The organism is Sphingobium quisquiliarum P25, assembly GCF_000445065.1.
Classification (GTDB): Bacteria; Pseudomonadota; Alphaproteobacteria; order Sphingomonadales; family Sphingomonadaceae; genus Sphingobium; species Sphingobium quisquiliarum.
On sequence record NZ_ATHO01000005.1, the window covers coordinates 1 to 42,469 of the forward strand.

At 63.1% G+C, this 42,469-nt stretch carries 45 protein-coding genes, 2 tRNA genes and 1 pseudogene; 21 read left to right on the forward strand and 27 right to left on the reverse strand.

From position 1 onward, the window contains the following. From L288_RS0121040 to thiE, 3 genes and pseudogenes are all read right to left on the reverse strand, one after another. A pseudogene (locus tag L288_RS0121040) lies at nt 1-181 on the reverse strand (hypothetical protein); the annotation flags it as partial. Then, entirely contained in the window at nt 178-1,266 is a 1,089-nt protein-coding gene (locus tag L288_RS22740) for a L,D-transpeptidase family protein (protein WP_031303699.1), read from the reverse strand. The gene L288_RS22740 and the pseudogene L288_RS0121040, both read right to left, overlap by 4 nt. Before the next feature lie 74 nt (nt 1,267-1,340). Next, entirely contained in the window at nt 1,341-2,033 is a 693-nt protein-coding gene (gene thiE, locus L288_RS22745) for a thiamine phosphate synthase (protein ID WP_021236407.1), read from the reverse strand. Between thiE and L288_RS22750 the strand changes: the two genes are divergently transcribed. Both L288_RS22750 and L288_RS22755 read left to right on the forward strand, forming a co-directional pair. After that, on the forward strand, nt 2,032-2,826 hold the full coding sequence (locus L288_RS22750; protein ID WP_236612977.1) for a DUF72 domain-containing protein: 795 nt from the start codon (nt 2,032-2,034) through the stop codon (nt 2,824-2,826). The two genes, thiE and L288_RS22750, sit on opposite strands and share 2 nt — an antisense overlap. 195 nt (nt 2,827-3,021) lie before the next feature. After that, on the forward strand, nt 3,022-3,453 hold the full coding sequence (locus L288_RS22755; RefSeq protein ID WP_021236409.1) for a DUF1772 domain-containing protein: 432 nt from the start codon (nt 3,022-3,024) through the stop codon (nt 3,451-3,453). A gap of 144 nt (nt 3,454-3,597) precedes the next feature. On the opposite strand, the gene L288_RS22760 is transcribed toward L288_RS22755, so the two are convergent. From L288_RS22760 to tkt, 5 genes are all read right to left on the reverse strand, one after another. Beyond that, the gene (locus L288_RS22760) at nt 3,598-4,074 is read right to left on the reverse strand and encodes an AAC(3)-I family aminoglycoside N-acetyltransferase (protein WP_021236410.1); all 477 of its coding nucleotides are present in this window, start codon (nt 4,072-4,074) and stop codon (nt 3,598-3,600) included. Nucleotides 4,075-4,081: 7 nt separating this feature from the next. Further along, complete coding sequence (locus L288_RS22765) at nt 4,082-4,978, reverse strand: fructose bisphosphate aldolase (RefSeq protein ID WP_021236411.1); 897 nt, start codon at nt 4,976-4,978, stop codon at nt 4,082-4,084. A gap of 89 nt (nt 4,979-5,067) precedes the next feature. Continuing rightward, entirely contained in the window at nt 5,068-6,240 is a 1,173-nt protein-coding gene (locus L288_RS22770; protein ID WP_190288220.1) for a phosphoglycerate kinase, read from the reverse strand. A gap of 199 nt (nt 6,241-6,439) precedes the next feature. Continuing rightward, a complete protein-coding gene (gap, locus tag L288_RS22775; RefSeq protein ID WP_021236413.1) occupies nt 6,440-7,447 on the reverse strand; it encodes a type I glyceraldehyde-3-phosphate dehydrogenase in 1,008 nt (335 codons plus the stop codon). 32 nt (nt 7,448-7,479) lie between these two features. Then, a complete protein-coding gene (gene tkt / locus L288_RS22780; protein WP_021236414.1) occupies nt 7,480-9,450 on the reverse strand; it encodes a transketolase in 1,971 nt (656 codons plus the stop codon). Between the two features lie 174 nt (nt 9,451-9,624). Between tkt and L288_RS43565 the strand changes: the two genes are divergently transcribed. From L288_RS43565 to L288_RS22800, 4 genes are all read left to right on the forward strand, one after another. After that, the gene (locus L288_RS43565) at nt 9,625-9,813 is read left to right on the forward strand and encodes a hypothetical protein (RefSeq protein ID WP_152522013.1); all 189 of its coding nucleotides are present in this window, start codon (nt 9,625-9,627) and stop codon (nt 9,811-9,813) included. After that, nucleotides 9,806-10,141, forward strand: a complete 336-nt coding sequence (locus L288_RS22790; protein WP_021236416.1) for a cell division protein ZapA — start codon at nt 9,806-9,808, stop codon at nt 10,139-10,141. Before L288_RS43565 ends, L288_RS22790 begins: the two co-directional genes overlap by 8 nt. A gap of 284 nt (nt 10,142-10,425) precedes the next feature. Beyond that, entirely contained in the window at nt 10,426-11,004 is a 579-nt protein-coding gene (locus tag L288_RS22795; RefSeq protein ID WP_021236417.1) for a 5-formyltetrahydrofolate cyclo-ligase, read from the forward strand. After that, nucleotides 11,001-11,240, forward strand: a complete 240-nt coding sequence (locus tag L288_RS22800; RefSeq protein WP_021236418.1) for a DUF2842 domain-containing protein — start codon at nt 11,001-11,003, stop codon at nt 11,238-11,240. Before L288_RS22795 ends, L288_RS22800 begins: the two co-directional genes overlap by 4 nt. Nucleotides 11,241-11,385: 145 nt before the next feature. Here the strand turns inward: L288_RS22800 and L288_RS22805 are convergent. Together L288_RS22805 and L288_RS22810 are read right to left on the reverse strand one after the other, a co-directional pair. After that, nucleotides 11,386-11,462, reverse strand: a tRNA-Asp gene (locus tag L288_RS22805). Nucleotides 11,463-11,503: 41 nt separating this feature from the next. After that, on the reverse strand, nt 11,504-12,658 hold the full coding sequence (locus tag L288_RS22810) for an AI-2E family transporter (RefSeq protein ID WP_021236419.1): 1,155 nt from the start codon (nt 12,656-12,658) through the stop codon (nt 11,504-11,506). 173 nt (nt 12,659-12,831) lie between these two features. On the opposite strand from L288_RS22810, the gene L288_RS22815 reads away from it, so the two are divergent. Further along, nucleotides 12,832-13,284 (forward strand): DUF11 domain-containing protein, encoded by a 453-nt coding sequence (locus L288_RS22815; RefSeq protein ID WP_021236420.1) that lies wholly within the window; start codon nt 12,832-12,834, stop codon nt 13,282-13,284. A gap of 12 nt (nt 13,285-13,296) precedes the next feature. Here L288_RS22815 and L288_RS22820 read toward each other — a convergent pair whose 3' ends face one another. The 4 genes from L288_RS22820 to thyA form a co-directional block, all read right to left on the reverse strand. Further along, entirely contained in the window at nt 13,297-14,610 is a 1,314-nt protein-coding gene (locus L288_RS22820; protein WP_021236421.1) for a dihydrolipoamide acetyltransferase family protein, read from the reverse strand. An 8-nt stretch (nt 14,611-14,618) separates the two neighbouring features. Continuing rightward, complete coding sequence (locus L288_RS22825; protein ID WP_031303701.1) at nt 14,619-15,623, reverse strand: alpha-ketoacid dehydrogenase subunit beta; 1,005 nt, start codon at nt 15,621-15,623, stop codon at nt 14,619-14,621. 41 nt (nt 15,624-15,664) lie between these two features. Beyond that, nucleotides 15,665-16,963, reverse strand: a complete 1,299-nt coding sequence (locus tag L288_RS22830; protein ID WP_021236423.1) for a 3-methyl-2-oxobutanoate dehydrogenase (2-methylpropanoyl-transferring) subunit alpha — start codon at nt 16,961-16,963, stop codon at nt 15,665-15,667. A 93-nt stretch (nt 16,964-17,056) separates the two neighbouring features. Beyond that, the gene (gene thyA / locus L288_RS22835) at nt 17,057-17,995 is read right to left on the reverse strand and encodes a thymidylate synthase (protein ID WP_021236424.1); all 939 of its coding nucleotides are present in this window, start codon (nt 17,993-17,995) and stop codon (nt 17,057-17,059) included. Nucleotides 17,996-18,188: 193 nt separating this feature from the next. Here thyA and L288_RS22840 point away from each other — a divergent pair, with 193 nt between their 5' ends. The 3 genes from L288_RS22840 (at nt 18,189) to L288_RS22850 (ending at nt 20,817) form a co-directional block, all read left to right on the forward strand. Further along, nucleotides 18,189-18,470, forward strand: a complete 282-nt coding sequence (locus L288_RS22840) for a JAB domain-containing protein (protein WP_236612978.1) — start codon at nt 18,189-18,191, stop codon at nt 18,468-18,470. Nucleotides 18,471-18,571: 101 nt separating this feature from the next. Beyond that, nucleotides 18,572-18,648: transfer RNA gene (locus L288_RS22845), tRNA-Pro, on the forward strand. A 300-nt stretch (nt 18,649-18,948) separates the two neighbouring features. Further along, nucleotides 18,949-20,817 (forward strand): site-specific integrase, encoded by a 1,869-nt coding sequence (locus L288_RS22850; RefSeq protein WP_021236426.1) that lies wholly within the window; start codon nt 18,949-18,951, stop codon nt 20,815-20,817. Nucleotides 20,818-20,832: 15 nt separating this feature from the next. Here the strand turns inward: L288_RS22850 and L288_RS42210 are convergent, their stop codons facing one another. From L288_RS42210 to L288_RS22875, 3 genes are all read right to left on the reverse strand, one after another. After that, nucleotides 20,833-23,247: a MobA/MobL family protein gene (locus tag L288_RS42210; RefSeq protein ID WP_161625633.1), complete on the reverse strand. Its 2,415-nt coding sequence runs from the start codon at nt 23,245-23,247 to the stop codon at nt 20,833-20,835. Nucleotides 23,248-23,611: 364 nt separating this feature from the next. Next, entirely contained in the window at nt 23,612-24,481 is an 870-nt protein-coding gene (locus L288_RS22870) for a hypothetical protein (protein ID WP_021236430.1), read from the reverse strand. A 10-nt stretch (nt 24,482-24,491) separates the two neighbouring features. Further along, nucleotides 24,492-24,833, reverse strand: coding sequence for a hypothetical protein (locus tag L288_RS22875; protein WP_021236431.1), 342 nt, complete (start codon nt 24,831-24,833; stop codon nt 24,492-24,494). A 142-nt stretch (nt 24,834-24,975) separates the two neighbouring features. On the opposite strand from L288_RS22875, the gene L288_RS22880 reads away from it, so the two are divergent. Continuing rightward, nucleotides 24,976-25,959, forward strand: a complete 984-nt coding sequence (locus tag L288_RS22880) for a hypothetical protein (protein ID WP_021236432.1) — start codon at nt 24,976-24,978, stop codon at nt 25,957-25,959. Between the two features lie 148 nt (nt 25,960-26,107). Next, a complete protein-coding gene (locus L288_RS43360; RefSeq protein ID WP_161625634.1) occupies nt 26,108-26,404 on the forward strand; it encodes a hypothetical protein in 297 nt (98 codons plus the stop codon). A gap of 415 nt (nt 26,405-26,819) precedes the next feature. Here the strand turns inward: L288_RS43360 and L288_RS22890 are convergent, their stop codons facing one another. Further along, the gene (locus tag L288_RS22890; RefSeq protein ID WP_021236435.1) at nt 26,820-27,203 is read right to left on the reverse strand and encodes an ArsR/SmtB family transcription factor; all 384 of its coding nucleotides are present in this window, start codon (nt 27,201-27,203) and stop codon (nt 26,820-26,822) included. Further along, nucleotides 27,200-27,823 carry a peroxiredoxin gene (locus L288_RS22895; protein WP_021236436.1) on the reverse strand — a complete coding sequence of 208 codons (624 nt, stop codon included), beginning with the start codon at nt 27,821-27,823 and terminating at the stop codon, nt 27,200-27,202. Before L288_RS22895 ends, L288_RS22890 begins: the two co-directional genes overlap by 4 nt. A 100-nt stretch (nt 27,824-27,923) precedes the next feature. Between L288_RS22895 and L288_RS22900 the strand changes: the two genes are divergently transcribed. The 8 genes from L288_RS22900 (at nt 27,924) to L288_RS42215 (ending at nt 34,646) form a co-directional block, all read left to right on the forward strand. Continuing rightward, nucleotides 27,924-28,841: an MBL fold metallo-hydrolase gene (locus tag L288_RS22900; RefSeq protein WP_021236437.1), complete on the forward strand. Its 918-nt coding sequence runs from the start codon at nt 27,924-27,926 to the stop codon at nt 28,839-28,841. Further along, on the forward strand, nt 28,838-29,278 hold the full coding sequence (locus L288_RS22905; RefSeq protein WP_021236438.1) for a YeeE/YedE family protein: 441 nt from the start codon (nt 28,838-28,840) through the stop codon (nt 29,276-29,278). Before L288_RS22900 ends, L288_RS22905 begins: the two co-directional genes overlap by 4 nt. Continuing rightward, complete coding sequence (locus L288_RS22910; protein WP_021236439.1) at nt 29,278-29,685, forward strand: DUF6691 family protein; 408 nt, start codon at nt 29,278-29,280, stop codon at nt 29,683-29,685. Before L288_RS22905 ends, L288_RS22910 begins: the two co-directional genes overlap by 1 nt. A gap of 28 nt (nt 29,686-29,713) precedes the next feature. Continuing rightward, nucleotides 29,714-31,294: a TIGR01244 family sulfur transferase gene (locus tag L288_RS22915; protein ID WP_021236440.1), complete on the forward strand. Its 1,581-nt coding sequence runs from the start codon at nt 29,714-29,716 to the stop codon at nt 31,292-31,294. Then, the gene (locus L288_RS22920) at nt 31,294-32,079 is read left to right on the forward strand and encodes a sulfite exporter TauE/SafE family protein (protein ID WP_021236441.1); all 786 of its coding nucleotides are present in this window, start codon (nt 31,294-31,296) and stop codon (nt 32,077-32,079) included. The genes L288_RS22915 and L288_RS22920 overlap by 1 nt, the downstream gene beginning before the upstream one ends. A gap of 61 nt (nt 32,080-32,140) precedes the next feature. Continuing rightward, nucleotides 32,141-33,541 carry a cytochrome ubiquinol oxidase subunit I gene (locus tag L288_RS22925; protein WP_031303704.1) on the forward strand — a complete coding sequence of 467 codons (1,401 nt, stop codon included), beginning with the start codon at nt 32,141-32,143 and terminating at the stop codon, nt 33,539-33,541. A 2-nt stretch (nt 33,542-33,543) separates the two neighbouring features. Continuing rightward, nucleotides 33,544-34,542, forward strand: coding sequence for a cytochrome d ubiquinol oxidase subunit II (gene cydB, locus L288_RS22930; protein WP_031303705.1), 999 nt, complete (start codon nt 33,544-33,546; stop codon nt 34,540-34,542). Between the two features lie 11 nt (nt 34,543-34,553). Next, entirely contained in the window at nt 34,554-34,646 is a 93-nt protein-coding gene (locus tag L288_RS42215) for a DUF2474 family protein (protein WP_236612979.1), read from the forward strand. Nucleotides 34,647-34,687: 41 nt separating this feature from the next. Here the strand turns inward: L288_RS42215 and arsH are convergent, their stop codons facing one another. From arsH to L288_RS22970, 8 genes are all read right to left on the reverse strand, one after another. Next, nucleotides 34,688-35,428, reverse strand: a complete 741-nt coding sequence (gene arsH, locus L288_RS22935; protein ID WP_021236444.1) for an arsenical resistance protein ArsH — start codon at nt 35,426-35,428, stop codon at nt 34,688-34,690. Nucleotides 35,429-35,516: 88 nt separating this feature from the next. Further along, a complete protein-coding gene (arsB, locus tag L288_RS22940) occupies nt 35,517-36,578 on the reverse strand; it encodes an ACR3 family arsenite efflux transporter (protein ID WP_021236445.1) in 1,062 nt (353 codons plus the stop codon). After that, nucleotides 36,575-37,006: an arsenate reductase (glutaredoxin) gene (gene arsC, locus L288_RS22945; RefSeq protein ID WP_021236446.1), complete on the reverse strand. Its 432-nt coding sequence runs from the start codon at nt 37,004-37,006 to the stop codon at nt 36,575-36,577. Before arsC ends, arsB begins: the two co-directional genes overlap by 4 nt. A gap of 8 nt (nt 37,007-37,014) precedes the next feature. Continuing rightward, nucleotides 37,015-37,347 (reverse strand): ArsR/SmtB family transcription factor, encoded by a 333-nt coding sequence (locus tag L288_RS22950; protein ID WP_021236447.1) that lies wholly within the window; start codon nt 37,345-37,347, stop codon nt 37,015-37,017. Nucleotides 37,348-37,629: 282 nt separating this feature from the next. Then, nucleotides 37,630-38,646: a copper resistance protein B gene (locus tag L288_RS22955; protein ID WP_021236448.1), complete on the reverse strand. Its 1,017-nt coding sequence runs from the start codon at nt 38,644-38,646 to the stop codon at nt 37,630-37,632. Next, nucleotides 38,643-40,427: a copper resistance system multicopper oxidase gene (locus tag L288_RS22960; RefSeq protein ID WP_021236449.1), complete on the reverse strand. Its 1,785-nt coding sequence runs from the start codon at nt 40,425-40,427 to the stop codon at nt 38,643-38,645. Before L288_RS22960 ends, L288_RS22955 begins: the two co-directional genes overlap by 4 nt. Nucleotides 40,428-40,513: 86 nt before the next feature. Beyond that, nucleotides 40,514-40,780 (reverse strand): hypothetical protein, encoded by a 267-nt coding sequence (locus L288_RS22965; RefSeq protein ID WP_021236450.1) that lies wholly within the window; start codon nt 40,778-40,780, stop codon nt 40,514-40,516. 30 nt (nt 40,781-40,810) lie between these two features. Continuing rightward, nucleotides 40,811-41,149, reverse strand: a complete 339-nt coding sequence (locus L288_RS22970) for a hypothetical protein (RefSeq protein WP_021236451.1) — start codon at nt 41,147-41,149, stop codon at nt 40,811-40,813. Nucleotides 41,150-41,418: 269 nt separating this feature from the next. On the opposite strand from L288_RS22970, the gene L288_RS22975 reads away from it, so the two are divergent. After that, the coding region (locus L288_RS22975) for a P-type ATPase (RefSeq protein ID WP_031303708.1) at nt 41,419-42,469 on the forward strand (1,051 nt) is incomplete at its 3' end.

Sequence of the window (42,469 nt, forward strand, 5' to 3'; positions counted from 1 at the left end):
GCACGCCCTCCACCGGGATCAGCAGCGCGCCCGCCTCCGCCGCGGCGCGTTGGGGAGGCGCGGCAGGCGGCCTTTCCGGACTGCCCCCAGGCACGATCCGCACGCACATTTTCAGGAACAGGACCAGCAGCAGGATGGCGAGCGCTATGCCCGCCCACCCGCGCCGTCCCGGTCTCTTCATGCCTGGAACACGGCCTTCACCCCGCTTTTCACCATCTGCGCCAGCCGCGCGGCATCCCAATTGGTCAGGCGGATGCAGCCGTGGCTTTCGGTGCGGCCGATGGTCTGCGGCTCAGGCGTGCCGTGAATGCCGTAATGGGGTTTCGAAAGGTCGATCCAGACCACGCCGACCGGACCGTTCGGCCCCGGTTTGAGCACGGCTTTCTCATCCTTGGCGTCAGCGTCCCAGAAGAGGTCGGGATTATAGTGGAAATCCGGGTTGCGGCTGATCCCCTTGATCTCCCATGTGCCCAGCGGCAGCGGATCATGCTGCGATCCCATGGTTGCGGGGAACTGGGCGATCAGCTTGTCCTGCGCGTCGAAGACCCGCAGCACCCCGTCCGACTTGTCCACCACGATATGGTCCGCCTGCGGCTGGTCCTTGGCCACCGCCAGGCTGGCGAGCGTGCTGCCCCAGCCCCGCTCATCTCCCTCGATCCGGGCCACCGGCTGATTGCCGATGGCGGGCACGCGCACCGTCGCCCCCGGCCCCAGCTTCGTGCCGGGGGCGTTCAGCGCCACCAGCACTTCGGGCTTAGTATGGAAGCGTTCGGCCAGCTTCTCGATCAGGTTGCGGTAGCCAAGCGCAGGCAGCTTCGCCTGATCGGCATATTCCGTGGGGATATTGCTGTAAGGCCCGCGCGCGAAGCCTTCGGGGATCGTCACCAGCCATGTCGCCGGAGGCGGGCTGTCCCCCAGCAGCGCCCTGGCGGTCGCTTCGTCATATTTGCCTGTCTCCGGCAAGCCCCTGGCTTCCTGGAATCCCTTGAGCGCCGCCGTGAAGGACATGCCCTCCTTCCCGTCGAGAACGCCGGGGGAGAAGCCTGCCCGGTCGAGCGCCACCTGCGCCTGGAGGATTGAGTCCGCCCGCGCGGGCGCGCCACCCGGTTCCGGCACGATGGTGAAGGCATAGGGGTCGCCCCCCTGATTTGCCGCCGCGCTCTGCTGCTCGCTGTCCGAGGGCGCGCGCCCGCTTTCATTGGCATCAGTGACGGAAACGTTGCAGGCGGTGCACAGCAGCGTGAGCGCAAGCAGATGTGTCTTCAAGGCGAAACTCTCCCGATGGTTGGGAGAGGAAACGCGCAAATGCCAGGAAAGCTGCCTGCCTCCCTTCCGAGGCGTCAGGCCTTGCCCAGAACCCCCGCAAAAGCCGTCACCCCGGCGCGCGCTCCGTCCGGGTGGCTCCACACAGCGCCGCTCACCGCCAGGAAATCCGCGCCCGCCTCCACCAGCGGCGCGGCATTGGCGGCGGTGATCCCGCCGATCGCCACGCAGGGAAGTTCGAACAGGGCCGTCCACCAGCTCAGGATCGACGGGTCCGGCCGGTACAGCGTCTCCTTGGTCGTGGTCGGATAGAAAGCGCCGAACGCCACATAGTCCGCGCCCGCCTCCCCCGCTTCCATCGCAAGGTGGCGGCTGTCATGGCAGGTGACGCCGATCTGCACGGACGGGCCCAATATCTTGCGCGCCTCACGCGGGTCGCCATCGCCCTGCCCCAGATGCACGCCGTCCGCGCCCAGCCGCTTGGCCAGAGCGATGCTGTCGTTGATGACGAACGCAACCTCCCGCTCGGCGCACAGTTTCTGCAATGGCTCCGCCGCGCGCGCGACCGCCTCTTCGTCCGCGCCCTTCAGCCGCAACTGGAACGCCGCCACATTCCCGCCGTCGAACGCTTCGGCCAATTGCCGCACGAAATCATCCCCGATTACCGGCGGGGAGATGAGGTAAAGCTGGCAGGGCGGGCGGAAGCCCTTTTCGAACTGGTCGGCGAAATGGGGGTCAAGCGCCAGTTCTTCGTCAGTGAAGTCGGTCATGCGCCGCCCCTTAGCGCGTTTCGGCACCCAAGGAAAACTATGGAACCGCTTCACGGCCCGGCAGCTTGTCTCGCCTATGATCAGGATCGGCTGTTCAGGTTGGAACTATCGTCACTGGCGCGGCCGCTTCTATCCCGAAAAGCTTGGCCAGAAGCGCTGGTTCGCCTTCTATGCCGAACATTTCGACACGGTGGAGATCAACAACAGCTTCTACCGCCTGCCCAGGCCGGAGACGGTGGATGGCTGGCGCGATCAGGCTCCGCCCGGCTTCTGCTATGCCGCCAAGGCGAACCGCTACCTCACCCAGGCGCTGAAACTGAAAAATTGCGAGGAACCGATGGAGCGGATGATGGAATCCTTCCGCCATTTCGGTCCCGCGCTGGGGCCTGTGCTCTATCAGCTACCGCCCAGCCTCCGGCTTGATCTCGAACGGCTGGACAGCTTCCTCAAGCTCCAGCCCGCGGACATCACGCCCGTCTTCGAATTCCGCCACCCAAGCTGGTATCAGGACGGCACCTATGAACTGCTCGAACGCCGTGGCGCGAGCTTCTGCGTCCATGACATGGCCGGATCGGCCAGCCCGCGCATCGCAACGGGCAGCGCCGCCTATGTCCGCTTCCACGGCGCGGGCGGCAAATATTGGGGCCGCTATCCCGAAGCGCAGCTCCGCGATTGGGCGGAGTGGATGCGCGATCAGGCGCGCCATGGCCGCGCCGTCTGGGCCTATTTCAACAATGACATGGAAGCGCATGCGATAGCGGACGCGATCGCGCTCAAAGCCATGGCCGCTTAGCCCATTGTCTCATATATCGATCGTGGCTCTTGATTGATCGCGCACGAGTGGCGATAGTTGATCCGCCGGAAATAGAGCAGCAGGTCGGTAGTTCCTGCACCCCATCGGGGTTCTTCCCAGCCGCGGCGTCACCCCAAATTCGGGGAGGCGCTGTCCCGTGGGTTGGCGCTTCCTCGAACCAGGCGAGGAACGGTTATGATAATCTCACTTGTTGCTCTGCTCAGCGCGACGCTTTTCACTGGCGCAGCTTTCTACATCACGCTGGTCGAGCATCCCGCGCGGCTTGGCCTGGGCGACGGGCCGATGCTTCAACAATGGCAGCCAAGCTATAAGCGCGCGCTACCCATTCAGTCTGGCTTGGCCGTGATTGGCGGCCTGGCAGGCCTGATCGCAGGCTATCTCACGAAAGACTGGCTTTGGGTGGCAGGGAGTGTCGCCCTTCTTGCGAACTGGCCCTTCACGCTCTTGGCCATCTTCCCCGTCAATAAGCGGCTCATGGCCCTGAACCCACGTCTCGCCGGCTTCGAAAGTCGCGCGATGCTCGTCCAGTGGGGCCGGCTTCATGGTGTCAGAAGTTTTCTGGGAGCCGCAGCCATGCTTTTTTTTGCCTTGCCATTCATGCGATGACACGCAGATTCGCCACGCTTTTTATGTGTCACAGTCTCGCTGACCGTGATCGTCTTGTACGGAAGCCTCCGCATCAAGGCTCGCTATCCATCATCCGGGCTTGTCGAAGGTCCGGGATGAAGATCACTCAAACATGATCATGCTCTAAGCACGCGGCGCTATGTCGAAATGCAGCACATCCTCGCGCGCGCCCAGCCTGGTGTAGAGCGCGACCGCAGGCTCATCCTCCAGATCCGCCTGCACATAGATCACCCACGCGCCCGCAGCGATGGCGACCGGCCGCAACGCGTCGATCAGCGCGGTGGCGATGCCTTGCCGCCGCCGGTCTGCCGCCACGGCGAGATCGTAAATGTAGATTTCGCTGCGCTGCTGCTCGAACTTGCGCAATTCATACGCGGCCAGCGCGCCGACAACCCTGTCCCCCTCCAAAGCGGCCAGCGCGATGAAGCGGGGATCGGCCAGCAGATCGGTCAGATAGTCGTCGGATGGCGGCAGGCCGGCATAGGATTGCAGGTCATCGAAGACCTCCGCGAACAGCGCATTCACTGCCCGCATCGTCGCGACGCCGTCCGGTCCGATGCGGATGACGGCGGCCCCGGAATGGTTCCCTGCCGCCGTCATCGGCGGATCAGGCCGCCTTCTTGGTGGAGGCGGTGTAGATTTCGTCGATCGCCTGACCCAGCGAGGCGTTGAACTCGTCATCGCTCATCTGATGGCGCAGGTCGTTCAACAGCGCGCGGCTGAAACTGGCGATGATGCCCCGGTTCTTGGCGAGTTCGACGCAGGCTTCCGCGCGCGAAAAACCGCCGGACAGCGCCACGACGCGCAGCACGCGGGGATGATCGACCAGCGGATCGAACAGGCCGGGCTTCGTCGGCAACGACAATTTCAGCATCACCTGATCGTCGCCCGGCAAGGCGTCGAGCGCCTTCACCAGTTCCTCCAGCAGGATCTGGTCGGCATCGGCCCGCTCAGGGCTCTTGATGTTCACTTCGGGCTCGATCATCGGCACCAGCCCGGCGGCCAGAACCTGCTGCCCCACTTCGAACTGCTGCTTCACGACAGCGGCGATGCCCTCGCGATTGGCGAGATTGATAACCGAACGCTCCTTGGTTCCGAACACGCCCAGCGACTTGGCGCGCTTGAGCAGCGCGTCCAGTTCCGGCATCGGCTTCATCAGCTGCACACCGTTCGTTTCATCCTCCAGACCCTTGTCGATCTTGATGAAGGGCACGACGCCGCGCTCGATCAGCGCCTGCGGGACCGGCTTGCCGCCTGCCTCGCCGTCCATGGTCCGCTCGAACAGGATCGCGCCGATCACCTTCTCACCCGAAAAGGCGGGCGAGGTGATGATGCGGCTGCGCATGTCGTGGATCAGGCCGAACATTTCCTCATCGTTCGACCATGCTCCTTCTTCGATGCCATAGCCTTTCAGCGCCTTGGGCGTCGAACCCCCGCTCTGGTCCAGCGCGGCGATAAAGCCGTTGCCGCCCGCAATCTTGTTCTTCATGTCCTGATCCAGCATCTGCACATACCTTCTCTGTAGGGTTGCGCCGCCACGATGGCAGCGACGGAAAATGAAAGGGGCCGCCAATCACGGGCGGCCCCTGATATTCAAGCCATCAGCGCCTTGACGCCTGGCAGTTCCTTGCCTTCCATCCATTCGAGGAAAGCGCCGCCAGCGGTGGATACGAAGGTAAAGTCGCCCGCCACGCCCGCATGGTTGAGCGCCGCGACGGTATCGCCGCCCCCCGCCACGGACGTAAGCTGCCCTTCCTTGGTCAAGGCCGCCGCCGTCTTCGCCAAGGCCACGGTCGCCTTGTCGAACGGAGCGATCTCGAACGCGCCCAGCGGTCCGTTCCACACCAAGGTGCGGCAGTTCTTGAGCGCATCGCCCAGCGCCTCGACAGCCGCCGGTCCCACGTCCAGGATCATCTCGTCAGCCGCGACCTCGTGCACATTGCAGGTCCGCACCGATGGCGGATTGGCCGCGAACTCCTTCGCCACCACCACGTCATAGGGCAGGTGAATGGTGCAACCGGCCTTCTCCGCCGCGTCGAAAATCGCCTCGGCCGTGTCCGCCAGATCCTTCTCGCACAGCGACTTGCCGACATCCACGCCACGCGCGTGCAGGAAGGTATTGGCCATGCCGCCGCCGATGATCAGATGATCGACCTTGGCGACCAGGTTGTTGAGGACGTCGAGCTTGGTCGAAACCTTCGCCCCGCCGACCACCGCCGCGACCGGCTTCACCGGCTCGCCCAGCGCCGCCTGCAACGCGTCCAGTTCCTTTTCCATCGACCGGCCGGCAAAAGCAGGCAGCTTGTGCGCCAGCCCTTCGGTCGAGGCATGGGCGCGGTGCGCGGCCGAAAAGGCGTCGTTCACATAGAAGTCGCCAATCGCCGCCATGGCTTCCGCCAGCGCCGGATCATTCTTTTCCTCGCCGGGATGGAAGCGGGTATTTTCCAGAATGGAAATGTCACCGGGACGCATCACCGCAATGCCATCGACCGCAGCCTCGCCGCAGCAGTCAGGAATGAACTGCACATCACGCCCCAGCACCTGCGTCAGCGGACGGGTGATCTTCGACAGTGAATATTCCGGGTTCTTCTGACCCTTCGGCCGCCCGAAATGCGCCAGGATCAGCACCTTCGCGCCGCGATCCGCCAGTTCCAGGATCGTCGGCATCGCCGCCCGCAGGCGGGTATCGTCGGTCACCGATCCATCCTGCATCGGCACGTTCAAATCTTCGCGCACCAGCACGGTCTTGCCGCTGATGTCGCCCATATCGTCCAGCGTCTTGAAGGGCTTGGCCACGTCTCGTTTCTCCGCCTCTATTGTTTGGACTTCCCTCCAACCGTTCGGGCTGAGCGAAGTCGAAGCCCTTGGCCGAGCGGAGCGAAGCCAGATCGGCCTTCGCTTCGCTCAGGCGAGCCCTTCGACAGGCTCAGGGCGAACGGATAAAGGTTCGCCCAGGCTTGCCGCCTTACAGCAGCCCGGCAACCACGCCGGTCGTATCGACCATGCGGTTGGAGAAGCCCCATTCATTGTCGTACCAGCTCAGCACGCGCACCAGCTTGCCGTCGATCACCGCCGTTTCCAGGCTGTCGATGGTCGAGCTGGCCGGATCGCCATTGAAGTCGATCGAAACCAGCGGCTCGTCGGTATAGGCCAGCACGCCCTTCAGCGCGCCTTCGGCAGCGGCCTTCAGCAGGCTGTTCACTTCCTCGACGCTCGTGTCGCGCTTGGGCGTGAAGGTCAGGTCCACGACCGACACGTTCGGCGTCGGCACGCGGATCGCCGAACCGTCCAGCTTGCCCTTCAGTTCGGGCAGAACCTCGCCCACCGCACGGGCAGCGCCGGTGGTGGTCGGGATCATCGACATGGCGGCCGCGCGCGAACGGCGGGCGTCGCTGTGGATCTGGTCGAGGATCTTCTGGTCGTTGGTATAGCTGTGGATCGTCGTCATCAGGCCACGTTCGATGCCGATGCTGTCGTTCAGCACCTTGGCGAGCGGCGCAAGGCAGTTGGTGGTGCACGAAGCGTTGGAAATAACGACATCGTCGGCGGTCAGCGTCTCATGATTGACGCCGAACACGACGGTCTTGTCCACGCCCTTGGCCGGAGCCGAGATGACGACGCGCTTGGCGCCCGCCGCCAGATGCTTCGACGCCGATTCCCGATCGGTGAAGAAGCCGGTGCACTCCAGCGCAATCTCAACGCCCTGCGCCGCGTGGGGCAGCTTGGCCGGGTCACGCTCAGCGGTCACGGCGATGCGCTTGCCGTTGACGACCAGCACGTCGCCATCGACGCTGACGTCGCCGGGGAAAGCGCCATGGACGCTGTCACGCTTGAACAGCAGGGCGTTCGCCTTAGCGTCGCCCAGATCGTTGATGCTGACCAGCTCCAGGTCATGGTCGGTGCGCGACAGGATTGCGCGCGCCACCAGGCGGCCGATACGTCCGAAACCGTTAATTGCTACCTTCGTTGCCACTGCACTAGCCTCCTGATTGGTAGATGTTCTTCTCAATGATCCAGCGCGGCCGCAACCTGCGGCGCGATCTTGGCGGCCGTCAGGCCGAAATGCTCATACAGCACTTCCGCCGGAGCCGAAGCGCCGAACGTATCGATGCCAAAGCGCAGGCCCGCAATGCCGGTATAACGTTCCCACCCAAAGGTGGTCCCTGCCTCAATCGAGACACGCAGGACATGGTGCGGAAGGAGATCATCCTTATACGCCTGCGGCTGCGCCTCGAAATGCGCCCAGCTCGGCATCGACACCACGTCCGCGCCGATGCCCTGGCTTTCCAGCAGATCGGCCGTCGCGACCGCGATCTCGACTTCGGAACCCGTGGCTACCAACACAACCTTGCGATCCGCCTTCGCCGCGCGCAGGCGATAGGCGCCCCTCGCGCAGAGATTCTCGCCCGCCTTCTCCGTCCGCAACTGCGGCAGGTTCTGGCGGGTCAGCGCCAGCACGGACGGACCATCCTTGTCCTGCAACGCCAGTTCCCAGCATTCCGCCGTCTCGACCACATCCGCCGGGCGATAGACGTCCAGGTTCGGGATCATGCGCAGCGACATGACATGCTCGATCGGCTGGTGGGTCGGACCATCCTCGCCAAGGCCGATCGAGTCATGGGTCAGCACATGGATGACCCGCTGCTGCTGGAGCGCGGCCAGACGGATGCCGCCACGCATATAGTCGGAGAACACAAGGAAAGTGCCGCCATAAGGGATGACGCCGCCATGCAGCGCCAGCCCATTCATCGCGCAGGCCATGCCGAACTCGCGGATGCCATAATAGACATAGCGGCCGGAATAATCGTCCCTGGTGAGCGGACCGGTGCTCTTGGTCTTGGTGTTGTTGGAGCCGGTCAGGTCCGCCGAACCGCCCAGCGTTTCGGGCAGCAGGTCGTTGATCGCGCCCAGCGCCATTTCGCTCGCCTTGCGGGTCGCGACCTTCTGCGGATTGGCGATCAGCGTATCGATATAGTTGGAGAGCGAGAAACCGGCGGGCAATTCCCCCGCCATGCGCCGCTCGAACTCCGCCTTCTGGCCATTGCCCGCCAGACGGTCTTCCCAGCCCGCGCGCACTTCCGCGCCGCGCGCACCAATGCGCCGCCATTCGGCCGCCACATCTTCGGGAATGACGAAGGGCTCGGCCGTCCAGCCCAGGAACTCGCGCGCCGCAGCCACTTCCTCGACGCCCAGCGCCGAACCATGGACGCCAGACGTACCCGCCTTGTTGGGCGCGCCATAGCCGATCTTGGTGGCGCAGGCGACCAGCGACGGGCGCGGATCGGCCAGCGCCTCGTCAATCGCGCGGCGCACGTCCGCCACATCATGGCCGTCGCACGAAACCACATGCCAGCCGGTCGCGGCATAGCGGGCGCGCACATCTTCGCTGCTCGACAGGTCGACCGCGCCGTCGATGGTGATCTTGTTATCGTCCCACAACACGATCAGGCGGCCGAGGTTCAGGTGCCCCGCAAGCCCGATCGCCTCATGATTGACGCCCTCCATCAGGCAGCCGTCGCCAGCGATCACCCATGTACGGTGATCGACCAGATCGTCGCCGAAGGTCGAATTAAGGTGCCGCTCCGCAATCGCCATGCCCACAGCGGTCGCCAAGCCCGAACCCAGCGGGCCGGTCGTCGCTTCCACGCCCGCCAGTTCGAAATTCTCAGGATGCCCGGCGCAGGGGCTGCCTAGCTGGCGGAAATTGCGAATGTCCTCGATCGTCGGGCGCGCATAGCCGGTCAGGTGCAGCAGCGAGTAGATCAGCATCGACCCATGGCCCGCCGACAGCACGAAACGGTCACGGTCGGCCCATTTGGGCTGGCTTGGGTCGAACTTCAGATAATCCTTGAACAGCACCGTCGCGACGTCCGCCATGCCCATCGGCATGCCCGGATGGCCGCTGTTCGCCGCCTGCACTGCATCCATGGAAAGCGCCCTGATGGCGCTGGCGAGCGACTTTTCGGAAACGGTCATCTGGGCTGGCGTCTTTCCTGCTCTAAAAAGCGGCCCCCTGCTGAGCCGGCGAATCGAAATCGGGTCCCCTTTGTCGCCTCTGGCACGGGGCGTCAACCACGGCAGGCCGCAACGCCGGGCCGAGCGGCCCAATGACGGCTTTTGCGCGGCGAAAACTTTGTCTATGCGTTGGTTATGGCAAGCAATCGCATGATGCAGGCGATCGGCGCTCTGGAGCGCGCGGTTGGCAGGCTTGAGCAGCAGGTGGACCGGTCCAGACCCTCCGCTCCCCCACCCGGCGGCATCGATGCGGCGGCGGCACGGGAAGCGCTTCGATCGCTCGACGCATTGATCGCCGAGGTGAGGGGACAGGCGCATGGCTGAAACGACTCTCGTAATCGCCGGGCGTCATTATCCAGTGCGGTGCCGCGATGGCGAGGAAGCGCATCTCGCCCATCTCGCCAGCCTGATCGAACGCAAGGCCCGGCTCGCCCAGCAGAACACGCCCGGCCTGACGGAAGTGCGCACGCTGCTGTTCGCCGCGCTGTTCCTGGCGGACGAGCTGAACGACCTCAAGCGGGAGGCCATTGGGCGGCAACAGCAACTCGCGCTGGGCGATGAGGACGAATCCGCCGCCCAGACGATCGAAAGCCTCGCCGCTCGCCTCGAAAAGCTGAGCGACAGGCTTGCCGCGGCGGCGGACGATGCCTAGATTGCCGGTGACGGGCACTGCGCGGTACGAGCTTTAGCGAACATCCCTGAGGCGATAATCACATCCACGGGGACTGTCCCTGGGCGGGCTCCGGCCTGATCTACATGGTTCCCACCTGACGTTGAGGCGTCAGAGGATATTCCAGCAAACGGCCGAGGCGGTCCCGTCACCCTCCCTCTCGCTGGCTCCCACAACACCGTTGGTTTCGAACGAAGCCTGTCCTGAGTTATCGAAGGGTCGAGAAACAGGTTCCCAGCCCCCTCCGCCGGGTCTAAACGCGGCTCATGAGCGACGACCCCGATAAAGCCGCCCTGCGCGCCCTCGCACGGGAGCGCCGCCGTGCCTTCCTCATCGCGCTCGATCCGCTCGCCCACCGCCTGGCCTTCAAGGCGATCCCCTCCCCCCTCGCCCGCCGCCTCACCGGCGCGAACACCGTCGCGCTCTATATGGGCCTGGACGATGAAGCCCCTGCCCAGCGCCTCGCCCCGCAGCTCGCGGCCATGGGCAAGACCCTCGCCCTCCCGCGCGTCATCGATCGCCTCGGCAGCATGGACTTCCTCGCCTGGACGCCGGAGGATCAGCTTCATCCCGGCCTTTACGGCACGCACCATCCCGAACCCAGCGGTCCGCCGGTCACGCCCGACATCATCTTTGCGCCGATGCTGGGATTCGACCGGGCGATGAACCGGCTGGGGCAGGGCGGCGGCTATTATGACCGGGCCTTCGCCCGCTATCCCGATGCGCTGCGGGTCGGCATCGCCTGGTCGGTGCAGGAGCATGACGCCCTGCCCGCCGATCCGTGGGACCTGCCGCTCGACATCATCCTCACTGAAATCGAACTGATCGAAGGACCCGACGCGTGAACCGCCAGCCCGCCCCCTATGAGCCCAGCTGGCGCAAGCCCGTGGGCATGTTCATCATATTGGCGCTGATCGCGCTCTGGGCGATCCTGATCGGCAGCCTGTCAGGCCTTATCGGCCGCCTGCCGATGATCGCGCAGGTGCCGGTCTATGTCTTCCTGGGCCTGATCTGGATCTGGGTGCTGCCTTTGAAGCGCCTGCTCGCCTGGATGGAAACCGGCCGCTGGCGGCGCGGCTGAACGCGCCACCCCGCCATCACGGCGAAAGCTGCGTCCTCTGGCGCGGACACCGCCTGGCTCGAAAAGATGCCAGCCTCCGCTCACATGACGATCATAAATATCGGGATAATATGGTCCTTCGGGACCATTCACTCTACAAGGAGAGTGGCGCGAGTGACGGGGCTCGAACCCGCGACCTCCGGCGTGACAGGCCGGCGCTCTAACCAACTGAGCTACACCCGCGTTCGGTGTGGGCGGGCATCTATGCGGGCGCGCCGGACCTGTCAACCGGCTCTTTCAACTGTTTCCTCCGTTTCGTCATTTTCTTTGCGCGGCGGCACCGTGAGTGTCCCGCGTTCGAACAGAAAACCGGCGATGTCCGGCATGCCCGCGGCCGAAATAACGGTCTGGATGATGATCAGCAGAGGCACGCCCAGCAGCGCGCCCGGAGTTCCCCATACCCACCCCCAGAAGGTAAGCGCGACCAGGATCAGCAAGGGGTTCATGGTCAGCCGCCGCCCCAGCACCATGGGCGTGATCGCATTGGCCTCTATCAGGTGAAAGCCGATCTGGATCGCGGCGGGCAGCAGCGCCATCCATATGTCGTCGAACATCATCAGGCCGCCCAGGCCCAGCAGCACCGCCGCCAGCATCGGCCCGAAATAAGGGATGAAGTTCAGCATCGCGACGATGCCGCCCCACATCAGCGGCGACGGCATGCCGATCAGCCACAGCGCGATCGCGACGGAAAGGCCAAGGCACAGGTTGATGGTGGCGATGGTCAGCACATAGGCCGATGTCGCATCGACCACATTCTGGATGACGCGCGCCACCGCCATCGCCCCGTCGAAGCTGCCCCGGCTGTTGATCGTCCGCCGCCGCAGCCGCGTCCATCCGGCAAGGAAGAAATAGATGATGAGCAGGGCGAAGACCATCTGCACGATGGCCGAGGGCGCTGAGGCGGCGGCGAATTGCAGCAGCGATCGCGGCGCATCCACCGAAGCGGTCCGGGCAGCATTGCCGGGGCCGCTCGCCAACGCCTGAATCGTTTCGTCAACGAAACGTTGTAGCTGCGAATAAAGGTCGATCAAAGGCGCTAGATTACTCTGTATTTTGGGCAGCCTTTCGGGCAGCAGCACGAACCAGTCCGCCGCCGGAACCACGATCATCACGATCGCCGCATTGGCCACCAGCAGGAACACGATCACCGCCACCAGCGCCGCGATCGCGGACGGCACGCCCCGCCTCTCCATCCACTCCAGGAACGGCACGAGCGCAATGGCGATCACCAGCGCGGCGGTCAGCGGCAGGAAGAATTCCGCCCCCTCGCGCAAGGCGAAGGGCAACGCCAGGATCAGGCCGATGCCCGATGTCAGCGCGATCGACGCGAGCAGCCGGTCGCGGCGGCGGTTGATCTCATTCTGTTCATGGGGTGTCACCTAGGATCGTTCCCTACCGTCTTGCCTGCGCGCCCGGCCATTTCGCCGCGCCAATTTCATGTTGCAGTGCGGACATATAATCAACAGACGATTAACCGAATCTTCGGCCATCTCCCTTTATCACCGGCTCCATGAACTATCGGACTTCCGGCCTGATCAGGCGCTGCGGCGTAATGGCATGCGGGCTGCTGGCGGCGTCCGCTCCGGGCGGAGCTTTCGCCCGGCAGGATATCAAGGTCGATACCCAGCTTTTCGTGGAGCGGGTCCATACCGATATCAACGGACGTCCCCGCCGCGTTCTGGCGAGCGCGGACCGCGTCGCGCCCGGCGACCAGCTCATACTGGTGGTCAACTGGCGTAATGCGGGGACCCAGCCCTTGCGCGGACTGGCCGTCACCAATCCCGTGCCGCGCGGCATGCAGCTTGCCACATCCGAGCCCGCTGTCCAGGTCTCCGTCGACGGCGGGCAGCGCTGGGGACGGCTGGAGGAACTATGGCTGCCGACGCCGCTCGGCGGCACCCGCCGCGCGGTGCCCGCCGACATCACCCATATCCGCTGGACTATGCCCGACCCCATCTCTCCGGGCGAAAGCGGCCGCCTCAGCTACCGCGCGACGGTACGCTGAACGCCGCCACCCTCAATCAGCGAACAACAGCACCGGCGTTTCCAGCAGCGTCTTCACCGCCTGCACGAAACTCGCCGCATCCCAGCCGTCGACGACGCGATGGTCGCAACTGATCGACAGGTTCATCAGCTTTGCCGCCACTATGTCCTTGCCCCTGAAGACGGGACGCTCGATGATGCGGTTGGGGCCGATGATCGCGACCTCCGGCCGGTTGATCACTGGCGTCGTCGCCACCCCGCCAAGCGGACCCAGCGACGTGAGGGTGAGGGTGGAACCGGACAATTCCTCCGCCTTCGCCTTGCCGGCGCGCGCGGCGTCGGACAGACGGCGGATTTCGGCCGCGAGCTGCCAGATATTCCGGTCCTGCGCGTCGCGGATCACCGGCACCATCAACCCTGCGCCGGTCTGAGTCGCGACGCCCATATGCACGGCGCCGTGCCGCGTCACCACGCCCGCTTCATCGTCGTAGCGCGCGTTCAGCATCGGGAAGTCAGGCACGCAGCGGCAGATCGCACTGATCAGCAGCGGCAGCAGGGTAAGCCTTGGCCGGTCGCCCCGGCTGGCGTTCAACTGCTCGCGCATCCGCTCCAGTTCAGTGACGTCGATCTCCTCGACATAGGAAAAATGCGGAATATGCCGCTTCGACGCCGCCATATTCTCGGCAATGCGGCGGCGCAGCCCGATGACCTTCACCTGCTCGTCCGGCCGCTGCGCCGACACCCCCGCCGGTCGATAGCCCTGTCCCGCGCCGTAAAGCAGGAAGGCGTCCAGGTCCGAATGGCGCACGCGCTCTCCGGCGGCCTTCACCTGCGACAGATCGACGCCAAGCTCCTTCGCCCGCGCACGGACGGCTGGAGAGGCAAGAACCTGTGATGGGGCGGCCTCCACGGTTGAGTTAGGCAATGTGTTAGCCGCACCACCGTTCGGGCTGAGCGAAGTCGCAGCCCCCCACTGAGCCAAAGGCGAAGCGCCCGTGCCGTCCTCCGAACGCGCCTCGTCGATCACCGACTCGCCCGGCGTCTCGGCCTCGATCACCTCTTCGGATGGCGGCGACGCATCGGACAAGGCGGTCACCTCCGCTTCCTCCTCCGTCTCGATTTCCACCAGCATCGCCCCGATCGCGACCTGATCGCCCACCTCGCCCGCCAGCCGCAGGACGGTTCCCGCGACCGGGCTCTCCATCTCCACCGTGGCCTTGTCCGTCATCATGTCGGCGACCGGCTGGTCTTCCTCGACCCGGTCCCCCGCTTTCACATGCCATGCAACGATTTCCGCTGCGGAGATGCCTTCGCCAATGTCGGGCAGCTTGAACGTGAACAGGGCCATGGCGCGCCTCAATCCTTCATGATCTTGTCAATGGCTTTGCGGATGCGCACGGGCCCCGGAAAATAGGCCCATTCCAGGCTGTGCGGATAGGGCGTGTCAAAGCCGGTCACCCGCTCGATCGGCGCTTCCAGATGGTAGAAGCATCGTTCCTGCACCAGCGCGCTCAACTCCGCGCCAAAGCCGCTGGTCCGCGTCGCCTCATGCACGATCAAGCAGCGGCCGGTCTTCTTCACGGATCGCTCGATCGCCTCGATGTCCAGCGGAATCAGGGTGCGCAGGTCGATGATCTCCGCATCCACGCCCATGTCGGCGACCGTGCTTTCCACCACATGCTCCATCGTGCCGTAGCATAATATGGTGAGCGCCTCACCCTGCCGCACCGTCCGCGCCTGCCCCAGGGGCACGCGATAATGGCCCTCCGGCACCATCGCGCCGGGATGTCCCGCCCACCCCTTGGCCGGGCGGTCATAATGGCCGTCGAAGGGGCCGTTATAGATGCGTTTGGGTTCGAAGAAGATGACGGGATCATTATCCTCGATCGCCGCGATCAGCAGCCCCTTGGCGTCGTAGGGCGTGGACGGGATCACCGTCTTGACGCCCGATACATGGGTGAAGATGCCTTCGGGCGACTGGCTGTGGGTCTGCCCGCCGAATATGCCGCCGCCAAAGGGCGACCGCACCGTCAAGGGCGCGATATATTCCCCCGCCGAACGATAGCGCAGCCGCGCCGCCTCGCTCACCAGCTGGTCGAGCGCCGGATAGATATAGTCGGCGAACTGGATTTCCGGCACGGGCCGCAGCCCATAAGCCCCCATGCCGATCGCCACGCCGATAATGCCGATTTCCGTTATGGGCGTGTCGAAGACGCGGTTCTTGCCATATTTTTTCTGCAAGCCCGCCGTCGCGCGGAAGACGCCGCCGAAATAGCCGACATCCTCGCCCATCACCACGACATCGGGATCGCGCTCCATCATCACGTCCAGCGCGCTGTTGATCGCCTGGATCATGGTCATCTGCTGGAGCCCGCCGCTCCCGGAATCGCTCAGGCTGCTGCTCACAGCCCGGCCGCCTTCGCTTCGTCCAGCATCTGCTGCTGCTGTTCGCGCAGATGCCAGGGCATGTCCTCGAACACATCCTCGAACATCGTTTCCATCGGATGATGGTGCAGCCCGTGGCCTAATATGCCGTTCTTTTCCGCTTCCCGCGCGGCGTCGCGCACCTGTTCGGCCAGTTCCTTGTCCATCGCCGCCTGCCGTTCCTCATCCCATATGCCCAGGCGGATGCAATGCTGCTTCAACCGGGCGATCGGGTCGCCCAGCGGCCAATGGCTGCCTTCGTCCGCAGAACGATAGGCGCTCGGATCGTCCGAGGTGCTGTGCCCTTCCGCCCGGTAGGTGAAATGTTCGATCAGCGTCGGTCCGGCATTGGCCCGCGCCCGGTCGGCGGCCCAGCGGGTGGCGGCATAGACGGCGAGCGCGTCGTTGCCGTCGACCCGCAGGCCAGCAATGCCATAGCCCAGCGCCCGCGCGGCGAAGGTCGTCGCCTCCGCCCCCGCAAAGCCGGAAAAGCTGCTGATGGCCCATTGGTTGTTGACGATGTTCAGGATGACGGGCGCGCGATAGACGCTGGCGAAAGTACAGGCGGAATGAAAATCGCCCTCCGCCGTCGATCCTTCCCCGCACCAAGTCGCGGCGATTCGCGTATCCCCCCGCGCCGCGCTGGCCATCGCCCATCCGACCGCCTGCGGATATTGAGTGGTCAGATTGCCGGAGATGGAAAAGAAGCTCGCATCGCGCGCCGAATACATGATCGGCAACTGCCTGCCCTTCAGCCGGTCGCCCTTGTTCGAATAGATCTGGTTCATCATGTCGATGATCGGCCAGCCGCGCGCGATCAATATGCCCTGCTGGCGATAGCTGGGGAAACACATATCGTCGCTGGCAAGGGCAGTGGCGGCGGCGATCGACACAGCCTCCTCACCCGTCGACTTCATGTAGAAGCTCGTCTTTCCCTGCCTCTGGGCGCGGAACATGCGCTCGTCGAAGGCGCGGGTCAGGGCCATGGCGCGCAGCATCTTCAACAGCGTTTCGGCGGGCAGATGCGGGTCCCATGGTCCCACCGCCGCGCCTTCATCGTCCAGAACGCGGATCAGCCCATAGACCAGACCCTGCATCGTGCCGGGATGCGCGGCCTCATCGGGGCGCGGGGCTTCGCCCGCCGCCGGTATCTCGAAGCTGCTGAAATCGGCCGTGTCGCCGGGGCGAAACTGCGGCTCCGGCACATGCAGGCGCAACGGCGGCAGGTTGCGCCCGTTCCTCTGATCTCCAGCGCCCGAAGCAGGCTGATCGCTCATCCCGCGCTCTCTCCGTTGTTGCAATAAAATTGCTTATGGCAATTACTATATTACAACGTTTGAGAAAGGCAACTGTTCCTGTTGAGGCGCTCGCTACACAGCGACGGGGGCTGCGATATGGGCTTGGGGAGCATAGTCCAGCACCTCGAAATCCTCGATCCGGTAGTCGAAGATGCTGGGGGGCCGCCGGTTGATCTTCAATAGGGGCGCACCGGCGGGCGTGCGGCTGATCTGCTCCTCAACCAGCGCCGCGTGGTTCAGGTACAGGTGAACGTCGCCGCCCTGCCAGACCACTTCGCCCGGTGCCAGATCGCATTGCTGCGCCAGCATCCGGGTAATCATCGACAGGCCGAAGATGTTGAAGGCAAAGCCCAGGCCCAGGTCGCAGCTACGCTGGAACAAAAGGCCGTTGAGCCGCCCGCTCGCCACCTGGAACTGATAGGTCATATGGCACGGCGGCAGCGCCATCCGCGCGACTTCCGCGACGTTCCAGCCGGTGAAAAGCAGGCGGCGCGAGCCGGGATTGGTCCTGATCCCCTCGACCAGATCGGCAATCTGGTTGTGCCCTTGCGCTGCGCGCCGGTAGAGCCCATCGCCCACCGGCTCGTAGCGCGGCCAATTCACCCACTGCGCGCCATAGACCGGGCCAAGCTCTCCCCATCGGGCCGCGAAATCGTCATCCTCGATGATCCGCGCTTCAAAGGCGTCCCGGTCGATCGTCTCGCCCGTCGCCCTGCGATAGGCATCGAGCGGCCAGTCGGTCCAGATGTGAACGCCCTGGCGCACCAGTTCGCGGATGTTGGTGTCGCCGCTTAGGAACCACAGCATCTCGCGCGCGGCGGCCTTCCAGAAGACCCGTTTGGTGGTCAGCAGGGGCACGGCATCGTCCGCCAGCGAAAAGCGCATGGTTGCGCCCAGGATCGACCGCGTTCCCACGCCCGTCCGGTCGACACGCTCATCCCCCTGCGTCCAGATGAGGCGCATCAGGTCCAGATATTGCTGCTCATAATGTGCGGCGTCCGGGGTCAGCATGCGGGTCAAGTCGATCTTTCCTGATGAGCCGTGAGGCGAACGGCGAGTCCCTGCCGGATGTAGCCGAGCGTCCCGCGATCGCCAATGTTCGCTTTGGATCAAAAGCCCGGCAGTCCCCTCCGAATTGGACGCAACGTCAGGTGAAGAACGACGCCGCCCGCACCATCCTGCCGTCATGGACGTTACGGAAACGGTGCAAATCATCGCACTGGATGAAAACTGGAGGCTGCTGGGGCGCATCGACGGCAGGACCGGCTGGACCGGCATCGTCAGGGCGCTGCTCAGTCTGGACAGCGCCTGGCTGGTCATAGAACAGCAGCGGCCGGGCGAGCCCATTCCCCAGCCACGCCTTGAGGATATCCGCCTGTCACGGGCGATCGCCAGCCGCCTGCGCCCGATGGAAATGAAGCTTGCCGACCATGTCATCCTCGGCGGGCAAAGGCTGTTCAGTTTCCGGCAGGCGGGGCTGCTGTGATCATGGCAAAAAAAGCGCGATCAGCCGCTTGCCAGCCGGAAAACCCGCCTCTATAGACCGCCGCCTGCCCAGCGGCATCGCCAAGCGATACCGCCGACGGTCGGGGAGTAGCTCAGCCTGGTAGAGCACTGTCTTCGGGAGGCAGGGGCCGGAGGTTCGAATCCTCTCTCCCCGACCAAATTTCGGCATCCTCAGATGAAATTGTCCGGAAAGCTCGCCTTTTCTGAGGAGGTGGGTAATTGGTTGCGATTCGATTCACGCGATTGTGCAAGAAATTGTGCCGGTCGCCGTGTTTGCGCCTGTTCCCGCCATGCCAGCCGGAGCGCGCATGGCTACAAACATTTACTCCCGCGGCACCATGCAATGGTGGCGCCGTTCGGTCCACTTCGTTGCCGTCACTGACCAGCCTATAAGCATCCGTATGTCGCTGAAGACGCGATGCCCACGCGAGGCTCGAACTCGCGCAGGGTATCTTGAGATGGAGATGCAGGGTGTGGAAGCCGAGATAGTCGAAGAACTGAGGACACGGATCAAACCGGACGATATGCGCGCGGTCTTCCGCACCGCGTTCGAGGCGACGCTCGACCGCTACCTCGTTCAACAGGCTGCCACGCCGTTCCGCGCCGAGGCCCACGCAGCAATAAATCTCGCCTATGCGCGCTACTTTACCCTCATCGCCTCCATGCCTGTGCCACCAGAGGCCGACGAGGCGCTGCGGGATCAGCTCGCGCACAGCGGCCTACCGCCTAAGGACGCGGACGCGTTGTTCGTCACGGTAGCGCGGCACCGCGGTGCCTCGCCGATCGGCCACAACTATCTCGCGAGCTACCTCCGATCCGCCGGAATTAAGCCCACCGAGGAAAATCTGCGCGCAATGTCGCGGGTAGCAGCGGCGGCATATCGCAACGCCTGCCTCGCCGCGACCGAGGGGCTGGACCTGCCCAACGCCGAAGCGAACGTCTGGCCGCTGCCCGGCGCCTTGCGCAAGCTGCTAGATCTTCCTTGTACTGAAGAGGAACAAGCGAAGGCACTCTCTCCTGAGTTGGCACCGATGCCGCCTCTCCCATTCGTCGTGTCGGCGCCGGTGCCGACCTTGATGGCGACTGCCGCACCCACGCCAGCCCAATCGGCCGGGAAAATCGATGTGACCTTGTCCAAGCTTGCTGCGACGTGCCTGCAACGGAAAATCGACGGTCGCGAATGGCGAGAGGAGCGCCGGCGCGACATCAACGCGGTGGTGAACCTGTTTCTCGCAGCACGCGGTGACCTGATGCTCTCGGAAATCGACCAACAAGCATGCAGCGCGATGACCGCGCTCTTCCCGCGCCTACCAACCCGCTACGGCCACACCCGCGAGGACATCGAGGGCGGCATGCATGCCGTCATCGAACGCGGCGACGCCCTGCGCGCGCTCTGGAAGAAGGATCCGGTCAAGGCAGAGCGCGACCTGCTGCCAACGGTCGGCATTAGCGACATTACGCACAACAAGCACCTGACCTGGCTAAGCACGTTATTCGCGTTTGCCGACGCTAACGGCTATGTCACGCCCGACGTTGATCTTGGCAAGCTGCGACGCAAGGTAAAGAACCGCAAAGGCGGTAAGCGCCTGCCCTGGGCAGAGGCCGACCTGCGCACCCTGATATCTGGACCGGTGTGGACTGGCTGCCAGGGGCTTTGGAGCCGCCTCGCGCCCGGTGAGGCCGTCTTCCACGACGGCATATATTGGGGACTGCTGCTGGTCGTCTGCACCGGCGGCCGCTCAGAGGAACCCGCCGGACTAATGCTGGCGGACATCTTTGAGGACGCTCCGATCCCGTACATTCACTTCCGCGACAACGCCTATCGCCAACTCAAGAACGGCCAATCCGATCGCAAGGTGCCGATCAGTCCAGCGCTGATCAGGCTCGGCTTCCTGGATCACGTCCGCGCGATGCGCCAGCTGGGCCACGAACTACTGTTCCCCGAATTCTACAATCCCAAGGCGAGCATGAGCTTTGACCACATCTTCTATGACAAGGTGTTCGAGCCGCTGCGTAACTTTCATTTCCCGAACGGCACGAGCCAAAAGCGCGGGCGCAAAGACGTCGATGTGCACTCGATCCGCACCCGCGTTGGCTCGTTCTGGCGTGACCGCGGGTTCGACCCGGGCCTACGGCAGTATCTGTTCGGCCACGTGCCCGATGGCGAGACGGCCGCGAGCTATGAGGATGAACCGGGGCTTGACGTGCTGTTACCGCTGGTCACTGCGCTGGGCGACCTGTTGCCGGAGTTGCCAGTCATGCCGCTACGCCTGCGCCCATCCGAGTGGCAGAAGTTCGGTTCAATCCGGGGACGAAGGCCGAAATAGCGGCAGCGGCTGCCGCTAGCGCCCGGCCGATCGTACAGCCGCGATGGCTGCGGCGATAGCGCGTTTGTTCGCTTCCGACGGGTTGTGAGACCGTGGGAGGTCCTGAGCGGTCGTTTGTGGCGCGGACTGCTGCGGCTCGACCTCAGGCGGTCTCACCGCGATCATGGTCTCGGCGGATGCGACCGCCGGATGCCCTTGCTGTTCAATCATCAGCGCTTGCTGGCGCATGGCTTCGGCATTGCGGCGGCAATCCTCAAGTAAAGCGTATTCATCGGCCAGCCGATCATCGAGCAGGGCTAGATATTCAGAAGCCGCCCTGACCAACCGCTCAGATTCTTCCCGCTCGGATCGCCGACCCGCGGCCGGATCGGCGTCGAACGCTTGGACGAGTTGCCGGTTGGCCTGGCGGACATGCGACGCCCGCGACCGGGCCCGATCGATGCCGTGATGGATGCGAAAGGCGATATCATCCAGCCGCACCGCCTTGTGCAGATTGTCCCGCATGGCGACCACTTCCTGCTCGACATCTTCCGACTGCTTTATCTCCCGGCGCAAGCGCCGGTAGCGGGCAATGCGTTCGTCAGCGTCCGCCAGCGCCTTACGGTAACGAGCATCACCTTCCGTCATGATCGCTTTCCACTGGCGCAGTTCATTGGCACTGCCGGTCCTGGTGGTCTCGCCCCTTGCTTCGGCGGCGGCCTGGCTGGTGCCGAGATGCTCCTGTGGATCGGCGATGATGCCCATTTCGGTATAACGACGCGGATCCAGCCGCCGTTTAACGCCCGATTGCGCCAAATGAAGATTGGTGATCGTCGCAAGTTCCTGGCGCAAGGTCTTGATCCATTGCTTATTGGTTATACCGTCCACTTTCTTCTGTTTAAGCGGAGTGGACTTGCCATTGGCGCGTCCTCGCTTCGGTGTGACCACGGTAAAGTCCCATATGCCAGGTTTCAGCGCGTCCGTCCGAAACCCCCGCTTGCTAAGGCCGGCGATGTCGGCCTCGGTGATGCGGCGGGACGGGCGATCATAATAGATCAGGTGGAAATGCCAATTCTTCTCATTGTTGTGATGGTCCGGAGCATGCATCACTGCGACGAAAGGCATCTTGCGCCGTTCAAATATGGCCGAGAATTCTCGGACGATCGCGAAGCGGCTTTCGACATCGAGCTCGTCCGGCAATTCGCCGACCACACGATACTGGATGCGGCCTTTGCGCCCATCATGGAATGCGGCGAACGGCGCTGAATTAGACGCCTTGCGGGCCGACGTCGGCTTCACCCAGCCGGGCTGCTTGCCGAGGAACGCGCGCACCGCCTTGCCGGATGGGATGTCGAAGCGGATCGTTTTGTACGGCGTGCTGGTGCCCAGTGCCTTCCTGAGTTCGGCGGGGCAGTCCGGCTGGCTCGCGACGGCCGCCCAGAAGGCCGGCTGGTCGCTAACCCGGAGGGACATCTGATCGTTGCTGGCAACCGCTTCGTGCTGCTCCACGAGGGACCAGAACCGAGCGCGCTCCTCATCATCTGGGTCAATGTTTGTTATGAGAGCTCGCATGCCGTCTGGCTGGATTGCCACGGCCTCCATCCGGCCAATGTAGCGATCATGGTCAGGTGCTTCCCCCGCGCTGGGGAGCGTGCCTATTCCGCTTGGGATGTGGCTTTCGCCCGGGCTTCGAAGAAGCGACGACGCATCTCGCAGTCGGTGAACGGTCGCCCCGGATTCCAAGGATAGATCTTGAGTGCTGGGCATGTAACCATGGGATCGCCGTCCTTGACGTACCAAATCGCTCCGGGACAGCAGCCGCAGACCGGCATCGGCTTCGGCATCTTGTGCGGTTCGGTATTCCAGATGTCCTGAAGCACCAGGCTGAGGTCCGGCGAGGTCATCCACCAATTGTCGGGCAATTCGCGGATCGAACCCGAGGTGTCGGTGCCAGTCATAATCATAGTCATTCTCCAGGTTAATGATGGGTGTTGATGTAGTCGTGATGTCCGTGGCCCAACGACTATCGGCGCCAATGGCAGGTGTGAGGTCGGCAGCCGTGACATCCGTCCCGAACGCCGATTCGATCGACGCAACCGCGACTTCTCGCTCGACGTAGCGCGCATGGGCACGGGCGGCGCCGGGGCGGTTGCGCAGGCCGCTGTCGTTCATCTCGTGCGTGACTTTGCTGATTGCGCGATGCTGGATGTGGAAGGAGGTCGCCCCAGCCGCATTGGTCAGGCGATAGGATCGCGTGATCGGCCGGTTGAACTGGATGCGGCGATCGCGCGCCGGTCCGTCCGTCCCTTGGACAAGACGGCCAGAACGCCATCGACCAACACCCAGCAGATCTTCCGTGTCCACTTCCTCGATACCGTCGCGAATACGGACAAGCTTCGAAAAGGCGCGCTCCGCGCGGGCGACAACACGGTCGAAACGATCCTGCTTCATCTTAATCCTCCTTGCCCCACCACTTCGGCCAACAAAGTTTCTGGATGGCCGCACACGATCCGGCACCTCATGTAGGACGGGAATGTATGGGCATATCGACCCGTGCACGCCGCTGATCGAAACCGTGACAGGATGCCCGCTGGCTTCCTGGGCTGCGTCGGCGAGCCGATAGCACGGCAGTTTGGGCTCCTGCCCAAACTGCGGTAGTGCGCCTGAAAACATTGCTGGACCAATGCCTTGTTATTGCGTTTGCAACGACAGCCTGCCGATCCAGGCTCCCCTCTGAGGCAATGCTGGAGCATTGCCTCAGGATTGAGCGGCTGGGCGCTTTCGAGCCGTTGCAGAACTGAAGCTGCCCTGCTTGTCACAGGTTGCCGCTCTCGAGCAGAACGGCAACCTTGCGCAGACCTTCCGGCGTAAAGCCGACTTTCGCGATCGCGTTCATGATCCGCGTGCGCCGGAAATTTTCCGTAAGCGCGGCGTCGGTCGCGTGTTTGAGGAGATCCACGGCGAAGCCGGGCACATCGAAGGGACGATCGTGCCGGTCGAGAACTGGAGGAACCGAACCAAGCACGTCCAATACGGGCTTTTGAACGGCGAACCTGCGCATCCACTCCGCGACATGGATGGCCGCGAGGCCAAATCCACCCGCCGGGTGCGACACAGCGTTCGCCATCGTCTGCCCGGGCTGACGGATATAAGCCTGGAAGCCGGGGCGCAGATGTCCCAACTCGACGACGTCGCTGCCTTCCAGGGTGCCCTCGAACGCGCGCGACTTATCGCGATTGACCTTGACGAAGAGCTTCTCGAACCCTTCAATCTTCGGCGCAAGTCTTTTAATTGCTTCGATCGCGCCAAGCTTGTTGGTTGATACTGGCATGAAAGCGACCGTGCGATAGCCCTCCTCAGCATAGAATGTGCGTAAGGCGGGAAGCAGCTCCACGATCTCGCGCGCGGACGCGAGACTATTCGCGCCGAGATCGAGAATGACGTGTGCGTGCTTGGTCGCAGCGACGATGTCGCGAGCCTTGATCGCAGGAACGCCCCAGCCGACGACCTTGGCATCGTCATCGGCGACACGAGCTGCCTGGTTGCCGGCGTCGCCGTCGAGCATAATAACGGGCTCGCCAGCGAGCTGCAGCAGCGCCTGGATGAGCTGCGCCAGCAACGTCTTGCCCTCCCCGCCGGCGTTGCTGACGATAATGATGAAAAGAAGCGTAGTGAGATTGCTCATGACCGCCTCCTCAAAAGTCGCTGGGGTTGCGGTCATCGACGAAGCGATCCCGCGAACTTTGCGCCAGACCATCATTGGCGACGACGCTGGGCGGCGCTGACGAGGTAGCTACTGACGCGGCAGGGACACCGCTGTTAGGCCAGCCATGCTGATCGAGATAACGCACCGCACTGCGGAAGCTGCTGTAGCCCGCGCCAACCGGATATCCCTTGCGCCGGAGTGTGCGATAGATGGCGTTAAGTGGGTAGCCCTCGACCCGGGCCGCCTGGATGTCTGCCGCGTTCGCCTTGACCGCGGCACGCACGGGGCTGTTGCGCTCCCGCTCGTCCTTAACATCTTCGATAAAGTTCATTGTCATTCTCCTGCTGGCGCCACAACGATGCGGCGCGAATGCTGCGACAGTGCAGCCAAAGCAGTTGTGGGATGATCGACCTAGCGTTGTGCGAAAGTCGGAATATTGATAAAGGACGACTTTTGCAGAGGAACGAAGTGCGGTGAAGAAGAAGAGCGGTCGCCCTCCCCGCAGCCTGTCGGCTTGGCGGGCGCTTCAGGCGCAGGGCGAACTCGAGGCGCGCTTTCCAGAGGTGGCAATGCTGATCGACACTCTTGCTGGTAACGTCGATCCCGATCATGTGAAGATAGCGCTGTCGGGGGCGATCAAGAGTGTTAAAGCCGCGCGTAGCCGTAGCCACGAGGAACTGCCGACCAACGCTTCGATAGAACAGCGCCAACTTCATGCCGCCGCAGAGGTAGAACGGATCGCTCAGGATTGTTGCGTGCTGAAGAAGCTCGCGGCGGCAGTAATGGCGGAACTTGACAGCGCTACGGCGGACTTGGCCCATGCCGAGACCCTGCTCACGAGCATCATGCTGAAGGGCGGCTCGGTGGATGGTTACGAGCGCACTATCGCCAACAAGCTGCGCGCGGCCGGACTGACCGAAAGGCTTGCGCGCGAATCCAACGCCGGTCACGTGCTCCGCATCAAGGAAGCGCTGGATGGCGCGCCTGTAGCCGATACGGCCCAGGCTCACCCCATGCGGCAGAAGGCGGAGGTTGCACTGGCCTGGACCGCCAACAACCCCTGGATTGCGGTGCTGGCGAAGGCTGAGCACTACCGCTTCGATCGGCGACCCATGACGTCGGGCGCGGTAGACGTTACCGCACTGCTACAATGTGGGCTGCCTCCCCATACCGACCTGGCCATGTTCGGCGACCCACATCTGGTCGGCTGCTTCGAGGCGGCTCCCGACGCACTCACAACGGCGCGGACTTGTTGGGAGGTCTGTGCGAAGTGGGTCTACGACAACATCGTCGATGACCTCAGCTCAAGTGGCGTGGCGAATCTGCGCAGGCGAGCTTGGACCTTACTTTTCGGCGTCCAGTATGATTTCGCGCATGAGATAGAAGAGCTTCATCGAGTAAATCTTCCGTCGCCGTGGAAACCGAACGAATATGTGGTCGCGCAGCTGCGTGACTAAGCGACGCATTTCGACACGCCGCCAAGGCGAAATGCGCACTTGCAGCGCGGGCACATTCGCCACCATGGTTTAATCAAGCCTATACCCCAACGCTTAAGTTTGTTGTCACGGCAACGGACGCGCATGTTCAGGCTGGCTCAAAGGCATTTTGCAAAACGCCTTCAAGCAGGCGGGATCTGGTTTGTTCGCAGGTGGTGATGCTCGCTTCGAGTTGGTCGCACACGGCTATCAACTCATCGACCTTGGCGATGATGCGGTGCTGCTCGGCGAGCGGCGGGAGAGGCACCGACAAGGGCTAGATATTGTCGAAGTTCAGGCCGGGCTTTCCGGCTCCATATCCCGCATGGTCAGTTCTGCCCGCCCGCCAGCATCTGCCATCAGGCAGAGCAACAACCATGGCGCAGCCCTGTATGGCATGGCCGGACAAGTCCGACGTGCTGGCTGACATATGCCTCACCGAGATCGATATCCAGCAGCGCAGGGTTGGTCCGAAAGGGCGTCCGGAACGTTCTGATCTGGTCTCGTGCTGCCGGAAGCCGAACACCGAGTCGTGGGACAAAACCGCCGTTCTCGAAAGTGCGTAACGATGGCGGGTTCCGCCGAAACCCGTCATTTGAAAGCCCGCGATGCGAGTTTATGTAGTCCTCCGGTACTCGGCGACGGGCAACCTTCGTGCTGCCCAGACCCTTCTCGGTTATAGCAAGATCCAAACACGGTACGCCGCTCGGAATCGATGTTGAAGACGGCCTTGCTCTTGCTGAGAATACCGAAAATTGACCCGGCGGCTCTTCACTTCACTAGAGGAGCCGCCTTCATTCAATGCTGCCGAACGAAGAATCGCGCTGCTTGGAATACTGTGCTCACACGATACGCGCGAAAGCAGCCACGCCGTGATTTGTCTGCTGCGGCTTAGGAGCGGGGGGGCGTGGCACGGGCGGTATGTCGTTGCCTGGTCCGAACATCGCCTCGATATGACGCACGCAGGAGGCCACCGCCTCGTCGGCAAGCGAATACCAGACCGTCTTGGCTTCTTTCCGGGTCTGCACGAGTTCGGCACGGCGCAACTCGCCGAGCTGTTGGCTCAATGCAGGTTGCACGAGTCCGGTAATGTCAGCGATTTCGCCGACATTGCGTTCCCCTAGCAATAGACAGGACAGGATCATCAGCCGCTGTGGCTGAGCAAAAACCTTGATTTTTTCGGCGACAGCTCCGGCAATGTCTCGATCGGCGAACAACGCCGTCATGGGTGTTTCTCCAGGCGACAGAACCAGTCGGGAGCCTCATCGGCGCAACCGCCCGCCGGCAACAGCAAAGGCTTGCCCTCATCCCACCCCTCGGGCGTCAGCATATCTGCGCCATCGACGCGCTGAAGCGCGCGAAGCAGGCGTAGCATTTCATCAACGGACCGGCCGACATTATGCGGGTAACTGGTCGTCGCGCGGACGATGCCGTCCGGATCGATGAAGAAAGTTGTGCGCATCGTCATGCTGTCCGCGGCGGCCTCGTCGATCATGCCATACGCCCGGCCGATCACCATGCTGGGATCCTCGATGATGGGAAATCCGATCTCGACCTCGAACAGTTCCCTCAGTGCTCGTACCCAGGCGAGGTGGGAATAGAGACTGTCCACCGACAGGCCGACGAGCTGGCATCCCAAAGCGTTGAACGCCGACTGACGCCGGGCCAACTCTGCAAATTCGGTGCTGCAAACCGGCGTGAAGTCTGCCGGATGGGAGAAGAAGATCACCCATTGCCCCCGCAAACTTGAAAGCCGGAAATCGCCGGTCGTTGACCGCGCCTGAAAATCGGGCGCCAGATCGCCGATCCGCAACGGCCTGACTGTGCTGTTCATCTCATTTTCCATCAGACATCCCTGCAATCGACACGCCTACATGGCAAGTGCTTGACGGTTGCAAAATATATAAATACATTATGTGTGTAAATATGAAGTTATGGAGATTCGCATGTTCGATCCCGCTCTTGCCCATGCCGCCGCGCAAGTCGCCTCCGCGCAGCAGGGCGTGCCGGTCATCAAGGCGTTCTTCGATGCACCGACCTTCACCGTGACCTATGTGGTCCACGACCCGGAGACCCGTCGCGCTGCCATTCTGGACAGTGTCCTCACGTACGATCCGGCATCCGGTCGGACTGCCTTCGAATCGGCCGATCCTGTCCTCGCCTATGTCGAACAGGCCGGGCTGACCGTGGACTGGCATCTGGAAACCCACGCCCATGCCGATCATCTGTCGGCGGCGCCCTATCTTCAGCAGAAGCTGGGTGGGAAGATCGCGATCGGCGCGCATATCTGCGAGGTGCAGCAGACGTTTGGCGCGCTCTTCAACGCAGGCGCCGAATTCGCCCGTGACGGGTCCGATTTCGACCATCTATGGGCTGATGGAGATACGTTTGCCATTGGCAACCTCGCCGTTACCGTGCTGCACGTTCCGGGCCACACGCCGGCTTGCGTCGCCTATGTCATCGGCGACGCGGTCTTTGTCGGCGATACCATGTTCATGCCTGACTACGGCACTGCCCGCGCGGATTTTCCCGGCGGAGACGCCCGAACGCTGTTCCGATCCTTGCGACGTATCCTGGAACTGCCGCCTGAGACGCGGTTGTTCATGTGTCACGATTATCTGCCGGAGGGACGCGACCATTACGTATGGGAGACGACTGTCGCCGAGCAGCGTCGCGCCAATGTGCATGCTCACGACGGCGTGACCGAGGATGAATTCGTTGCCATGCGTGAGGGGCGAGACCGCACGCTGGCGATGCCGCGCCTCATTCTGCCGTCCGTCCAGGTCAACATGCGGGCGGGCCACCTGCCTGCTCCCGATAACAATGGCGTAGTCTATCTCAAGATTCCGGTGAATCAGCTATGATCGCTGACCTGTTCCCCCACGCGCAACCAGGTGCGGGGCTAATCGGGGGGGTGATGATCGGCTTGGCTGCCGCGATCATGCTGCTGGGCCTTGGTCGCATCGCCGGCGTCAGCGGGCTGGCGGCGCGGGCTACCGGTATTGCCGGTAGCGGCGCGCCGCATGGCATTGCCATCGCTTTCATTTTGGGCCTGCCGCTAGGGGCGTGCATCGTTGCCAGCGTAACGGACTGGAAGCCTGCCACGTATTCTGCACCGCTTATGCTGGTAGCGGCGGGTCTGATCGTGGGCTTCGGAACACGACTGGGATCAGGATGTACCAGCGGGCATGGCGTCTGCGGTCTGTCGCGCCTCTCCTGGCGTTCTGTTGTGGCTACGGGCCTGTTCATGGCGAGTGGTTTTGCGACCGTGGCCGTGATGCGCATTGCGGGAGCGCTGTGATGCGCATCATTCTGGCCTTGCTGTCAGGGACGCTGTTCGGTGCAGGGCTAGTCATATCCGGAATGGCCGATCCCGGGCGCGTTCGCGCCTTCCTCGACCTGTTTGGCCGTTGGGATCCTACGCTCGCCTTCGTCATGGGCGGAGCGATCGTGCCGATGGCGATCGCTTGGACTGTCCAGCGGCGGCTTGAAAGCCCGCTGGGGGACAAGGCGTTCAGCCTCCCGGAAACGCGTGGGATAGACACCAGACTGGCCGTAGGCGCGATACTGTTTGGCATCGGGTGGGGCTTAGGTGGCCTGTGTCCAGGACCCGCCATCGCCAGCCTCAGCCTGTCACCGGTTGCGGTCGCGCCGTTCGTGCTCGCCATGTTCGCGGGCATGGGCTTGCATCGTCTCTTCACCCGATAATCCGGCGCTGCCGACAAGGAGCTGCTTCATGAACTTCAAGCTACTGACATGCCGGCTGTCCGTTTCGCCCCAACTCGGGCCTCAGGATATCGCGGCAGTCGCGGCCGCTGGTTTTCGCGCCATCGTGTGCAACCGGCCCGATGGCGAAGGTGCCGATCAGCCGGATGCCGCCGAAATCCAGGCGGCGGCCGCTTCTGCGGGCTTAGGCTTCGCCTATGTGCCTGCCGTCGCGGGGGCACTCACCGATGCGGACGCGGCCGCCATGCGTGCGGCGCTGGGGGCGCTGCCGGGGCCAGTGCTGGCCTATTGCCGGTCTGGCGCGCGGGCCGAACAGCTGGCCCGGATGGCGGGCGCTCTAGATGAGGCAGCCAACAATTTCGACATCCTCATCATCGGCGGTGGCAGCGCCGGTTTAGCCACAGCGGCGAGTATATTGCGGCGGCGGCGAAACGTCCGCCTTGCCATCGTCGAGCCTGCCGAAGCGCATTATTACCAGCCTGGCTGGACGATGGTTGGTGCAGGTATTTTCGACAGCGACTTTACTCGGCGCGACGAGGCGGCTGTGATGCCCAAGGGCGCGCATTGGATCAAGGCATCCGCAGAGCATTTCCACCCGGAAGACAAGCAGGTCACACTGAGCGACGGCCGCAGGGTCGGCTATGCCGTGCTCGTCGTCTGCCCAGGTATCAAACTTGACTGGAAAGCTATTCCCGGTGTCGCGGAAGCCGTTGGCCACTACGGCGTGACTTCGAACTATCGCTACGACTTGGCCCCATATACCAATCGCCTCGTCAAGCAGTTCGCAGGCGGGCGGGCGCTCTTCACCCAACCGGTCATGCCGATCAAATGCGCGGGCGCACCGCAAAAGGCGATGTACCTGTCCTGCCATCGCTGGGAGAAAGCGGGGGTGTTGCCGCGAAGCGATGTGCAGTTTCATACTGCCGGGGCCGTTCTGTTTGGCGTTCCCGCTTATGTTCCTGCCCTGATGGACTATGTCGACCGCTACGGCATCAATCTCAACTTCGGGTCGAAGCTGGTCGAAATTGACGGGCCTGGGCGCACCGCCATTTTCGAGCAGGCTACCGGCGACGGCGTTAAGCGCGTGGCCGAGCGGTTTGACATGATTCATGTCGTGCCGCCGCAAGTCGCGCCTGATTTTATTCGCACCAGTCCGCTTGCGGCTGCTTCCGGTTTTGTTGAGGTGGATGAAACAACGCTTCGGCATCCACGCTACCCAAATATCTTTGCGCTGGGCGATGCCTGCTCCGCATCCAATGCCAAGACCGCTGCCGCCGCACGCAAGCAAGCGCCTGTTGTCGCCGTCAATGCACTCGCCGCCCTTGACGGCGGCGCGCCGGTTGCTGGCTATGACGGCTATGGCAGTTGTCCGCTGACAGTCCAAGGCGGCAAGATCGTGCTCGCTGAGTTCGGCTATGGGGGGAAGCTGCTTCCCAGCTTTCCAAACTGGCTGATCGACGGCACCCGTCCATCGCGTCTGTCCTGGCTGCTCAAGGACACGATACTGCCGCCTGTCTACTGGCACGGCATGCTCAAGGGGCGTGAATGGATGGTGAAGCCGGAACCGATCGACCGGAGCGAGCAGGCATAATGGACCCGCTGCACTACGCGTTGGGCGCAGCGTCCGGGAGCCTTGTCGGCTTCGTGCTGGGTCTGGTTGGCGGTGGCGGTTCGATCCTGGCCGTGCCGTTGATGGTCTATCTGGTGGGTGTTCCCAATGCCCATGTCGCGATCGGCACCAGCGCGCTGGCGGTCGCAGCCAACGCAGCGGCCGGCCTTGTCAGCCATGCCCGCGCGCATCACGTCAAATGGCGCTGCGGCGGCATCTACGCTGCCGCCGGCATCGTCGGAGCGCTCGCAGGATCAACCTTCGGCAAGATGGTCGATGGTGACAAGCTGCTGTTCCTGTTCGCACTGGTCATGCTGCTGGTTGGCGTGCTGATGCTGCGCGGACGGGGTAACCCCGGCAATCCCGGCGCCGAATGCAACCGGGAGAAGGCGCCCAAGGTCGTTGCTTACGGTCTGGGTTCGGGCGCATTTTCCGGCTTTTTCGGCATCGGCGGCGGGTTTCTGATCGTACCGGGACTGGTCGCGTCGACGGGGATGCCCATGCTGATGGCTGTCGGCACTTCATTGGTCGCCGTGACTGCTTTTGGCCTGACGACCGCTGCGAACTATGCCTTTTCCGGTCTCGTCGACTGGCCGCTTGCGACGGTCTTCGTAGCTGGCGGTGTCGCGGGCAGCGTTGGCGGAACGAGGCTCGCCGAACGCCTCGGCGGCGAGACGGGCCGCCTCACCCTGCTCTTTGCCGCCCTGATCTTCGTTGTCGCGCTCTACATGCTGTGGCGCAGCGCCGCAGCGTTCCTGCCGATATGACCATCTAACCTATCCCGCCTGCCACGCCCGTCTGATAAAAGGCGGGTGAAAGGACATGACCATGTTCGCTTCCGTTGACGCCCTGCTTCTGGCCCGCGCGCAATTCGCCTTTACTGTCAGTTTCCACTTCCTGTTCCCGGCCTTTTCGATCGGGCTTGCCAGCTACCTCATGGTGCTGGAGGGTCTGTGGCTGAAAACAGGCAAGGGCGTGTACGCCAACCTCTTTCGCTACTGGCTCAAGATATTCGCCGTGGTGTTCGCCATGGGCGTCGTCTCGGGTATCGTCATGTCCTATCAGTTCGGCACCAACTGGTCGGTCTTTTCGGACAAGGCCGGCCCCGTTATCGGCCCGTTAATGGCCTATGAGGTTCTGACCGCCTTCTTCCTGGAGGCCGGGTTTCTGGGCGTCATGCTGTTCGGCATCAACAAGGTTGGGCGCAAGCTGCACTTCACTGCTACTTGCGCCGTGGCAATCGGCACTTTCATCTCCGCCTTCTGGATCCTGTCGGTTAACAGCTGGATGCAGACGCCCACGGGTTATGAGATCGGCGCGAACGGCCAGTTCCTACCTGGGCCGAGCTGGGCCGCGATCATTTTCAACCCAAGCTTCCCCTATCGCCTGGTCCATACCGTGCTTGCCGCCTATCTCACCACTGCCTTCGCCGTGGGTGGCGTCGGCGCGTGGCACCTGTTGAAGGATCGCGCCAATCCCGGCGCGCGCACAATGTTCTCGATGGCGATGTGGATGGCCGCGATTGTCGCACCGATCCAGATATTCGCCGGCGATATGCACGGGCTGAACACGCTGGAGCATCAGCCGGTCAAGGTCATGGCGATGGAAGGGCATTATGACAGCCATCCCGACGGCGCACCGCTGATCTTGTTCGGCATCCCGAACAGCAAGGAGAAGCGGATCGACCATGCCATCTCCATTCCCAAGGCATCCTCTCTCATCCTCAAGCATGAACTGAACGCGCCGCTCCGGGGTCTGGACAGCGTTCCTGACGCGGACGAGCCGCCGGTTGGCATCGTCTTCTGGGCCTTTCGCGTGATGGTGGGGCTGGGCTTTGCCATGCTGGGCCTTGGCGCGTGGAGCCTGCTGGCGCGGATGCGCGGCCGGTTGCACGACTGGACCTGGCTGCACCGTTCGGCGCTCCTCATGGGGCCGTCTGGCTTCGTGGCGGTGCTGGCAGGATGGATCGTGACGGAAGTGGGGCGGCAGCCTTTTACCGTTTATGGCCTGCTCCGCACCAGCCACAGTGCATCGCCGCTGGACGCCCCCGCCGTAGCCAGTTCGCTGCTGGCCTTCGTCATCGTCTATTTCAGCGTCTTCGGCATGGGCATCTGGTATCTGCTGCACCTGATGCAGAAGCCGCCTCAAGCGCATGAAAGCGCGCTCGACGGCGCGCCTATCCGTACTGCCGGCATAACCCCTGCGCCCGCCATCGAAGGAGGAGAATGACGATGCTCGACCTTACCGTCGTTTGGGCCGCCATCATCGGCTTCGCCATCATCGCCTATGTCGTAATGGACGGGTTCGACCTTGGCATCGGTATCCTCTTTCCGCTGTTCAAGGTGGGCAAAGACCGCGACACTGCGATGAACAGCATCGCGCCGGTCTGGGACGGCAACGAAACCTGGCTGGTGCTGGGAGGCGGTGGCCTACTCGCTGCATTCCCACTGGCCTATGCGATCATCCTGCCGGCCCTCTATGCGCCGCTCATAGCGATGCTGCTGGGCCTGGTACTGCGCGGCGTGGCGTTCGAATTCCGCTGGCGCGATCCTGCACACCGGGCCTTGTGGGACATCGCCTTCACCGGCGGCTCGGCTGTGGCGACCTTCGCGCAGGGTATTGCGCTCGGCGCGCTGCTTCAGGGTATCAGCGTTTCGGGACGGGCCTATTCCGGGGGATGGTGGGAATGGCTCTCTCCCTTTTCCCTGCTGACCGGCTTTGGCCTGGTGATCGGATACGCACTGCTTGGCGCGTGCTGGCTGAACTGGAAGACCGAAGGAGGCTTGCAGAGGCAGGTCGTGACTTACGCCGGGCGACTGGGCATTGCGCTACTAATCGTGATCGTCGCCGTCAGCCTTGCCACGCTGACGCTGGAAAACAGCTATCAAAGTCGCTGGCTATCATTCCCCGGCGTGCTTGCGACTGCGCAGGTGCCGCTGGCGACGCTGATCGTCACTGCCCTGTTCTACCGGAGCCTGTCGCGCCGTAAGGATGCGCAGCCCTTCTTCTGGGCGCTGTCCCTGTTCGGGCTGTGCATCGTCGGCCTTGGCATCTCGATCTGGCCCGATGTCATCCCCGCGCGAGTCACGATCTGGGAAGCGGCGGCGCCCTATCGCAGCCAGCTGTTCATGCTGGTCGGCGGGGGCGTGCTGGTACCCGTAATCCTCGCTTATACAGCGTGGGCCTATTGGGTATTCAGGGGCAAGGTCAGCGGTGAGGGGTATCACTGATGCGCAGCACTATGACGCGTATCGGTTGGTTCGTAGGCATATGGGGAGCGAGCGTCTTGTCGCTCGGCATCCTCTCATTACTGCTGCGCGCATGGTTGAAGTGACGATGCGAAGATGCTGCGCCAGCCAGCTGGTCGCCTGGCCGTCATGCGACAGCTTGTGAGGCCAGATCGGTTGCGGCGTCCCGCTTCGCCTGTGCTGCCTTCCGCTCGGAATAACGATTGACCAGTTGCCCGGTGTGGGACCGGGTGAGGACCGTGAACCGGACCAGCTCTTCCATCACGTCGACGATCCGATCATAATAGCTCGACGGTCGCATGCGACCGCTCTCGTCGAACTCCTTGAACGCCATCGCCACACTCGACTGATTGGGGATGGTGATCATGCGCATCCAGCGGCCGAGCAGGCGCAATGTGTTCACGGCATTGAATGACTGCGAACCACCTGAAACTTGCATGACTGCGAGGGTGCGACCCTGGGTCGGGCGCATGCCGCCGAACTCCAGCGGCAGATGGTCGATCTGTGCCTTCATTATACTGGTGATCTGGCCGTGCCGCTCGGGACTGCACCAGACCATGCCCTCGGACCATAGCGCGTGCTGGCGAAGCTCATGCACAGCGGGATGATCGTCTCCCGTCACCTGATCCGGTAACGGCAGGTCGCTGGGATCGAATATCCGCACCTCGGCGCCGAACAGGATCAGGAGGCGTGCGGCTTCCTCGACCGCGAGCCGGCTGAACGACCGCTCGCGAAGCGACCCGTAGAGCAGGAGGATACGCGGCGGCGGCTGATCGTCGCCCATGCCAACGCCAGGGCGGTCAATCACCATGCCGCGATCGAGAGCAGGCACATCGTCGGGGTCGCACAGCCTTCGGAGACGGGTCATCCAAAATCCTTGACGAGATAGCCTACGGCTCTCGGGGCGAGACACAGGACATCATCTGCTTGGGACGCTTCCGAAAAATCGTTCTGGGTCATGCCGTGGCTCCCCCTTCGTACCAGGGTCGGGTCCGCTTCACGAGTCCGACCACGGACAGCATCACCGGCACCTCGACCAGCACGCCGACAACCGTCGCCAGCGCCGCGCCCGAGTTGAGGCCGAACAGACTGATCGCAGCGGCAACCGCCAGCTCGAAGAAGTTGGAGGCGCCGATCAACGCTGCGGGTGCGGCCACACACCATGCGACGCCGAGCCGGCGGCTCAGCCAATAGGCGAGCCCGGCGTTGAAATAGACCTGGATCAGGATCGGCACCGCGATCAGCGCGATGACGAGCGGATGGGCTATGATGGCCTCTCCCTGAAACCCGAACAACAGCACCAGCGTGCTTAGCAGCGCCAACAGCGATACTGGCCCAAGTCGGGTCAGCAGCCGGTCTAGCGGCACCTGGCCGCCCGATTCGATCACAATGCGTCGCACGATCTGCGCGACGATAACGGGCACGACGATGTACAGCATGACCGAGATCAGCAGCGTGTCCCACGGCACCGTGATCGACGCGACCCCGAGCAGCAGGCCGACCAAGGGCGCGAACGCGAACAGCATGATCACGTCGTTCAGCGCGACCTGGCTCAGCGTGTAGGTGGGCTCGCCCTCGCACAGGTTGGACCAGACGAACACCATCGCCGTGCAGGGCGCGGCGGCGAGCAGGATCAGGCCCGCGATATAGGAGCTGACCTCATCCACAGGGAGCAGCGGACGAAACAGCCAGCCCAGGAACAGCGTACCCAGCAGCGCCATCGAGAACGGCTTCACCGCCCAGTTGATGAACAGGGTGACGCCCACGCCCTTCCAGTGTTGGCGGACCGAGCCGAGCGCACCGAGATCGATCTTGAGCAGCATCGGAATGATCATCAGCCAGATGAGCACCGCCACCACGAGGTTGACGCGCGCGACTTCTGCCGACGCGATCGCGGAAAACAACCCCGGCAGCGCATAGCCAAGCACGATCCCGACCACGATGCAGAGTGCGACCCAGAGGCTGAGATAGCGTTCGAACGTGCTGATCACCGGCCTGGCTGGCGCAGAGACTGTCATGCCCCGATCCTGTCGCCCGCGTCGTCGACGACCTTCTCGCCATCTTCCTTGGTGAACGCCCCGCGCTGCCGTGCAGGCAGCAGGTCGAGAACCTCCTCCGACGGTCGACACAGCTTCACGCCGAGCGGCGATACGACGATCGGGCGGTTGATGAGGATCGGGTGCTCGATCATCGCATCGATGAGTTGGTCATCCGTGAGCGCGGGGTCGCCAAGACCAAGCTCGGCATAGGGCGCGCCCTTCTCGCGCAGCAGAGTGCGCGAAGTGATCCCCATGCGGCCGATCAGCGATACGAGCCGCGAGCGGTTCGGCGGTGTCTTTAGATACTCGATGACATGCGGTTCGATGCCGGCGTTCTGGATCATCGCAAGTGTGTCGCGCGACGTGCCGCACTCGGGGTTGTGATAGATGATGATATCGACGGTCATGGCAGCCTTCAGCAGCAGGGGTTGAGCTCGGCAATCAGCGGCTCGCAAAGCTCCGCCTTCCCGCCGCAGCAGTCGTTTACGAGAAACAGGGTGAGCGCCCTCAACTGATCAAGATTGGCGCGGTAGTTGATGACGCGGCTGCGCCGCTCCGAGCGGACCAAGCCAGCGCGGGCGAGGGTCGCGAGATGCACAGACATGGTGTTTTGCGGCACGTCGAGAGCTTTGGCGACTTCGCCGGCGGCCAGGCCTTCAGGTTCGTGGCGGACCAGAAGGCGGAATGCGTCGAGACGCGTGCCCTGCGCGAGCGCGCCGAGGGCAGATATTGCTGAGTCGCTTTCCATACATCCGGTATAATAGATATATGGATTTAAATCAAGGCTTGTCTGATTTTATCAAATGCCGACATTGCGCGATCCGTCGCGAACGACCTGCTTTGGTCGCGTGCTGCCGGTAGCCGAACGCCGTGTCGTGGGACTTACCTGCCGTTGGAAATCGGAGCAACGAACGACCGCTTTTCGCATAAGCGGACGTCTCACGTTCGTTGATGCCTTTGCTTCGAGTCGGTAGGCAAAATCCAGACTGGCCAGCATCAGCGACGCGTGCCAGCCTGGAAACAGTCGTCCTCAGAACCAGGATCGGATTCCGATCAGGAAATTCCATCCTCCTGCCTTCTCGTCCCGTGCACGCCGAAAATCTGCCGTGTCGCCAAAAGCGCGCTCATATCGGACGCCGACATAGGGCGCGAACTCGGGTACGAACTGGTAGCGCAGCCGTAGTCCCAGTTCGGCGGTGGAGAGGCCGGAGCCTATGCCAAGCTCAGGAACATCCTGCGCCGAAAAGTTGAGCTCAGCCGCAGGTTGAAGGATCAGCTTCTGGGTCAGACGCTGATCATATTCCGCTTCGATCCGCGCGGTGAAATCGCCTTTGTCCGACAGGAACAACGCCCCACCCATTTCGAACCAATAAGGGGCAAGGCCCTGGACGCCGACAACGGCGTAAGTCCGATCGGGCCCCGCGCCAAAATCCTGACGAATACCGGCCTGAAGATTCCACCACGGGTCGAGCGCACGGCTCCAGAGCGCCTGAACCTCGGCGCGTTCCGGACTCTCGCCAAAGCTGCTTTCTCCTTCGGTCTTGAACCACAGCCGGTCGATATCGCCACCGTACCAACCCTGGGCCTCCCACGCATAACCGTCCTTGCCCTTGCCCATGACCGCTTCCAGCTGATCGATCAGGATCATACCGCTTTTGATATCGCCATGCTCCTTGCGGACGGTTTCGCGTGCCGGGGCCATTGCTTGCGCGCCGAAAATGGCATCGGCAGCGTGATCGGGACCACGCAATGCCGCCGCTGACGGCGGCGCCACCGGCGGATCGGGAATGCCGGGTTCATGCCCAGCATGAGCCCGGTGCGCGTCCGTTGCGGAAGTGGAAGGCATCTGATGACCGGCGTGTGGATCCGATGGACCGGATGGAGACTGCGGCATATCGTGCCCGGCATGGGGGTCGTCAGCTTCTTCGTCCATCTGATGCCCCGCATGCGGATCGGCCGTCACCAGCTGTTCGGCGGCGGCATGGTTATGCTGCCCCAGCGCGGGCGTTGCGGCGGCCGCGAGAAGCAGGCTGAGGAGATACTTCATGCCGCATCTCCCTCCAGCGGACGGATGGTGACGACACGGAACATTCCGGCGTGCATGTGAAGCAGCAGATGGCAGTGAAAAGCCCAGTCGCCGGGTGCGTCTGCCGTCAGGTCTAAGCTGACCTTGCCGCCCGGCAACACATTGACCGTGTGCTTGCGGGGATAGCTGCCGGTATGGCCGTTCACCACCTCGAAGAAATGACCATGCAGATGAATCGGGTGGGTCATCATCGTATCGTTGATGAGCACGACGCGAGCGCGTTCGTTACGTTCGAAGCGGATCGGCTCGACCCCTTCGCTGAATTTCTCGCCATCGAACGACCACATGAAGCGCTCCATGTTGCCGGTGAGGTGGACCTCGATCGTGCGTTGCGGCGGGCGCGTGTCAGGGTTTGGGGTAAGCGACATAAGGTCACGGTAGGTCAGCACCTTGTGCCCGACATCTTCCAGCCCGACGCCCGGATCGCCGGTACGATCGACTGGTGACATGGCGATGGCATCCACGCCAACACCGACCTTGACGCTGTCGGGGACCAAAGACTTGTCGCGCATGTTCATGCTGCCCATCGAATGGGAGCCGCCATGATCCATCCCGGCCATTGCGCCATGGTCCATTCCAGCCATTGAACTATGATCCATGCTGCCCATGCCCATGTCCCTCATGGTGAGTGTCGGACGTGGGCGAAGCGGTGGAACGGGCGCGGTCATCCCCATGCGCGGCGCGAGCGTGGCGCGCGCCATGCCGGAACGATCGATCGATTCCGCGACGAGCGTGAACGCCTTGTCCTCGGTTGGCTGGATAATGACGTCATAGGTCTCGGCATTGCCGATCTGGAATTCGTCCACGGTCACCGGACGGACATTCAGCCCATCAGCGCTGACCACGGTCATGGGCAGACCCGGAATGCGGATATTGAAGATCGTCATGGTAGCAGCATTAATGAAGCGCAGCCGCACCCGCTCGCCGGAGCGAAAGAGGCCGGTCCAGTTTTCCTGCGGCCCGTGACCATTGACGAGATAAGTATAGGTGGCAGCCGTCACGTCCGCGATGTCCGTGGGGTCCATCCGCATCTTTCCCCACATGGCGCGGTCGGAAGCGGACATGCTCTCCTCGGGACCACCACGCAGCATGCCGAACAGCGTCTGCCTCTGGCGGTTGAAATAGCCGCCTTCCGATTTGAGCTTGGTGACGAGCTGGTGCGGATGCAGGAAGGTCCAGTCGCTGAGCACGATCACATGCTCGCGATCATAGGCGACCGGATCGGGCTCGGCGGGATCGATCACGATCGGCCCGTAATGGCCCTGCTGCTCCTGGAGTCCGGAGTGGCTGTGATACCAGTAGGTGCCGCTTTGCAGCAGCGGAAATTCGTAAACGAAGGTAGTGTGCGGCTTGATACCAGGGAAGCTGACGCCGGGAACGCCGTCCATCTGAAATGGTACGATCAGCCCATGCCAGTGGATCGAGCTATCCTCATCCAGCGTATTTTCGACATGGAGGCGCACATTCTGCCCCTCGCGCAGCCGGATCAGCGGCGCGGGCAATACGCCGTTCATCGTGACGGCATGGCCGGTGCGGCCGCCAACCGTAAAGGGGGTGTTCGCGATTTTAAGGTGGATATTCTCGCCCGAAAGCGTGGGCATCTGCGGCGCCAGCCCCGGCGAGCCGGCCAGACCTGCCGAACCCGATTGGGCCCAGGCAGGGAACAGGCCGGAAAAGCCCAGTCCGGCGGCGCCGACCGCGCCGGCACGCAGCAGGGATCGCCGATCGATCGTCTGTGTCATGATATTGTCCTCGGCTCCATCGGGGGAGCCCGCTATGTGCTGAATGGGCCGGGAGACGGGAAAGCCGCCTCCCGGTTTGCGTTCGATCAGTGCTGACTCATGCCATGTCCGGCATGCGGATCGGCGGCAGGCGCCTCCGCCTTGCCCTCGGCCTTCATTTTCTCGCAGCAGGCCATCTTGCCATCAGCCCCCTTGTCGCAGCAGCCGCTGGACATATCGTGACCTTCATGCCCGTCATGGCCGGTCTTTTCGCCCTGGCTGGTGGGTGGGGTGCGCACATCGGCCGGTGCGGCGCTCTGGGCGAAGGCTGGCATGGCGATCATCATCGTGATCGCAGCAATTATCAACTTCATGACTAATCTCCGGAAGAAATTGGATGAACCTCAATTCCCCGGAATCATGCGCGGCGGCGGCGTGTCTCTCTCAAGCGTGATCGCGATGAGATGTTTCTGTCCCGCAACAGAATATAAGGCCTTTGTTGGCCGATCCAACTGCTCGATGAGGGGAGGCATTGCCGGGAACGCCGCGCAGGCAACGGCGCAGTGCAGGCCGGGTTCGGGTGATTTACGATGGGAGGGAGATTCACTCCCGGCGCAATGCCCCGCGACCGAAGCCATCTCCATCGCACCCTGATGCGGCATAGCCGTTGCAGTGCCGCTCGCCATCGATACGGACGAGACGAGCATGGCAAGCGCAATCAGGAGCGACGAAAGCAACTTCATCGCAATCCTGTTGGGTGGTGGGGCCTGTTGGGCGGTTGGGCCATGGGTGACAACGATTCGAATCCTTTTCGAACCCTTCATGCACCTTGACACAATGATAAGGTCAAGTGCCTATTGACTCTGACATGGTGTCAAACTCCATCTTGCCCTGCGATAGAAGGAGACGGTTGATGGCCGAGTCGAAACATGGCGTTCATTCCGGTGTCCACAGTTGTTGTGGTGACCATGGCAAGCATTCCGCCGGACTGGTGGTCGACCCGGTTTGCGGCATGACGGTCGATCCCGAAAAAACCGCGCATCACGCGACCTATGCTGGCCACGACTATCATTTTTGCAGCGCCGGCTGCCGCGAGAAGTTCATTGCGGACCCGGAAGCGCATCTGAACAAGTCCGCCGTCGAACCCGTCGATGCGCCGCCGGGGACGATGTGGACCTGCCCGATGCATCCGGAGATCCGGCAGGGCCATCCCGGCGCCTGCCCGATCTGCGGCATGGGGCTTGAGCCGGAAATGGTCAGCGCCGATACCGGACCCAGCGCCGAGCTGCTCGACATGACACGGCGTTTCTGGATTGGCCTTGCGCTGGCCCTCCCGGTCTTCATCCTCGAAATGGGCGGGCACCTTTTCCCCGCGCTGCATCATCTCGTGCCCATGAAGCTGTCGATCTGGATCCAGTTCGCGCTGGCGACGCCGGTCGTGCTGTGGGCGGCCTGGCCCTTTTTCGAGCGCGGCTGGGCTTCGCTGAAGACGCGCAATCTCAACATGTTCACGCTGATCGCGATGGGGACCGGCGTCGCATGGGCCTATAGCGTCGTCGCGACGCTGGCGCCCGGTATCTTCCCGGACGCCTTCCGCGCCGCTGACGGGACCGTCGCGGTCTATTTCGAGGCGGCCGCCGTCATTACCGTGCTGGTGCTGCTGGGGCAGGTGCTGGAACTGCGCGCGCGCGAACGCACATCGGGCGCGATCAAGGCATTGCTCAACCTTGCCCCGAAAACCGCTCGGCGCATCGCCGAGGACGGCAGCGAGGCGGAAATCCCGCTGGAGGATGTGGCGGTGGGGGATCGGCTGCGGGTGCGGCCGGGCGAAAAGGTGCCGGTTGACGGCGTGGTCGAGGAAGGGCGTTCGGCGCTCGATGAATCGATGGTCACGGGCGAATCCATGCCCGTCACCAAGTCGGATGGCGACAGCGTGATCGGCGGCACGATGAACCAGAGCGGCGCCCTGGTCATTCGCGCCGACAAGGTCGGGCGCGATACCATGCTGTCGCGCATCGTCCAGATGGTCGCCGAGGCGCAGCGCTCGCGCGCGCCGATCCAGC

Coding starts and splice junctions, on each gene's coding strand:
- L288_RS22850 (WP_021236426.1), top strand. CDS start 18,949: ATGGAGATGCAGGGTGTGGAAGCCGAGATAGTCGAAGAACTGAGGACA.
- arsB (WP_021236445.1), bottom strand. CDS start 36,578: ATGACAGTCTCTGCGCCAGCCAGGCCGGTGATCAGCACGTTCGAACGC.
- L288_RS22970 (WP_021236451.1), bottom strand. CDS start 41,149: ATGAAGTTGCTTTCGTCGCTCCTGATTGCGCTTGCCATGCTCGTCTCG.
- L288_RS22890 (WP_021236435.1), bottom strand. CDS start 27,203: ATGACGGCGTTGTTCGCCGATCGAGACATTGCCGGAGCTGTCGCCGAA.
- L288_RS22925 (WP_031303704.1), top strand. CDS start 32,141: ATGTTCGCTTCCGTTGACGCCCTGCTTCTGGCCCGCGCGCAATTCGCC.
- L288_RS22765 (WP_021236411.1), bottom strand. CDS start 4,978: ATGCTGGATCAGGACATGAAGAACAAGATTGCGGGCGGCAACGGCTTT.
- L288_RS22825 (WP_031303701.1), bottom strand. CDS start 15,623: ATGACCATGATCCAGGCGATCAACAGCGCGCTGGACGTGATGATGGAG.
- thiE (WP_021236407.1), bottom strand. CDS start 2,033: ATGACCGACTTCACTGACGAAGAACTGGCGCTTGACCCCCATTTCGCC.
- L288_RS22870 (WP_021236430.1), bottom strand. CDS start 24,481: ATGAGCAATCTCACTACGCTTCTTTTCATCATTATCGTCAGCAACGCC.
- cydB (WP_031303705.1), top strand. CDS start 33,544: ATGCTCGACCTTACCGTCGTTTGGGCCGCCATCATCGGCTTCGCCATC.
- L288_RS43565 (WP_152522013.1), top strand. CDS start 9,625: ATGGCAAGCAATCGCATGATGCAGGCGATCGGCGCTCTGGAGCGCGCG.
- L288_RS22830 (WP_021236423.1), bottom strand. CDS start 16,963: ATGAGCGATCAGCCTGCTTCGGGCGCTGGAGATCAGAGGAACGGGCGC.
- L288_RS22760 (WP_021236410.1), bottom strand. CDS start 4,074: ATGACGGCGGCAGGGAACCATTCCGGGGCCGCCGTCATCCGCATCGGA.
- L288_RS22875 (WP_021236431.1), bottom strand. CDS start 24,833: ATGAACTTTATCGAAGATGTTAAGGACGAGCGGGAGCGCAACAGCCCC.
- L288_RS42215 (WP_236612979.1), top strand. CDS start 34,554: ATGACGCGTATCGGTTGGTTCGTAGGCATATGGGGAGCGAGCGTCTTG.
- L288_RS22790 (WP_021236416.1), top strand. CDS start 9,806: ATGGCTGAAACGACTCTCGTAATCGCCGGGCGTCATTATCCAGTGCGG.
- L288_RS22950 (WP_021236447.1), bottom strand. CDS start 37,347: ATGGAAAGCGACTCAGCAATATCTGCCCTCGGCGCGCTCGCGCAGGGC.
- L288_RS22750 (WP_236612977.1), top strand. CDS start 2,032: ATGCGCCGCCCCTTAGCGCGTTTCGGCACCCAAGGAAAACTATGGAAC.
- L288_RS22910 (WP_021236439.1), top strand. CDS start 29,278: ATGCGCATCATTCTGGCCTTGCTGTCAGGGACGCTGTTCGGTGCAGGG.
- L288_RS22815 (WP_021236420.1), top strand. CDS start 12,832: ATGGCATGCGGGCTGCTGGCGGCGTCCGCTCCGGGCGGAGCTTTCGCC.
- arsH (WP_021236444.1), bottom strand. CDS start 35,428: ATGACCCGTCTCCGAAGGCTGTGCGACCCCGACGATGTGCCTGCTCTC.
- tkt (WP_021236414.1), bottom strand. CDS start 9,450: ATGACCGTTTCCGAAAAGTCGCTCGCCAGCGCCATCAGGGCGCTTTCC.
- L288_RS42210 (WP_161625633.1), bottom strand. CDS start 23,247: ATGAAGCAGGATCGTTTCGACCGTGTTGTCGCCCGCGCGGAGCGCGCC.
- arsC (WP_021236446.1), bottom strand. CDS start 37,006: ATGACCGTCGATATCATCATCTATCACAACCCCGAGTGCGGCACGTCG.
- L288_RS22795 (WP_021236417.1), top strand. CDS start 10,426: ATGAGCGACGACCCCGATAAAGCCGCCCTGCGCGCCCTCGCACGGGAG.
- L288_RS22820 (WP_021236421.1), bottom strand. CDS start 14,610: ATGGCCCTGTTCACGTTCAAGCTGCCCGACATTGGCGAAGGCATCTCC.
- L288_RS22965 (WP_021236450.1), bottom strand. CDS start 40,780: ATGAAGTTGATAATTGCTGCGATCACGATGATGATCGCCATGCCAGCC.
- L288_RS22895 (WP_021236436.1), bottom strand. CDS start 27,823: ATGGAAAATGAGATGAACAGCACAGTCAGGCCGTTGCGGATCGGCGAT.
- L288_RS22755 (WP_021236409.1), top strand. CDS start 3,022: ATGATAATCTCACTTGTTGCTCTGCTCAGCGCGACGCTTTTCACTGGC.
- L288_RS22770 (WP_190288220.1), bottom strand. CDS start 6,240: ATGGGCGACATCAGCGGCAAGACCGTGCTGGTGCGCGAAGATTTGAAC.
- L288_RS22905 (WP_021236438.1), top strand. CDS start 28,838: ATGATCGCTGACCTGTTCCCCCACGCGCAACCAGGTGCGGGGCTAATC.
- L288_RS22900 (WP_021236437.1), top strand. CDS start 27,924: ATGTTCGATCCCGCTCTTGCCCATGCCGCCGCGCAAGTCGCCTCCGCG.
- L288_RS22915 (WP_021236440.1), top strand. CDS start 29,714: ATGAACTTCAAGCTACTGACATGCCGGCTGTCCGTTTCGCCCCAACTC.
- thyA (WP_021236424.1), bottom strand. CDS start 17,995: ATGCTGACCCCGGACGCCGCACATTATGAGCAGCAATATCTGGACCTG.
- L288_RS22960 (WP_021236449.1), bottom strand. CDS start 40,427: ATGACACAGACGATCGATCGGCGATCCCTGCTGCGTGCCGGCGCGGTC.
- L288_RS22920 (WP_021236441.1), top strand. CDS start 31,294: ATGGACCCGCTGCACTACGCGTTGGGCGCAGCGTCCGGGAGCCTTGTC.
- L288_RS22955 (WP_021236448.1), bottom strand. CDS start 38,646: ATGAAGTATCTCCTCAGCCTGCTTCTCGCGGCCGCCGCAACGCCCGCG.